This is a genomic window from Citrobacter sp. Cb004, from assembly GCF_030337065.1.
In the GTDB taxonomy this organism is placed as follows: domain Bacteria; phylum Pseudomonadota; class Gammaproteobacteria; order Enterobacterales; family Enterobacteriaceae; genus Citrobacter; species Citrobacter braakii.
The window spans coordinates 156,056-210,124 of record NZ_JAOWCH010000071.1; the positions used below are offsets into that span (position 1 = coordinate 156,056).

General features: G+C 52.2%; 67 protein-coding genes and 1 tRNA gene (2 of these 68 only partly in view). 45 read left to right on the forward strand and 23 right to left on the reverse strand.

Features of this window, described 5'->3' with window-relative positions:
- From OGV65_RS24595 to OGV65_RS24615, 5 genes are all read left to right on the forward strand, one after another.
- Positions 1 to 112, forward strand: the final stretch of a protein-coding gene (locus tag OGV65_RS24595; RefSeq protein ID WP_103767089.1) for a propanediol/glycerol family dehydratase large subunit. It extends 1,556 nt beyond the left edge of the window; 112 of the gene's 1,668 nt are visible here — the last part of the coding sequence; its start codon lies beyond the left edge, outside the window; its stop codon occupies positions 110 to 112.
- An 11-nt stretch (positions 113 to 123) separates the two neighbouring features.
- Entirely contained in the window at positions 124 to 708 is a 585-nt protein-coding gene (locus OGV65_RS24600) for a propanediol/glycerol family dehydratase medium subunit (protein WP_103767090.1), read from the forward strand.
- 2 nt (positions 709 to 710) lie between these two features.
- The gene (locus OGV65_RS24605) at positions 711 to 1,139 is read left to right on the forward strand and encodes a diol dehydratase small subunit (protein WP_016154578.1); all 429 of its coding nucleotides are present in this window, start codon (positions 711 to 713) and stop codon (positions 1,137 to 1,139) included.
- A 10-nt stretch (positions 1,140 to 1,149) separates the two neighbouring features.
- Positions 1,150 to 2,961, forward strand: coding sequence for a diol dehydratase reactivase subunit alpha (locus tag OGV65_RS24610; protein ID WP_286455539.1), 1,812 nt, complete (start codon positions 1,150 to 1,152; stop codon positions 2,959 to 2,961).
- Between the two features lie 113 nt (positions 2,962 to 3,074).
- Complete coding sequence (locus OGV65_RS24615; RefSeq protein WP_071524484.1) at positions 3,075 to 3,398, forward strand: DUF1889 family protein; 324 nt, start codon at positions 3,075 to 3,077, stop codon at positions 3,396 to 3,398.
- A 428-nt stretch (positions 3,399 to 3,826) separates the two neighbouring features.
- Here OGV65_RS24615 and OGV65_RS24620 read toward each other — a convergent pair whose 3' ends face one another.
- The 3 genes from OGV65_RS24620 to OGV65_RS24630 are packed head-to-tail and all read right to left on the reverse strand — an operon-like array spanning position 3,827 to position 7,278.
- Complete coding sequence (locus tag OGV65_RS24620) at positions 3,827 to 5,644, reverse strand: P-loop NTPase fold protein (protein ID WP_286455540.1); 1,818 nt, start codon at positions 5,642 to 5,644, stop codon at positions 3,827 to 3,829.
- Positions 5,634 to 6,680: a phage integrase gene (locus OGV65_RS24625; RefSeq protein ID WP_163219693.1), complete on the reverse strand. Its 1,047-nt coding sequence runs from the start codon at positions 6,678 to 6,680 to the stop codon at positions 5,634 to 5,636. Before OGV65_RS24625 ends, OGV65_RS24620 begins: the two co-directional genes overlap by 11 nt.
- A 1-nt stretch (position 6,681) precedes the next feature.
- The gene (locus OGV65_RS24630; protein WP_502874465.1) at positions 6,682 to 7,278 is read right to left on the reverse strand and encodes a phage repressor protein CI; all 597 of its coding nucleotides are present in this window, start codon (positions 7,276 to 7,278) and stop codon (positions 6,682 to 6,684) included.
- Positions 7,279 to 7,378: 100 nt separating this feature from the next.
- Between OGV65_RS24630 and OGV65_RS24635 the strand changes: the two genes are divergently transcribed.
- The 11 genes from OGV65_RS24635 to OGV65_RS24685 all read left to right on the forward strand — a co-directional run bounded on the left by OGV65_RS24635 (position 7,379) and on the right by OGV65_RS24685 (position 13,190).
- Entirely contained in the window at positions 7,379 to 7,600 is a 222-nt protein-coding gene (locus OGV65_RS24635; RefSeq protein ID WP_163219697.1) for a helix-turn-helix transcriptional regulator, read from the forward strand.
- Between the two features lie 30 nt (positions 7,601 to 7,630).
- Positions 7,631 to 8,134, forward strand: coding sequence for a phage regulatory CII family protein (locus OGV65_RS24640; RefSeq protein WP_286455542.1), 504 nt, complete (start codon positions 7,631 to 7,633; stop codon positions 8,132 to 8,134).
- Positions 8,135 to 8,143: 9 nt separating this feature from the next.
- Positions 8,144 to 8,317, forward strand: a complete 174-nt coding sequence (locus OGV65_RS24645) for a phage filamentation protein Fil family protein (RefSeq protein WP_276293835.1) — start codon at positions 8,144 to 8,146, stop codon at positions 8,315 to 8,317.
- Between the two features lie 11 nt (positions 8,318 to 8,328).
- Positions 8,329 to 8,757 carry a hypothetical protein gene (locus OGV65_RS24650; protein WP_286455543.1) on the forward strand — a complete coding sequence of 143 codons (429 nt, stop codon included), beginning with the start codon at positions 8,329 to 8,331 and terminating at the stop codon, positions 8,755 to 8,757.
- Positions 8,757 to 9,158: a hypothetical protein gene (locus OGV65_RS24655; RefSeq protein WP_286455544.1), complete on the forward strand. Its 402-nt coding sequence runs from the start codon at positions 8,757 to 8,759 to the stop codon at positions 9,156 to 9,158. The genes OGV65_RS24650 and OGV65_RS24655 overlap by 1 nt, the downstream gene beginning before the upstream one ends.
- A 67-nt stretch (positions 9,159 to 9,225) precedes the next feature.
- On the forward strand, positions 9,226 to 9,459 hold the full coding sequence (locus OGV65_RS24660) for a DUF2732 family protein (protein ID WP_032950234.1): 234 nt from the start codon (positions 9,226 to 9,228) through the stop codon (positions 9,457 to 9,459).
- Positions 9,450 to 9,779, forward strand: a complete 330-nt coding sequence (locus OGV65_RS24665) for a DUF3850 domain-containing protein (RefSeq protein ID WP_179154186.1) — start codon at positions 9,450 to 9,452, stop codon at positions 9,777 to 9,779. Before OGV65_RS24660 ends, OGV65_RS24665 begins: the two co-directional genes overlap by 10 nt.
- Positions 9,769 to 10,638, forward strand: a complete 870-nt coding sequence (locus OGV65_RS24670; protein WP_286455545.1) for a DNA adenine methylase — start codon at positions 9,769 to 9,771, stop codon at positions 10,636 to 10,638. The genes OGV65_RS24665 and OGV65_RS24670 overlap by 11 nt, the downstream gene beginning before the upstream one ends.
- Positions 10,635 to 10,847, forward strand: coding sequence for a hypothetical protein (locus tag OGV65_RS24675; RefSeq protein WP_286455546.1), 213 nt, complete (start codon positions 10,635 to 10,637; stop codon positions 10,845 to 10,847). Before OGV65_RS24670 ends, OGV65_RS24675 begins: the two co-directional genes overlap by 4 nt.
- A 1-nt stretch (position 10,848) precedes the next feature.
- Positions 10,849 to 12,864, forward strand: a complete 2,016-nt coding sequence (locus OGV65_RS24680; RefSeq protein WP_286455592.1) for a replication endonuclease — start codon at positions 10,849 to 10,851, stop codon at positions 12,862 to 12,864.
- Between the two features lie 119 nt (positions 12,865 to 12,983).
- Positions 12,984 to 13,190 (forward strand): hypothetical protein, encoded by a 207-nt coding sequence (locus tag OGV65_RS24685; protein WP_071257811.1) that lies wholly within the window; start codon positions 12,984 to 12,986, stop codon positions 13,188 to 13,190.
- Here the strand turns inward: OGV65_RS24685 and OGV65_RS24690 are convergent.
- The 3 genes from OGV65_RS24690 to OGV65_RS24700 are packed head-to-tail and all read right to left on the reverse strand — an operon-like array spanning position 13,164 to position 16,317.
- Positions 13,164 to 13,487: an Ogr/Delta-like zinc finger protein gene (locus tag OGV65_RS24690; protein WP_012602735.1), complete on the reverse strand. Its 324-nt coding sequence runs from the start codon at positions 13,485 to 13,487 to the stop codon at positions 13,164 to 13,166. The genes OGV65_RS24685 and OGV65_RS24690 overlap by 27 nt on opposite strands.
- Positions 13,484 to 14,545, reverse strand: coding sequence for a phage portal protein (locus tag OGV65_RS24695; RefSeq protein WP_286455547.1), 1,062 nt, complete (start codon positions 14,543 to 14,545; stop codon positions 13,484 to 13,486). The genes OGV65_RS24690 and OGV65_RS24695 overlap by 4 nt, the downstream gene beginning before the upstream one ends.
- Positions 14,542 to 16,317, reverse strand: coding sequence for a terminase large subunit domain-containing protein (locus tag OGV65_RS24700; RefSeq protein ID WP_003838038.1), 1,776 nt, complete (start codon positions 16,315 to 16,317; stop codon positions 14,542 to 14,544). The genes OGV65_RS24695 and OGV65_RS24700 overlap by 4 nt, the downstream gene beginning before the upstream one ends.
- A 161-nt stretch (positions 16,318 to 16,478) precedes the next feature.
- On the opposite strand from OGV65_RS24700, the gene OGV65_RS24705 reads away from it, so the two are divergent.
- The 24 genes from OGV65_RS24705 to OGV65_RS24815 all read left to right on the forward strand — a co-directional run bounded on the left by OGV65_RS24705 (position 16,479) and on the right by OGV65_RS24815 (position 33,767).
- Positions 16,479 to 17,282 (forward strand): GPO family capsid scaffolding protein, encoded by an 804-nt coding sequence (locus OGV65_RS24705; RefSeq protein WP_286455548.1) that lies wholly within the window; start codon positions 16,479 to 16,481, stop codon positions 17,280 to 17,282.
- A gap of 61 nt (positions 17,283 to 17,343) precedes the next feature.
- Complete coding sequence (locus tag OGV65_RS24710) at positions 17,344 to 18,366, forward strand: phage major capsid protein, P2 family (protein WP_003838043.1); 1,023 nt, start codon at positions 17,344 to 17,346, stop codon at positions 18,364 to 18,366.
- Between the two features lie 3 nt (positions 18,367 to 18,369).
- Positions 18,370 to 19,071, forward strand: coding sequence for a phage terminase small subunit (gpM, locus tag OGV65_RS24715; protein ID WP_003838045.1), 702 nt, complete (start codon positions 18,370 to 18,372; stop codon positions 19,069 to 19,071).
- 96 nt (positions 19,072 to 19,167) lie between these two features.
- Positions 19,168 to 19,620, forward strand: a complete 453-nt coding sequence (locus tag OGV65_RS24720) for a head completion/stabilization protein (protein WP_024143839.1) — start codon at positions 19,168 to 19,170, stop codon at positions 19,618 to 19,620.
- Positions 19,617 to 20,123 carry a phage tail protein gene (locus OGV65_RS24725; RefSeq protein ID WP_021293728.1) on the forward strand — a complete coding sequence of 169 codons (507 nt, stop codon included), beginning with the start codon at positions 19,617 to 19,619 and terminating at the stop codon, positions 20,121 to 20,123. The genes OGV65_RS24720 and OGV65_RS24725 overlap by 4 nt, the downstream gene beginning before the upstream one ends.
- Positions 20,120 to 20,827 (forward strand): hypothetical protein, encoded by a 708-nt coding sequence (locus OGV65_RS24730; protein WP_286455549.1) that lies wholly within the window; start codon positions 20,120 to 20,122, stop codon positions 20,825 to 20,827. Before OGV65_RS24725 ends, OGV65_RS24730 begins: the two co-directional genes overlap by 4 nt.
- Complete coding sequence (locus tag OGV65_RS24735; protein ID WP_239042701.1) at positions 20,824 to 21,951, forward strand: DUF2586 domain-containing protein; 1,128 nt, start codon at positions 20,824 to 20,826, stop codon at positions 21,949 to 21,951. The genes OGV65_RS24730 and OGV65_RS24735 overlap by 4 nt, the downstream gene beginning before the upstream one ends.
- Entirely contained in the window at positions 21,948 to 22,403 is a 456-nt protein-coding gene (locus OGV65_RS24740) for a phage protein (RefSeq protein WP_000044253.1), read from the forward strand. Before OGV65_RS24735 ends, OGV65_RS24740 begins: the two co-directional genes overlap by 4 nt.
- A gap of 10 nt (positions 22,404 to 22,413) precedes the next feature.
- Positions 22,414 to 22,716 (forward strand): phage holin family protein, encoded by a 303-nt coding sequence (locus tag OGV65_RS24745; RefSeq protein WP_001738730.1) that lies wholly within the window; start codon positions 22,414 to 22,416, stop codon positions 22,714 to 22,716.
- A complete protein-coding gene (locus OGV65_RS24750) occupies positions 22,703 to 23,044 on the forward strand; it encodes a M15 family metallopeptidase (RefSeq protein WP_286455550.1) in 342 nt (113 codons plus the stop codon). The genes OGV65_RS24745 and OGV65_RS24750 overlap by 14 nt, the downstream gene beginning before the upstream one ends.
- Positions 23,044 to 23,424, forward strand: a complete 381-nt coding sequence (locus tag OGV65_RS24755) for a hypothetical protein (RefSeq protein WP_275213487.1) — start codon at positions 23,044 to 23,046, stop codon at positions 23,422 to 23,424. Before OGV65_RS24750 ends, OGV65_RS24755 begins: the two co-directional genes overlap by 1 nt.
- Positions 23,354 to 23,542: a hypothetical protein gene (locus OGV65_RS24760; protein WP_112902434.1), complete on the forward strand. Its 189-nt coding sequence runs from the start codon at positions 23,354 to 23,356 to the stop codon at positions 23,540 to 23,542. The genes OGV65_RS24755 and OGV65_RS24760 overlap by 71 nt, the downstream gene beginning before the upstream one ends.
- On the forward strand, positions 23,529 to 23,786 hold the full coding sequence (locus OGV65_RS24765) for a putative phage tail assembly chaperone (protein WP_286455551.1): 258 nt from the start codon (positions 23,529 to 23,531) through the stop codon (positions 23,784 to 23,786). The genes OGV65_RS24760 and OGV65_RS24765 overlap by 14 nt, the downstream gene beginning before the upstream one ends.
- Positions 23,787 to 23,833: 47 nt before the next feature.
- Positions 23,834 to 23,977 (forward strand): DUF6890 family protein, encoded by a 144-nt coding sequence (locus tag OGV65_RS25580; RefSeq protein WP_370922079.1) that lies wholly within the window; start codon positions 23,834 to 23,836, stop codon positions 23,975 to 23,977.
- The gene (locus tag OGV65_RS24770) at positions 23,974 to 26,034 is read left to right on the forward strand and encodes a phage tail tape measure protein (RefSeq protein ID WP_286455552.1); all 2,061 of its coding nucleotides are present in this window, start codon (positions 23,974 to 23,976) and stop codon (positions 26,032 to 26,034) included. Before OGV65_RS25580 ends, OGV65_RS24770 begins: the two co-directional genes overlap by 4 nt.
- Entirely contained in the window at positions 26,031 to 26,360 is a 330-nt protein-coding gene (locus tag OGV65_RS24775; RefSeq protein ID WP_286455553.1) for a DUF2590 family protein, read from the forward strand. The genes OGV65_RS24770 and OGV65_RS24775 overlap by 4 nt, the downstream gene beginning before the upstream one ends.
- The gene (locus OGV65_RS24780) at positions 26,357 to 27,541 is read left to right on the forward strand and encodes a baseplate J/gp47 family protein (protein ID WP_286455554.1); all 1,185 of its coding nucleotides are present in this window, start codon (positions 26,357 to 26,359) and stop codon (positions 27,539 to 27,541) included. Before OGV65_RS24775 ends, OGV65_RS24780 begins: the two co-directional genes overlap by 4 nt.
- Entirely contained in the window at positions 27,534 to 28,121 is a 588-nt protein-coding gene (locus tag OGV65_RS24785) for a phage tail protein (RefSeq protein ID WP_286455555.1), read from the forward strand. Before OGV65_RS24780 ends, OGV65_RS24785 begins: the two co-directional genes overlap by 8 nt.
- Positions 28,122 to 28,131: 10 nt before the next feature.
- Entirely contained in the window at positions 28,132 to 29,961 is a 1,830-nt protein-coding gene (locus OGV65_RS24790) for a tail fiber protein (RefSeq protein WP_286455556.1), read from the forward strand.
- Between the two features lie 7 nt (positions 29,962 to 29,968).
- Positions 29,969 to 30,394 carry a tail fiber assembly protein gene (locus tag OGV65_RS24795; RefSeq protein ID WP_286455557.1) on the forward strand — a complete coding sequence of 142 codons (426 nt, stop codon included), beginning with the start codon at positions 29,969 to 29,971 and terminating at the stop codon, positions 30,392 to 30,394.
- A complete protein-coding gene (locus OGV65_RS24800; RefSeq protein ID WP_286455558.1) occupies positions 30,384 to 31,109 on the forward strand; it encodes a hypothetical protein in 726 nt (241 codons plus the stop codon). Before OGV65_RS24795 ends, OGV65_RS24800 begins: the two co-directional genes overlap by 11 nt.
- Positions 31,081 to 31,626: a baseplate complex protein gene (locus OGV65_RS24805; RefSeq protein WP_286455559.1), complete on the forward strand. Its 546-nt coding sequence runs from the start codon at positions 31,081 to 31,083 to the stop codon at positions 31,624 to 31,626. Before OGV65_RS24800 ends, OGV65_RS24805 begins: the two co-directional genes overlap by 29 nt.
- Positions 31,626 to 33,329: a hypothetical protein gene (locus OGV65_RS24810; RefSeq protein WP_286455560.1), complete on the forward strand. Its 1,704-nt coding sequence runs from the start codon at positions 31,626 to 31,628 to the stop codon at positions 33,327 to 33,329. The genes OGV65_RS24805 and OGV65_RS24810 overlap by 1 nt, the downstream gene beginning before the upstream one ends.
- Before the next feature lie 105 nt (positions 33,330 to 33,434).
- Complete coding sequence (locus OGV65_RS24815) at positions 33,435 to 33,767, forward strand: hypothetical protein (protein ID WP_001738742.1); 333 nt, start codon at positions 33,435 to 33,437, stop codon at positions 33,765 to 33,767.
- A gap of 737 nt (positions 33,768 to 34,504) precedes the next feature.
- Here OGV65_RS24815 and OGV65_RS24820 read toward each other — a convergent pair.
- Both OGV65_RS24820 and OGV65_RS24825 read right to left on the reverse strand, forming a co-directional pair.
- A complete protein-coding gene (locus OGV65_RS24820; protein ID WP_191222140.1) occupies positions 34,505 to 35,284 on the reverse strand; it encodes a DUF2971 domain-containing protein in 780 nt (259 codons plus the stop codon).
- Between the two features lie 190 nt (positions 35,285 to 35,474).
- Positions 35,475 to 35,550: transfer RNA gene (locus tag OGV65_RS24825), tRNA-Ile, on the reverse strand.
- Between the two features lie 125 nt (positions 35,551 to 35,675).
- On the opposite strand from OGV65_RS24825, the gene mug reads away from it, so the two are divergent.
- Complete coding sequence (gene mug / locus OGV65_RS24830; protein ID WP_200079848.1) at positions 35,676 to 36,182, forward strand: G/U mismatch-specific DNA glycosylase; 507 nt, start codon at positions 35,676 to 35,678, stop codon at positions 36,180 to 36,182.
- A 45-nt stretch (positions 36,183 to 36,227) separates the two neighbouring features.
- On the opposite strand, the gene rpoD is transcribed toward mug, so the two are convergent.
- The 3 genes from rpoD to rpsU all read right to left on the reverse strand — a co-directional run bounded on the left by rpoD (position 36,228) and on the right by rpsU (position 40,438).
- Positions 36,228 to 38,072 carry an RNA polymerase sigma factor RpoD gene (gene rpoD / locus OGV65_RS24835; protein ID WP_016154549.1) on the reverse strand — a complete coding sequence of 615 codons (1,845 nt, stop codon included), beginning with the start codon at positions 38,070 to 38,072 and terminating at the stop codon, positions 36,228 to 36,230.
- A 164-nt stretch (positions 38,073 to 38,236) separates the two neighbouring features.
- Complete coding sequence (gene dnaG / locus OGV65_RS24840; RefSeq protein ID WP_019077713.1) at positions 38,237 to 39,982, reverse strand: DNA primase; 1,746 nt, start codon at positions 39,980 to 39,982, stop codon at positions 38,237 to 38,239.
- Between the two features lie 240 nt (positions 39,983 to 40,222).
- Positions 40,223 to 40,438: a 30S ribosomal protein S21 gene (gene rpsU, locus OGV65_RS24845; protein ID WP_001144069.1), complete on the reverse strand. Its 216-nt coding sequence runs from the start codon at positions 40,436 to 40,438 to the stop codon at positions 40,223 to 40,225.
- A gap of 235 nt (positions 40,439 to 40,673) precedes the next feature.
- Here rpsU and tsaD point away from each other — a divergent pair, with 235 nt between their 5' ends.
- Positions 40,674 to 41,687 carry a tRNA (adenosine(37)-N6)-threonylcarbamoyltransferase complex transferase subunit TsaD gene (tsaD, locus tag OGV65_RS24850; RefSeq protein ID WP_003024694.1) on the forward strand — a complete coding sequence of 338 codons (1,014 nt, stop codon included), beginning with the start codon at positions 40,674 to 40,676 and terminating at the stop codon, positions 41,685 to 41,687.
- 48 nt (positions 41,688 to 41,735) lie between these two features.
- Here the strand turns inward: tsaD and ureG are convergent, their stop codons facing one another.
- The 10 genes from ureG to ttdA all read right to left on the reverse strand — a co-directional run bounded on the left by ureG (position 41,736) and on the right by ttdA (position 49,811).
- Positions 41,736 to 42,353, reverse strand: coding sequence for an urease accessory protein UreG (ureG, locus tag OGV65_RS24855; protein ID WP_016157503.1), 618 nt, complete (start codon positions 42,351 to 42,353; stop codon positions 41,736 to 41,738).
- A gap of 9 nt (positions 42,354 to 42,362) precedes the next feature.
- Positions 42,363 to 43,034 carry an urease accessory protein UreF gene (locus OGV65_RS24860; RefSeq protein ID WP_016154546.1) on the reverse strand — a complete coding sequence of 224 codons (672 nt, stop codon included), beginning with the start codon at positions 43,032 to 43,034 and terminating at the stop codon, positions 42,363 to 42,365.
- On the reverse strand, positions 43,034 to 43,492 hold the full coding sequence (gene ureE / locus OGV65_RS24865) for an urease accessory protein UreE (protein WP_286455561.1): 459 nt from the start codon (positions 43,490 to 43,492) through the stop codon (positions 43,034 to 43,036). Before ureE ends, OGV65_RS24860 begins: the two co-directional genes overlap by 1 nt.
- A gap of 9 nt (positions 43,493 to 43,501) precedes the next feature.
- Positions 43,502 to 45,205, reverse strand: coding sequence for an urease subunit alpha (ureC, locus tag OGV65_RS24870; protein ID WP_279265795.1), 1,704 nt, complete (start codon positions 45,203 to 45,205; stop codon positions 43,502 to 43,504).
- Entirely contained in the window at positions 45,198 to 45,518 is a 321-nt protein-coding gene (locus tag OGV65_RS24875; protein ID WP_016154543.1) for an urease subunit beta, read from the reverse strand. The genes ureC and OGV65_RS24875 overlap by 8 nt, the downstream gene beginning before the upstream one ends.
- A gap of 9 nt (positions 45,519 to 45,527) precedes the next feature.
- Entirely contained in the window at positions 45,528 to 45,830 is a 303-nt protein-coding gene (locus OGV65_RS24880; protein ID WP_016154542.1) for an urease subunit gamma, read from the reverse strand.
- Positions 45,831 to 45,840: 10 nt separating this feature from the next.
- Positions 45,841 to 46,665, reverse strand: a complete 825-nt coding sequence (locus OGV65_RS24885; RefSeq protein WP_286455593.1) for an urease accessory protein UreD — start codon at positions 46,663 to 46,665, stop codon at positions 45,841 to 45,843.
- A gap of 123 nt (positions 46,666 to 46,788) precedes the next feature.
- On the reverse strand, positions 46,789 to 48,252 hold the full coding sequence (locus OGV65_RS24890) for an anion permease (protein ID WP_181220860.1): 1,464 nt from the start codon (positions 48,250 to 48,252) through the stop codon (positions 46,789 to 46,791).
- A gap of 48 nt (positions 48,253 to 48,300) precedes the next feature.
- Entirely contained in the window at positions 48,301 to 48,906 is a 606-nt protein-coding gene (gene ttdB / locus OGV65_RS24895; protein WP_047499219.1) for a L(+)-tartrate dehydratase subunit beta, read from the reverse strand.
- Entirely contained in the window at positions 48,903 to 49,811 is a 909-nt protein-coding gene (ttdA, locus tag OGV65_RS24900) for a L(+)-tartrate dehydratase subunit alpha (RefSeq protein ID WP_016154538.1), read from the reverse strand. The genes ttdB and ttdA overlap by 4 nt, the downstream gene beginning before the upstream one ends.
- Positions 49,812 to 50,023: 212 nt before the next feature.
- On the opposite strand from ttdA, the gene ttdR reads away from it, so the two are divergent.
- A complete protein-coding gene (ttdR, locus tag OGV65_RS24905; protein WP_016154537.1) occupies positions 50,024 to 50,965 on the forward strand; it encodes an L-tartrate utilization transcriptional activator TtdR in 942 nt (313 codons plus the stop codon).
- 31 nt (positions 50,966 to 50,996) lie between these two features.
- On the opposite strand, the gene plsY is transcribed toward ttdR, so the two are convergent.
- Positions 50,997 to 51,614: a glycerol-3-phosphate 1-O-acyltransferase PlsY gene (gene plsY, locus OGV65_RS24910; RefSeq protein ID WP_003828443.1), complete on the reverse strand. Its 618-nt coding sequence runs from the start codon at positions 51,612 to 51,614 to the stop codon at positions 50,997 to 50,999.
- Positions 51,615 to 51,720: 106 nt separating this feature from the next.
- Here plsY and folB point away from each other — a divergent pair, with 106 nt between their 5' ends.
- Together folB and bacA are read left to right on the forward strand one after the other, a co-directional pair.
- On the forward strand, positions 51,721 to 52,089 hold the full coding sequence (folB, locus tag OGV65_RS24915) for a bifunctional dihydroneopterin aldolase/7,8-dihydroneopterin epimerase (RefSeq protein ID WP_003828442.1): 369 nt from the start codon (positions 51,721 to 51,723) through the stop codon (positions 52,087 to 52,089).
- A gap of 86 nt (positions 52,090 to 52,175) precedes the next feature.
- Positions 52,176 to 52,994, forward strand: a complete 819-nt coding sequence (gene bacA / locus OGV65_RS24920; protein WP_094761977.1) for an undecaprenyl-diphosphate phosphatase — start codon at positions 52,176 to 52,178, stop codon at positions 52,992 to 52,994.
- 52 nt (positions 52,995 to 53,046) lie between these two features.
- Here bacA and OGV65_RS24925 read toward each other — a convergent pair whose 3' ends face one another.
- On the reverse strand, positions 53,047 to 54,069 hold the 3' portion of the coding sequence (locus OGV65_RS24925) for a multifunctional CCA addition/repair protein (RefSeq protein WP_049283284.1). It continues 213 nt past the right edge of the window; the window shows 1,023 of its 1,236 coding nt (coding positions 214-1,236); its start codon lies beyond the right edge, outside the window; it ends in the stop codon at positions 53,047 to 53,049.

Sequence of the window (54,069 nt, forward strand, 5' to 3'; positions counted from 1 at the left end):
TAATGACATCAACGACTATCAGGGACCCGGCACCGGCTATCGCATCTCTGCTGAACGTTGGGCTGAAATTAAAAATATTGCGGGCGTGGTTCAGCCCGGCTCGATCGAATAAGGCGGTACACAGTGGAATGCACAACTGAACGTAAGCCGGTTTTCACCTTGCAGGTGAGTGAAGGCGAGGCGGCTAAAGCGGACGAACGCGTGGATGAAGTCGTGATAGGCGTCGGCCCCGCCTTTGATAAGTATCAGCACAAAACATTGATTGATATGCCGCACAAAGCGATTTTGAAAGAGCTGGTTGCCGGCATTGAAGAAGAGGGGCTGCATGCACGGGTGGTGAGGATTCTGCGCACCTCGGATGTTTCATTTATGGCATGGGATGCGGCAAATCTCAGCGGTTCTGGCATCGGGATTGGTATCCAGTCGAAAGGAACCACGGTGATTCATCAGCGCGATCTGCTGCCTCTGAGCAACCTTGAGCTGTTCTCTCAGGCTCCGCTGCTGACGCTGGAAACCTATCGCCAGATTGGTAAAAACGCCGCGCGCTATGCACGTAAAGAGTCGCCTTCGCCAGTGCCAGTGGTTAATGACCAGATGGTACGACCCAAATTTATGGCCAAGGCCGCGCTGTTTCATATCAAAGAAACCAAACACGTAGTGCAGGATGCTGCGCCTGTCATGCTGCATATTGCACTCGTAAGGGAATGACCATGAACGACAACATCATGACCGCGCAGGATTATCCATTAGCGACCCGCTGCCCGGAGAAAATCCAGACTCCTACCGGCAAACCGCTAACCGAGATTACCCTTGAGAATGTGCTGGCGGGCCGCGTAGGTCCGCAGGATGTGCGTATTTCTCAGCAAACCCTGGAGTACCAGGCGCAGATTGCCGAACAGATGCAGCGTCACGCCGTGGCGCGTAATTTCCGTCGTGCGGCGGAGCTTATAGCAATCCCGGATGCCCGTATTCTTGAAATTTACAACGCGCTGCGGCCGTTTCGTTCTTCGTTCGCCGAGCTTCAGGCCATTGCCGATGAACTGGAACATACCTGGCATGCCACGGTGAACGCCGGGTTTGTCCGCGAGTCGGCAGAGGTGTATCAGCAGAGAAACAAGCTGCGTAAAGGCAGCCAGTGACGGAGGTTGTATGCCGTTAATTGCTGGGATTGATATCGGCAACGCCACCACCGAAGTGGCGTTGGCGCAGCATGGCCGGTTTATCGCCAGCGGGATTGTCGCCACGACCGGTATGAAAGGTACACGGGACAATATTGCCGGGGTGGTGGCCTCCCTGCAGCAGGCGCTGAATAACACCCTGTGGTCGCTTCAGGACGTGGCGAAAATCTGCATCAACGAGGCGGCACCGGTGATTGGCGATGTGGCGATGGAAACCATCACTGAAACCATCATTACCGAATCAACAATGATTGGGCATAACCCGCAAACGCCCGGCGGCGTTGGCGTGGGAATGGGAACTACCATCGCCGTGGAGAAGCTGGCGGCGTTGAGTGAAGATCGGTTTGCCCAGGGCTGGATCCCACTGGTCGGTGAGGAGAGGGATTTCCTCGAGGCGGTTTGGTTTATCAATGAGGCGCTGGATCGCGGGGTCAACGTGGTAGCGGCGATCCTGAAAAAAGATGATGGCGTGCTGGTGAACAATCGTCTGCGTCGAACAATGCCGGTGGTAGATGAAGTCACCCTGCTGGAGAAGGTGCCGGAAGGTGTGCTGGCTGCGGTGGAAGTGGCGGCCCCAGGACAGGTGGTGCGAGTGCTGTCGAATCCTTACGGCATCGCGACCTTCTTTACCCTGACGCCCGAGGAAACGCAAACCATCGTCCCCATCGCCAGGGCGCTAATTGGCAACCGTTCCGCCGTGGTGCTGAAAACCCCGCAGGGTGATGTGCGCTCAAGGGTGATCCCGGCGGGTAAGATCTTTATCCGCGGCGAAAAGCGTGGCGGTGAAGCCGACGTAGCGCAAGGCGCACAGGCCATTATGCAGGCGATGAGCACCTGTGCGCCCGTGTGCGATATTCGTGGTGAAGCAGGTACGCATGCAGGCGGTATGCTGGAGCGGGTGCGTAAAGTGATGGCCTCGCTGACCGGTCACGACATGAACGCGGTGTATATTCAGGATCTGTTGGCGGTGGATACGTTTATTCCCCGCAAGGTGCAGGGCGGTATTGCCGGGGAGTGTTCAATGGAGAACGCCGTTGGCATTGCGGCGATGGTGAAATCCGATCGCTTACAGATGCAGGCCATCGCCAGTGAGCTGAGCGCCCGTTTAAACATCCCGGTTGAAGTCGGCGGAGTGGAGGCCAACATGGCTGTCGCCGGTGCGTTAACAACGCCCGGATGTGCTGCACCGCTGGCGATCCTCGATTTAGGCGCAGGCTCCACCGATGCCGCCATTATCAATAGCGATGGCGTAGTGAAAGCGGTCCATCTGGCTGGCGCGGGGAATATGGTCAGCCTGTTGATTCAAACCGAGCTGGGCTTAAGCGATCCGTTTCTGGCGGAGGAAATTAAAAAATACCCGCTGGCAAAAGTGGAGAGCCTGTTCAGCATTCGCCACGAGAACGGCGCGGTGGAGTTTTTTCGCGAACCGCTCAGTCCGTCAGTGTTTGCCAAAGTCGTTTATCTGAAAAACGGCGAGTTGATCCCCGTAGATAACCAGACCTCACTGGAAAAAATTCGGTTGGTGCGCCGACAGGCCAAAGAGAAGGTTTTTGTGACCAACTGCCTGCGCGCTTTACGCCAGGTGTCACCCGGCGGCTCTATTCGCGATATGACTTTTGTGGTGCTGGTGGGCGGCTCCTCGCTGGATTTCGAAATCCCGCAGATGATCACCGACGCGCTGGCGCATTACGGCGTGGTTGCCGGACAGGGCAACATCCGTGGTACCGAAGGGCCGCGTAATGCGGTAGCGACCGGGCTGGTTTTGGCCGGGATAGCGAATTAATCGTGCAGAAAACAGCCGCCGCAAGCGTTTAGCTGCGGGGTAAATCAAATAAAGGTGATGTTCTCTTTGATATCCCGGCGGAGTTGGGTACATAGTATAAATGTGTCTCTCACGTGGTTAATTTTAAGGATAAGAGCATGCCAACAGCAATTGAGAAAGCATTGGATTTTATTGGTGGTATGAACACTTCGGCGTCAGTACCCCATTCAATGGATGAAAGTACCGCTAAGGGAATCTTAAAGTATTTGCATGACTTAGGTGTGCCAGCGAGTCCGGAAGCTGTGATGGCACGGGGTGAGCAGGAGGGATGGAATCCCGAGTTCACGAAAAAAGTGGCCGGATGGGCAGAAAAAGTGGCCTCCGGTAACCGCATCCTTATCAAGAACCCAGAGTATTTTTCAACTTATATGCAGGAGCAGCTCAAAGAGCTAGTTTGAGCTGACTATCGAATCAAACTCTAACGGACGTTTCCATCTCTGGATGGCAACGTCCAGAGGGGGACTGTGACCAGCTTGTTGCTGGACAGAGGCATCCCATAATATATCTTCAGGCCCCGCCTGCCGTATTCTTCCCGGCTCTTATTTCACATTTTGGTGCGAACAGATATTGATTTGTTCCAGCAGGAATCCTTTTGGCTCGCGCCAACATCTACGGAAGAACCCCCAAAAAAAAAGGACCTGCGATTACTCGCCAGCCCTTGCTGTGTTTGGTGGCCCCTGCTGGACTTGAACCAGCGACCAAGCGATTATGAGAACTATTAAGGGTGATGTAAAAACAATAACTTAGTTCAAAATCAGCAACATAAAAAACAAATATCAACCTATATTGCCCAATACCCCTAAGTTTCTGCGACACTTTTGAGACACTATAGATAGGATAGTGCGCGTGTTGGTACAATCCTCTCTAATCGCAATCTTTCAAAGCCTCCCATCTTCATAGCTTCAAGTTTGATTGTTACCACTACTGCGTATAACCATTCTTTCTCATTAGCTAATATATTTGTAGCAATACCCCTAGTATAACGATTTATAAGTATATTTCTAACTTTGTCCCATTCTGCATATGGCCGGCATAACCATGATATGACGAAATCTTCATAGGGTATGGTAGACAGGACATCAATGCTTGAATATTTACCTATTGTTGAACCATCACCAACTAAAAGTCTCTTGAATTCATCAATGTCATGGTCTAAAGCATGCATTATCTCTTTGGAAAATTCAGGGTAATTATTCTTTAATGATTCTTTTTGTTTGGTCTGAAGGTATGTTCTGATTTCATTTATATATATTTTGTATTCTTCATTTAACCAAAATCCATGGCCGTGCGCGCTAGGATTTAAATGAATGTGATAGAAATCATCATTGGGATTATCGTATGGTAATTTGTTGTCTGCAACAAGGTCGTCTAGATAAACTTTGCAGTCATAAAGCACCTCTTCAAAACATTTATCGATCACATTAATAGATGACATTAAAAACATGAGATGAAACATATGTAATATTGTTCCGATTTCAGTTATTTCCCGATATTTAAACTGTCTAAGCAGCTCGGTTACAGAACTATCAACAATATTATCATCAGTATAGTCAAAACTTTGAATTTTTAACCATGCTGGAATTTCTGTTTTTGTTATTTCTCTGAAATATCTTGACTGTTGGATTTTATCCCTTATTGATTTTTTTGGGTATATTCCATCAACCAACATTGAGTAAACAAGTTCGTCATTAAGAATTCCACCAGAAAATACTTCTTGAGAGTAACTATTAAATAACTTTTTTAGTCTTTCGCTTTTGTTTTTTTCTTCTTGATCTTCACTATCATCCTCTTCTATGTTTGGCAAAGCATATGAAAAGGAGGTGAATTCATCATCTAATTTTTTTATTTCATCTGCTAAAATGTTACTTAATCTAAATTCTATATTTAATATAGAAAATGTATTGAAAACTTCTTGCATGGCATCATGATTATTTATCTGGCTATATAAAAGACATGATACCAACCTTTCGCAGTCTTTAATCACATGTCGAAGAATTCGCAGTGACTGGCACTGAGAGTTTTTAAAAGCAGAAATGATGAATTTTTTTATATGATCATAATGTATTAACTTATCGGTTTCGGAGAAAAAAACCTTTGCGGCATGATCTATTTGAGGTTTTATTTTTATTGTATGACCAATTATTTTTTCTTTTGCTGCTATAAATTCTGATTCTATTTCTGTGTCATGAGCTATCACTAATACACGGCATTTATGATGCTCGATGTACTTATTAATGGCGCCAAGTATATCTTTTAACTTTATCGAACATCTTTCAAGATCGTCAAAAACTATAATTTTTGTATCGTCTACGTCTTCCTTTATAAAAGCATCAGCAAGGCTACTAATGAAAGCACCCGCTCCAAATGTTATGCCATTCCATTCCGCAGCTGAGTCTTTAACAGCACCAGCGGATTTTTTAATCATATTCCTTTTGGGGTACATTGCAGCAAAAACATTGGCGTATATTTCACTTGTAGAACTTAATCCAAATAAGCTGATGTAACATGTTTTTTCTTTTGGTAAGGCTTTCATGACTTGGTAAGTTTTACCTATTCCCCAATCACCTGTAATGAAAACAGCATAACTTGGCTCATCTTGTTCAATATAGTAATTAAGATATTCTTGTAAGCTTTCATCGATCATCTTTAACATCCTTTATTATTGAATTAGATAATGGATTGAATTTTATAGCTTCAAATAGATGAGACGGTGCGAAATGAGCATATCTCATGGTCATTTTGATGTCAGTATGTCCTAAGATTCGTTGAAGTACTAATATATTCCCACCGTTCATCATAAAATGACTTGCAAAAGTGTGGCGCAGAACATGGGTTAGTTGTCCTGAAGGCAGTTCAATCTTTGCTCTCTCAAGTGCATTCCTAAATGCGTAATAACATGGAGTGAACAAAAAACCACTTTTATTAGGTAACTGCGAAATCAAAACTGGATCGATAGGGATAGTACGGTTGCGCTTCCCTTTTGTTTTTATGAAAGTTACTTTTCCATCAGAAAATTGGCTGCGCTTAAGTTTTTCAGCTTCACCCCATCTAGCGCCAGTCGAAAGGCAAATTCTAACTACCATTTCTAAATCTTTCGCAGAACTGAGGCGACATTCTTCTAAAAGTCTATCAATCTGCTCTCCAGTCAGATAGGCCATTTCGTTTTCTTCAGTTCTGAACTGGCGAACGTTTTCTAAGGGGTTTGGCGCATCCCATTCCCCAAGCCGTTTCAATTCATTAAAAACAGCGAGGAAATAAGCGTGCTCTAGATTCATGGTGCGTGGCGAAACCTGTGCAACGCGGTTAGTTCGGGCAAAATGACCATCAAGTCTTTTAGCCCTGTAAGCAGTGAATAGCTGGGCTGTGAATTCTGTAGCTAGAGGTGAACCCATGCATTCATCTGCCCAAAGCATAGCGCTTTTGCGTTTTTCTCCATCACGTAAAGTTATGCCATGACGTTCAAACCAAAGATGAATCAAATCCGAAAGGCGGCGCTTGTCTTTGCCTTGCCCAAGCCAAGGGGTGTCCTCAACTTTTTGCAATGTGTAGTTTTCAAAGGCTAACGCCTCGCCTTTTGTCGCAAACTTTTTGCGGACACGCTTGCCTCGTTTACCGTCGCTGCGGTTGACGGTATAAAAGTCAGCAATCCACTGTCCATCACTGAGTTTTCTTACGGTCATATTAATGAATAGTCAGGACAACGCGTCCGATCACCTTAATGTCATCAATACCACAATCGAAGGCCATACCAACTCCGCTAACTCTGACTTTCTTAATCGGGATACGGGTCAGGATGCGAATGCTCGTCTTGCCTTCAATTTCAACTAACCATTGATCGTCATAGACCTCAGCAAAAGTAGTATCAACGATAAACTGGTTATTGCCTTCAAGCACACATATAGGGGAATTAGGTAAAGCAATGCCCGGTAAAAAGGACACCTTATCCAGCATGTACACGCCAGCTTCATAAAGCAGACCATCAACAATCTTGCGCCGTGGCATTTTTAGAATGTCGATCTCTTCATTTTCGTACTTCCTTCCTTGACCAGTGGCCAGCCATTCAAGCGTAGCCCCAGTTTCTGCCATGCATCTCACGACAATATCCGCAGGGAAAAAGTCACGCTTATAGCGATTGGCCAAGCTGCTGCTAGCAATGTCGAGATGATCGGCTAAGGCTAATTTAGTACTGAATCCATACGCCTGGATAACACGATCCAGAACGGCAGCGCCACCTTTAGAAAACTCAATTTGTAGGTTCACGAAAGTTTTACCTTGCATGTTTTCGCGGAGTGAGTTTAAACTTCGCGTTGTAGGTTAAAGTGAATATTGGTTAATAACAGTGGATATTGGCGTATCCCTAACCGGAGAAGTTTGCATCATGCGCCCTAACATTACAATCGTGATCCCCGATCCATACATCCCGCTTGATGAGTATTGCCGCCGTACAGGCATGTCCAGAAGCACCGCTGAGAATTTGATTTCATACGGAAAACTCCCTATCAAGCCTAAAGGAGCACAGAAAAAAGGGCTGGTTGAAGTGAACATGGCCGCCTTAACCGTTATGGCGTTAAGCGAATGCAATGTTTCGCTTAACACGTAATTTATCCTACGGATTAGAGCGGGGCTAACAATGTTTGATTACCAGACCTCTAAACATGCTCACTTTGATGCGGCTTGCCGAGCATTTGCGGTTGAGCACAATCTGGAGAATGTGGCCGCAGCCGTTGGTATGAGGCCACAGATCCTGCGCAATAAATTGAACCCAGCGCAGCCGCACCGTTTAACTTGTGACGAGCTTTTAGCCATTACAGATTACACCGAAGATGCGCGTTTACTGGATGGGATGTTGGGGCAGATTAACTGCCTTCCATCTGTGCCGGTGAACAATGCCACCGAAGGCAACATGCAACTGTACGCTCTTAGTGCCACAGCCAGTGTGGGCGCAATTGCTGGGGAAGCCGTATCAACTGGTCACATGACCGCCGCCCGCCGTACACAAATTCTGGATCGCGCTCGCGATGCAATCCGTAGTCTTTCCGTGCTGGCTTATACCGTTGAAAGCCGTATCCAGTCTGCGCCAGTTCTGGCCGCTGCGGTGGATTTGGTGACAACTAACGCCACCGGTCTGATGTGAGGGAACACCATGAAAGCGTTTGTTACTTATCTGAAAAATGAATCTCCCGCTGTGCAGTTGCCCAGCGGTTCCACTGGCTGGATTGAATTGCCAAATGGTCAACGCTGGAATCCTGGTCATATGTACAAATTCAATGCTCAGCAGTCGCGCCGTCCGTGGTGGCGTCGCCTGATGGGGCTATAGGGGTCAGCACTATGAAAATTAGCACTGAGCGTGCAGAAGTCGCCCTGAAACATTGCAAAAGAATGCGCCTTCAGATCAACCCAGCTTACAGCGATGCGGGGGACTGGTGGGACAACTTAACACCAGAGTGGCGCGGCGTAGTGCTTCATGCCGCTGCGGTTACTTCTGGTGCCGGGGTATTCAAAGCCCACTTAAGCAAATTCTGCTGGGGGGAGCTTTATGAACGCCTGGGCTATCGGGACATGATTCAACTACGCAGGGGCATTTCACGGGCGCGGTTAACGTTTGAAGGTTTTGGCAGTTTACGTGACAGCGATTTTTCGAAGCGCACCGCTAACCGCCCGATCAAAAAGGCACATCCAATTTATAGCAGTAGCGGGGTGCAGATGGTTATCGCGCCTCACATCGTCCATAAGTTGCAACAACAGGGGAATCTCTGATGGCCATTATTTCCGTTGAAGGTAAATCGTTGGGGGCTGAGCTGGCCGTTTGGGGAGTTCCACATAATTACGCCGTGGCTTTTGCAGAGAAAAGTACCAGTAAAAATGGTCGTATTGCGCTGCATCCATTCTTCTTTAATGACACTGAACACATGACTAATCAGCGTCACTGGCTGGCGATAAATGCTGCTTTCTGGTGCTGCGTGTACCGCGAGGCCGAAAGCAAAGAAGCGCAGATTGAAGCGCTGGCTGGAATCCGCGCGATTTTCTATACGGCAGGGGCGCTGGGTGTTGGCGAGATTAAAGCACTGATCCAGGAGTGGTGGCGGACGACGTACGAGCTGCACCTTATTCCAGCACCGAACCATTCAGCCATTATTGCACAACCCGCTTTTCACTAATTAACAACCTGAATTTTTTGGCCACAGCTTAGGTGGCCGGGGATTCTTTTGCCTTAAGGAAACCAAAATGCACATGACACGTCAGGATCTACCCGCAACAAAATCAGGCACCGACCTGCTGGCCATGCTCACCAAAGCCACGCAGGAAGGTAAAGCTGCAGCTGCTGATCTGTGTTCCACCCGTCTGGATAAGCTGGCCACCCATGCAGCCAATGAAGGATTAAGCGCAACGGAAATCGTTGAGTTAATCCGCGAAGAAGCTGCTGCGATTTGCAGCAAAGGCGGTGCCGCATGGCAGTAAAAATTCATACGATAAAAATTGCGCCCAAGTACCTTAACGCAGTAGTCACTGGTCAGAAAAAAGCAGAACTGCGTAAGAATGATCGTAACTATAAAACCGGTGATGTTCTTTCGCTGTGTGAGTGGAAGCACGGGAAATTCACCGGGCGAGAGTGGGCGGCGGTTATTACCCATGTTTTGCCGGTGAATGAAATCATTGCCAATACAGATAACTGGGTAGTGTTGTCTGTTCGGACATTGTCACCCCTTGAAGTGCTGGAATACATCATTTCTAACGGCGTATCAGAATTGCTTTTAAGTGGGGTTGAATATGGCCGTTAAAACTCCGCTTAAGTGGGTGGGCAGCAAAGCCCGCCTTATGCCGCAGTTGCTTCCCCATCTGCCGGAGGGTAAGCGCCTGATAGAACCTTTTGCTGGTTCCTGTGCTGTCATGATGAATACGGATTATGACGAGTACCTGATCGCTGATGTGAATCCTGATCTGGTAAACCTGTATAAGACGATGGCTTATCACACCGACGCGTTGCTTATTGAGCTGGAGGCTTTATTTTCTGCCGGTTCAGTAGGTGATGAAGAAAACCGGGCAATTTTCTATTACGCGGTACGTGATGCCTTCAACCAGTCCGGCAAATCCTTTGGTTCTGAATCTGTGGAAGCTGCGGCGCGTTTTCTTTATCTGAACCGTCACTGCTTCAATGGCCTGTGCCGATACAATCGCCGTGGCCAGTTCAATGTTCCGTTTGGTAAGTACAAAAAAACCTACTTTCCTGCTGATGAAATCCGCGCTTTTGCTGAAAAAGCGAAACGTGCCACGTTCATTACTGCCCACTATTCAGAAACGCTTGATTTAGTAAGGGACGGGCATGACGTTGTTTATTGTGATCCGCCTTACCTGACTGATACCGACAATTTCACCGCTTACCATGAACGCGGTTTTTCGCACATGGATCAGGGACGGCTGGCGCGTAAGCTGCGTCGCCTGGCTGAGCGTGGGATTAAGGTTGTCGCGTCAAACAGCGATCTGGAAATGGTGCATTACCTGTATTCAGGATTCGAAGCGGTTCGGGTCAATGCGCCACGCAGTGTGGGTGCAGCAACTGCAAGCCAGAAAGTGGCCGCAGAGCTGATTCTGAAGTCACCTGCTAACCTGGCGATCGACGTTCGGGCGGTGGGGGCATGATGACGGAAATTATCACCGGCATTTATGCCTTGTTTGCCTGTATTACTTTCGCCTTTCTCTTATGGGACGAATGCCAGGATGAATTTGATCACGAGGCTGAGGACTTAGGGTTAATCACTCTGAGTGCGGTTTTCTGGCTACCACTGGTAACGGCTGTACTTGTGACCTTCCTGATTGATTTCTGGCGGAAGTGGGTTAACCGTGGCTGATATGCTGGAGCCTGGCCAACACCATGCCGTCAATGCTTGGCGGCGTGAAACCTTTGCGCCTGGTACCCCGTCAGATGCGACGATCACCGAACGCCGCCTGTGGGCTGTTAACCCACAGGATTATGAATGGCGTTCCCAGTACCTGCATGAGATACCCGACTGGTTAGCCGGGTATTTCGGCAACCGTTACGAAAAGCTGCTGTCTGGTCGTGACGGGCGTCGCCGTGCCAATACATTTCTGCGCAAGACTATCGGCGGGAATGTATTGCCACGTCTGCGCAAAGTGGCTACACGTTACAAGCTGGCCGCTGATGCACTTGATCTTCCTTTCGGTAAGTCGCTGGAGCGACTGCCGTCACTTGACCGCCCGGACCTCAAAAAACTGGCTGGCCAGATATCTGGCTGGATTTCCCAGTCACTGTATGACTTCACCGATCAGTTTGTAGGAAGCAGTGACGATGCCGCAGAGCTGCGCCGCCGTACGCTGGAGTCATACCGCCATTTATGCGCGTGTTCCCTGATGCTGAACAATCAGCCGCCGTACTGGGCAGAACATGAAGCTAATGGCGGGCAACTGGAAACGCGTAAGGCTGAATCCGGGATCCTCCGCATGATGGCACCAGAATGGTGGTATCTGCGTCTTAAGCGGGCGCGGGATATGCAGCGTGAGCATATGGCCATTGCAGTGGGGCAAGTACAGAAAGCGGCCAGCGCTTATGTGTCCCGTAAAACCCTGGGCGAATGGATAGACCAGAAAAAGCGGAATCTTGAGTTCTTTAAAAAGTTTGACCTGCTGAATGAAGAAGGGCTGCGTATTGCACTGGACAGCATGGTGCACCGCAGCGTTGCTAATCCGGCGATCCGTCGCTGTGAGCTAATGGTAAGAATGAGAGGATTTGAAGATATGGCCAATGAAGAAGGGCTGGCCGGTGAGTTTTACACCATCACAGCGCCATCGCGATTCCATGCGGTACACAGCAAAGGGGGCTTTGTTTCACAGTGGGATGGCTGCACCCCGCAGGATACCCAGCGCTACTTATGTGGTGTATGGGCGAAAGCCCGCGCCGCTATTTCCCGGGCAGGTATCCATGTTTTTGGTTTTCGTGTGGTAGAGCCTCACCACGATGGCACACCGCACTGGCACATGCTGCTTTTTATGCGTCCTGGTGACGTGGATACCGTGCGCGATATTCTTTGCTATCACGCCAGAATTACCGACTCCGAAGAACTGCAAACGCCAAACGCGCTAAAGGCACGTTTCCATGTTGAAGCCATCGATCCCGCTAAAGGTTCGGCTACGGGTTACATCGCCAAATATATATCCAAAAACATTGATGGTTTTGCGCTGGATGGTGAACAGGACGACGAAACAGGGGAGAACCTGCGGGACATGGCCAAGTCCGTTTCTGCATGGGCTTCACGCTGGCGCATTCGCCAGTTTCAGCAGATTGGTGGTGCGCCGGTGACTGTCTGGCGCGAGTTGCGCCGGTTACGTGATCAGGTACTGACTGACCGCAGAATGGATGCGGTTCTGGCTGCTGCGGATGTTGGTGACTGGGCGGCATACACCCAGGCGCAGGGGGGCGCACTGGTTTCCCGCCGTGATCTGGTTGTTCGTCTGGCTTATGAAATCACGGAACAGGGTAATGAATACGCAGAGGACGTGCAGCGCGTTCAGGGTGTCTATTCTCCATTGGTTCCAGATTCAGCGGTATGTACGCGCCTGGTGAAGTGGCAGAAGGTTGCGAAGTTGGCCGAAGCGCCAGCGGAGGCGGGTTTTTCTGGCGGCAACGCCGCCCCTTGGAGTTCTGTCAATAACTGTACGGAGGGTGGAACCCGCAGACGGTTAAAACTGGAATTGCGTAGCCGGGGTTTTGACGGTTCTGACGACGAAATAGCCATACTCATGCGGGGCAGTGGTTTGATATTTGGCCAGGCGGCATTGATTTATCGCAATGGTCGGTTGCAGGAAACACGAAACGAGCCAATGCATGAGCTGTGGCCGGGGTGGTTGTAGCGGTAAAAATCTGTGTAACACATTCATTTGTCAGTAGATGGCAGGAAAATACATTTCACAATTTGTGCTTTACGGTGTACTGTATGCATATACAGTAATATATTGTTTGTGGGGGCTAAATGGATCTTTTGGAAGCGTCGGCACAGCTGGAGCGCATTGAGTTATTGGCCAAAATTGCCCATGTGTACGAAAGTAACCAGAGAGAAAAAACAATCGCTTTGGCCTGGATTGGTGAGATTGCTGGAGAAATGCGGGAGATGGTCACAACAGAAGCTAAAAACCCCCAGGAAGGGGGCTTATCAGGCGGCGGGAGTCGCTTTCAGTAGGTCTAATGCCATTTGGCGCTGATCGGGTGAAAGTGCATTCAGTATTTTCTGCACCATCGCATCACCCGTTTTCGCGCTGGGGCTGAGAGTGTGGGAGAACGTCAGATTCATCACAAACGTATGGCCACACTCCACATCTGAACAGGCGCAGTAAATATCCGCAATCTGCCGGTGCTTCCGGTTTGTTTTACGAATAACAGCCTTTGAGCCGCATTCCGGGCATTCGATTTTCAGAACTCGCATATTCCATGCTCCAGCTGTTAAATGATGCCTGGATTTTAGCCTTTTTCGCCTCATGCCGCATCCTTATCCGTTGATTCTGTGTAACTTAAATCAAAGTGAAGGTGCAGACGTTCCGGTATTTCGGGATCGTTGTTCACGGCAGTCATAAACCGGCGCTGAATAGGCGCTATTTCGCTTTTCTTGTAAATCCTTTCAGCCTTTTCAACATCCCCCAGACCGGCAGTGTTCTGCGGGACAATTCCGGCCAGCCCAGCGGGAAAGCGGTGCGCGTTGAGAATGTCCTGCGCACTGATGTTTTTGATGTTGGCAAATTCATCTTTTGCGGAGATATCCCCCATTTCAATGAACTTGATCGCATCCCCATCCCCGCCAGGAATGTTCACCAGAATAGTGGAGAAGTTGCCGATACCTTTGCTGTCACGCAGCTGCTGTTCAATTTCTTCTTCCATTTCATCCGTCATGCTGGGATCGCGTGTATAGAGAATGCCGCCAGTATGAGCGCCGTTGTGGTAGTAGCGGCGGCGGAAAATCACGGCTTCACTGTTAAGCAATGCCGAGTGTACGCCACCGATATAGTCTGGCAGCCCGTAGATATGCTGCTGCGGGTCGTACATCTTGATAAAAATGATATCTTCCTGCGGCCATACCTGCGGTTCACCATCCTGCAACACCACATAATCGCCGGGCTGATCTGTTGCGTTATCCCTGATTTTACGGCGGCGAATATACAGGCCGGGTAAAGGTTCCAGGGCAATCACATCCCCCCATCCGTTGCGGATTTTGCCAATCGCAATATCCCCGAAGGTTGTATAGTCAAACGCTGCGGCTTCCAGCTGGTCGTAAGTCAGGCCACCGCCCAGATAATCAGACACAATCATATTTTTCCGGGCGTGGATGATGCCGCCATGCTGACCGTTCAGATTGATAAGCTGTGCCAGTGCCAGCCGGTCAATCGGCTGGGTAAAGTGATCGGCGGCATTGTCGTACCAGATGTCGCGGTAATCCGTGCCGGTGGTCAGTACGGGTTCTGGTTTGCCGAATGTGATGATGCTCATTTTTTTGGACTTATCGCCGCGCGGGTTGCGCTTAACGAAGCGGTTTTTTTTACTCATGCAGCCTCTTTCCTTACACCCCAGCGGGATTTCGGTTTGTTTTCGTAGTTGAGTGGTTCGTTATGCAGGGCGTGGGTAATCGCCCAGAACGCCTCTGCGTGGCCAGTGTCCTGGCTGCGGTCAGCGACAAATGTCATGGCGTTACCGCTTTGCGTTGTAGTACGACGTACAGCCATAAAGCTGGCCGGGATCTCTTTCAGGTTTTTGTCCCATTCAATACGCTGGCTTTCCACCACGTCCGCCGCTTTCAGTACCAGCTGATTTTTCGTGTTCATGTCGTAACGAATGGCGACGGCCACGCGCATGGCAAAATGCTGGATGTTGTCAAAAACCCCCTGGCCAATACCGGTAACGTCCACTCCCAGATAGGTGAAGTTGTATTTTTTAAACAGGAGTTCGATCTGCCTGGCCTGATAGCGGAAGTTCATGCCCTTCCAGTTAATAACCTTCAGAACGCGGAATTTCTCTGCGGCATACATCGGCGGGGCAATAATCACAAAACACGACAAATCGCCGCTACGTGCCGGGTCAAAGCCTCCCCATACTGGCCTGTCACCAAATGGCCGCGCAGCGTCCGGGTTGTGATCCTGCCAGGTGTCCACCTCCACGCCGCAAGCTTCCAGGTCTGAAAAGCTGAATACGGAATCCTTGCTGTCCACGAACACGCACATATAGAGCATGTTGAAGGTGGCGGTGTTGTAGCGGTTGCGCAGCTTCTCGATGTTGGCCAGGTTGAAGCCGCCCGCAATGGCATCCTCCATCGTGATGACATAGCGCCACTGCCCATCCGGGCAAAGCCGTCCGCCGTTGCGCATTTCATCAAAAGACGGGAACTGAGCGGCCGCGCGTTTTTTGCTGCCCTGTTTCCATTCCTCACCCGTCCAGAACGGGTAAGCCTGGTGCGTTTTGGCCGATGGCGTTGAAAAGTAGGTGGTGCGCCATTTGTCATGGGTGGCCATTGCGCTGGCCACTTCGTTAAGCCTGGCGAAGTTAGGCACCCAGAAGTATTCGTCACAGTACAGGTGGCCACTGTAGGACTGCGCCGTGTTTTTGTTGGTTGAGAGAAAACGCAGTTCAGCGCCGTTGCTGAGGCGGATCGGGTTGCCGGTCAGCGTGATGCCAAAATACTGTTCTGCAATGTTGACGATGTAAGACCGGAAGTATTCCGCCTGGACTTTGGAGGCAGACAGGAAGATTTGCGGATCGCCTGTCATGACCGCGTTTTCAAAGGCTTCAAATGCAAAGTACCAGGTGGCACCGATCTGGCGGCTTTTAAGGATGTTCCTGACCTGCTGGCCAATATTCCGGCGCAGGTGTTTCTGGTATTCAAAAAGATGTTCTTCCGCCCAGGTGTCAAAATCCGCCTGGGTCAGAGAAGAAATATCGTTTTTCCTGTTTTTGCGTTTGGGGCGCGGTTCATCGCTGTTGCTGTCCCGTGCAGCTGCCTGACCGTTACTCTGGCCGCTGGCCATCTTTTCTTTATGCTTATTGCTTTGAGCACGCAGCTTTGTGGCGTGGGCAATCAGCATGTCCATTTCTTTCAGGTCGAGATCGGTTTTATTATCGCGGCTGGCCAGCAGCTGGTAGCGGCGTTCAATTGCCTCCTCTGTACTTTCAAAGCTGAGTAAATCCGCCCAGCTGTATTTCTCAGCCCAGTAGTAAACGATCCGCGCATTCGGCAGATTTAATTCTGATGCAATTTCTTTTGGCGTATAGCGGCGCAAATAAAGTGCGCGGACAACGCCTTTTAGTTCTTCTGAGTATTTAGCCATGCAGATAATTATGCCGTGGCTGTTATGAAAAAACGGCGGTGTTAATTCGCATCTGTTCGGTAATCCGTGATAACCGAATTGTTCAGAATAAAGCGTGATGCGGTGGTGGTTTTATTTGGCAATAATTGATTTGCAGCGTCGGTGAATAAATCAGGGGGGATATGTCGCATTTAAAAACTGACTGGCTGTGTGTTGCTACCGAAGGGGATACCGTTGACGGCAGAGAGATTAAACGCCAGTGGATTATCGATATGGGGGAAACCTACGACTATAACCACTATGTCGCTTTGATCTGGCCTGAACACGAGGATGATTGCGGTAATTTTGGGGAGGTGCTGGAAGCCACCTGGCATGATGGTGATGACGGACTGGCGCGGCTTTACGTCAGCCTTTGCCCGAATATGCGATTAATATTCGCCAACCATGAAGATCAGCTCCTGTTCTTCTCGATTGAACCGGAAGAAAACTGGCGCGGTAGTGGGCGTACATACCTCAAGGGGCTGGCGGTTACAGATACTCCCGCCAGTGTTGGCACCACACGGCTGCGCTTTAGTAGTCGGCGCAAAAAATTATCTAAGCAGGGATATTACAGTTGTGTGATTTCCCGTGATGGAAAAATTAAACAGGAAATACAAATGAAGAACTGGCAAAAATTGTTTGGTATTAAACCGAAGTTTGAAGATGAAACGCCGCCTGATGATACCGCGCAGGGTGATGATAAGTTACAGGCGCTGGCCAACGCGGTAAACGAGCTGGAAGGCCGTGTGGCCAAAATTGAAAATCAGCTCAATGATGTTCAGGGTGATGTGGATACCATTGCGGAAGTGGTCGATACCGAAGAATTTGCGGCTATTCGTGATAATGCAAAAGATATCGTTAAACGTTTTAACGATCTGGGTAATAAATCCACCCGTACACCAGGGCGTAAGATTTCAGAAAAAGCGGGTAAGTTTAATTTCCTGTAATACGTTCTGACGTTAATTAGTACAAAACATTTTTATTATCGCTTAATCGCGAGGGAGTTTTATGCACCTTAATAATCGTGCACGGGATTTACTGGATAAATATTCGAGTGGTATGGCGCAGCAGTTTGGCGCACGTGATACCAGTCGTTATTTCTCCCTGAATGACCCTCAGGAAAACGCGCTGCGTCTGGCGCTGCTGGAGTCCGTGGAGTTCCTGAACATGATCACCTGTCTGGATGTTGACCAGCTGAGTGGCCAGGTGATTTCTGTTGGTTCCTCCGTGCTGCATACCGGCCGCAGTGAAAATGGCCGCTTTGTTCGTCAGGTTGGCGTGGACGGCAATGACTATTCACTGGTGGAAACGGACAGCTGCGCCGCACTGCGCTGGGATCTGCTTTCGGTCTGGGCCAATGCCGGTAAGGACGAAAACGAGTTTTACAACCTGGTCCAGGCGTTTACCACACAGGCGTTTGCGCTGGATATGCTGCGTATTGGTTTTAACGGTAAGAGCCGTGCCAAAACGACGAATCCAACGGATAACCCGAACGGCGAAGATGTCAATATCGGCTGGCATGAGCGTATGAAAACGCTGCTGGGTGGTAATCAGATTATGACCGATCCGGTCGTGCTGGATGAGGCCGGGGATTACAAGTCACTGGATGCAATGGCTTCAGACCTGATTAACGCCAAGATTCCTGCCCAGTTCCGCAATGACCCGCGCCTGGTGGTTCTGGTCGGTGCTGATCTGGTTGCTGCTGAACAATACCGACTGTATCAGGCCGCAGACCGCCCGACTGAGAAAATCGCGGCGCAGATGCTGGGCAGCACTATTGCTGGCCGTCCTGCTGTTATCCCGCCGTTTATGCCGGGTAAACGTATGGTCGTCACGCCGCTTTCTAATTTGCATATCTACACCCAGCGCAACACCCGCATGCGTAAGGCGGAATTTGTTGAAGACCGTAAGCAGTTCGAAAACAAATACCTGCGTAATGAAGGCTATGCGGTTGAAGTGCCGGAGTTGTATGCGGCCATTGATGAATCCGCCGTGACCATCGGCAAGGTTTCCGAACCAGCAGAGGGCTGATAAATGGCACTTTCTCCCGCGCAGCGTCACAGCCAGCGCATTGCGATGGAACAAAAGCTGAAACGCAGTCAGGCACTGGAAACCACAGAAAGCATGCACCTGCTGATTAAGGCGCTGGAAACGGATGTGGAACATGCCCGTAACCTGCCGACAATCGCGGATCGCGTTGAGTTTAAGCGGGATGTGTTGCTGCCGCGCTGGACACCGACTGTGGAAGCGTATCTGGAAAGCGGGCAGGTGTATGCCAACCCGGTATTTGCCTGGTGTGTTATCTGGCTGTTTGACGTGGGCGATCTGGATAAGGCGCTGGACTGGGCTGACATTGCAATCAGCCAGCAGCAGGCAACCCCGGATCGGTTGCGCAGCAATTTTCCCACGTTTGTGGCCGATACGATGCTGGCCTGGGCGCAGGAAACATCCGGGCGCGGGGAAAGTGTTGAACCGTATTTTTCCCGCACATTTGAGCGTGTCGCCAGTACCTGGCGGCTGCATGAACAGGTTACGGCCAAGTGGTTCAAGTTTGCCGGGCTGGAGCTGCTGCGCGGCGAAGATGGCCAGACAACGGCCGCGAGTGTGGACGACATTGAAACGCTGGAGAAAGCCGATCAACTGCTGGCCACCGCAGAAAAATTCTATTTAAAAATCGGCGTCAGAACGGCACGGCAGACGATTGCCGCCCGTATCCGAAAACTGACGCAGGGGTAAAGACTACCGCAAGCCAGGCGGACGCGGTGGAGGGCAGAACACTCCGTGTGTCACTGTGCCGTGGAAACCGGTCGGTCCGCCTTTTTCGGGGGAATTATGTTTAGCGGAAAACCGCTGGATTATCAGGATGAGCCGCTGACGAATAACGGGTTCTGGCCGGATCTGAATCTGAAGGACTTTCAGGCGCAGCGGTCACTGCCAGCCGATATCGACGCGGACACCATCAGTCAGGCGCTGCTGGCCGCAGTCGCGGAGGTGAATGCCGAGCTGGAAAACGTGGAGGCCAGCTGGAAAGCAAAAGGCCACACGCTGGCGGCAGATGTTCCGGGCGTAAAAATGGGCGGGCTTAACAGTCTGTGTGCCCAGTACATGAAAGCGGTATTTGCCAGGGCAAAAGCGGATCTGCTGGGGGAGTTCGCCACTGTCGGGCGACGTGAAACCCATCCAGGGCAGGAGAGTATGGAAACCCGCGCCGGGCTACTGGCTGAGGCTTCAGTGGTTATCCGCCGCATGAAGGGGCTTAAACGGGCAACGGTGAAAAAAGTATGAGCCAGACACAGCTTGAGAGCCTGACCGCATTTTTTCAGCAAAACGTGCCGCCGCGCGCCATGCAGTCATTTGACAGTGTGCTGGATGAAATGAAGTTCATCCCCGCCGCGAAGGATTACGGGCTGGGACAGTACCGCCAGGCGGTGATTCGCTATGACGCGGTAATCAGCTGGCAGCGTTTCCCGTACCGCCTGTGTCCGCCGCAGTTGCTTATGTCGCTGCTGGCCGCGTGGCTGGATGAGGCTGACAGGGAATTACTGGATGAAGTCGGCCTGACTGAAGCTGAACCGGACTGGGATGTGTCAGTGGAGGATGAGGAAACCGCCACCATTGTGCTGACGGTACCAATGGCGGAAGAACTGGTGATCAGGGAGGACGAAAACGGGGCGATCCCGTGGCAGGGGAAACGCTGGTCGCTGGTTAACCCTGAAGTCTGGATAGCGATCACCGCCAATATTTATGGCGTGGATGAAACCGGTGCGCCGGTAGGCGGTAACGAATGATTGCCGGTGGCGAGCTGAATAAAAAACAGCTGGCAGAGTTGCGTAAATCACTGGCCAGCATGGAGCTGCCGCCAAAAAAGCGCCAGCGTCTTATCTGGAGGCTGGCCAAATACGGCGTGATTGCCGCCGCAAAACGGCATGTCCGTAATCAGGAAGCACCGGATGGCCAGAAATGGCCGGAGCGTAAAACGAAGCGCAAAGGGAAGATGCTGCGGAACCTGCCAAAACTGCTGCATATCCGTGAAATGCCAGAGATTCAGGCGGTACGGATTTATTTGCAGGGTGGTGGCTACCGGAACGGGGAAACGCCGGTACCGGCCGGGACAGTCGGATATGCGCAACAAAACGGGATGCGCGTCAGTGTCAGCCGTCGCAGCCAGCCACGGAAGGTGGAGGCCGGAAAAATGGCCACGCCAGCCCAGGCCAAAAAACTGCGGGCGCTGGGGTACCGAGTACGCACCGGTAAACGCTGGAAAAAGCCCACGCTGGGCGAGTTAACCCAAACGATGCCATACAGCCGGGCGGGGCTACTGATTCGAAAACTCAGCGGTAAGGCGGTGAAAACCAGCTGGACAGTGGATCTTCCTGCCCGTGTCTTTCTGGGCATGAGTGACGATGAATTTGATAACGCGCTGGCGCGTCAGCTTCAGGCCATCGGCTTTGGCTGGGATGTTAAGGCGCAGGATATTAAGGGGAAAACATGACCTGGCCAAACGTGACCGTGAACCAGGTAAACCAGCTGCTGGGTGAAACCAATGAAGTAGAACGCACGCTGCTGTTTATCGGTACGGGTACCAAAAATGTGGGGAAAACGCTGGCGGTGAATGCTCAGAGTGATTTTGATGCACTGCTGGGAGAAGGGGAAAGCCCGCTGAAAAACGATGTTCTGGCGGCACTGGCAAACGCCGGTCAGAACTGGTGGGCATTTATGCATGTGCTGCCCGCAGATGCTGAGGACGATGCCTGGGTAAAAGCGGTACTGGCCGCACAGGTGGTGTGTTCAGTGGAAGGGGTGGTGCTGTCCAGTGATGTGACGGCAAAAGCCCAGGTGAATCAGGCGGCGACGTTACGATCCACGCTAATTTCCAAATATGGGCGCTGGGTGTGGTTCATCCTGGCCGTGCAGGGAATGCAGGAGGAAGAAGCCCAGGCGGATTACCTGACCCGTGTGTCTGCCATTCAGGACGGTATTGCAGAGAAGGCGGTGCAACTGGTCCCGCGTTTGTGGGGAAATGAGCCGGGTGTGCTGGCTGGCCGTCTTTGCAGTCGTGCCGTGACTATCGCGGACAGTCCTGCCCGTGTGAAAACCGGGGCGCTGCTGAATCTGGGCAGTGATGAAATGCCGGTTGATGGTACCGGGGCGGTACTGGAGCTGGCCACGCTTCAGGCACTGGAAGCCCAGCGCTTTAGTGTGCCGATGTGGTACCCGGACTATGACGGTTTTTACTGGGCTGACGGGCGGACGCTGGATGTGGAAGGCGGCGATTACCAGTCGATTGAAACCCTGCGTGTTGCCGATAAAGCGGCGCGTCGTGTTCGTCTGCTGGCTATCAGCAAAATTGCGGATCGTTCACTGAACAGCACTCCTGGCAGCATTGCTGCACACCAGACGCTGTTTGCACGTCCACTGCGTGAAATGTCCACAGCGGCCAGTATCAATGGCGTGTCATTTCCGGGGGAAGTAAAGCCGCCGCAGGACGGTGACGTGACCATTGTCTGGAAGAACAAAAAGACGGTGGATATTTATCTGGTGGTACGCACCTGGGAAGTTCCGCTGCAAATCACCATCAGTCTGTTACTGGATGCCAGTCTGGAGGGCGCTGCATGAGTAAACGTATTTCGGGTATGTCGTTTGATACCTATCTTGACGGCGATCTGATCCACATCGAGAAAATCACACTCGATATCACGGATAACAGCGCCGCTGCCCAGACCCGTGGTGTGCCGGATGGCCATGTTGATGGTGATGTGGCCGCAGAGGGAGAAATTGAAGTCAGTTCCAAAGTGCTGGGCGTACTGACGGCCAAAGCCCGCGCCGCAGGTTCGTGGCGTGGTATTCCGCCGCTGGATTTTCTTTTCTATGCCAAAGCGGGCAGCGAAGAAATGAAAGTGGAATCGTTCGGCAACAAACTCCAGCTAAGTAATCTGCTGGATATCGATCCAAAGGGCGGCGGTGTGGCGACACACAAAATCAAATATTTTGTGACCAGTCCCAAGTTCGTGAACATCAACGGTGTGCCGTATCTGGAAGCGGAAGCCACGGAAAACCTGATCGGATAAGGAAGCCGGAATGCAGGAACATGAAAAGAGCCTTTATTCACTGCTGATTATGGGGGCGCTCATTGCTGTTGCGAAGGTGCTGGCCAGTGATGATCCCATTACACCGCGCCTGTTTATCAGCCGTGTGATCCTGGGCAGTTTTGTTTCAGTCATCGCTGGCGCGGTGCTGATTCAAATCCCGGAGGCCAGCCCGCTGGCAATTCAGGGACTGGGGGCAGCGCTGGGTATTGCAGGTTATCAGGCTGTTGAAATGTGGCTGCGCAGACGTGCAGCGGGAAAGAAGAACGGGAGCGTGACAAATGACCCTGAGTGAAAAGCAGCAGCTGTTTACCGTCATGGTGGCCAACCTGATCCACTGGGCAGAAGAACGCGGCTACCGGATGACGTTTGGTGAAGCGTACCGCACCCCGGAACAGGCGGCGCTGAACGCGAAGAAGGGCAGCGGCATTTCGAACAGTCTGCACACCCAGCGTCTGGCCGTGGATTTTAATCTGTTTGTAAATGGCCAGTACCAGACCCGTACAGAGGACTATCTGCCGTTGGGTGAATACTGGGAATCACTGGGCGGAAGCTGGGGCGGGCGCTTCAAATCCAGACCGGATGGTAATCATTTCAGCCTGGAACATAACGGGGTGCGCTGATGAGTCACGCGCAGTGGCTGGTTGTGGTGGCGCTGGCGTTTGTCTGGGGCTGGCTGACAGCTGACTGGCGGCGCGACAGTCTGGAGCTGGCAATCAACACGGCGGCGCAGGTGGCAGGTAATGAATCGCGAAAGGTTATGCAGGGCATTGCCAGTGATTCCGCCAGGTCGCTGGAAGATAAACTGGAGGCGCTAAGAAATGCGCAACCGCGAGAGATCCGCACGGAAGTGCTTAAGCCGGTTTTTACTAACAGGTGCCTGTCTGATGAGTTTGTCAGCATGTACAACAGCGCCGTCGCCGGTACCGAACGTGCGTTATCAGGAAAACCTGAAAACACGATGCGCCACGCAGCTGCCGCGCCTGAACGGGGCAACAGGTAAAGATGCAGCGGAACTGCTGACTGTTTACCTTGAAATATATGGTCAGTGTGCGGCGCGTCATAATCAGTTAGTTGATGAAATTAATTTAAGAGAGCGTGTTATTTATGGAAAAAATTAAACTGTGTGTTTGTGGTGCGGATATTGTTTTTGAACCTAATCAGACTGCCTACAATAAACTGATTAATGAAATGGCGATGGATAATAAAGTTGCACCTGCAAATAATTATCTGATGCGTATTGTTACCCCGGAAACTAAAGAAGCACTGATTGACGTATTAAAACGTCCGGGTGCAGCGTTGCAACTGGTCAGTAAGGTTAATGATATTTACGCGCCGGAACTGGAGATTGAAGTAAAAAACTGACAAAGCGAGTCCATGATATTGAACGAAATGGACTCGAACAGTATTTAATTCTCCGTCGTCATTATTTACCACATGGTCAGGATTCTGTTGACGATATTGCTGCCGCTATATGGCTGGATAACCGTCACTGGGAATATACGGGAATAGCCGTGGCTAATGGTGTGGCTAAAGCATTTAAAGGCACTGAATGAAACAGTTAGATTTTACATTAAGCCTTATTGATAAATTGTCCCGCCCGTTAAAACAGGCGCAGGGCAACGTAACGGGCTTTGCTGAAAAATCAAAAGAAGCCTTTATGCAAATTGGCGGCGGTGTTCTGGCGCTGGCGGGTACAGGGATGGCCATTAAAGGTGCGCTGATGCCCGCCATTGAAATGTATGACGCGCTGAATGATGCGGCCGCAAAAGGGATCGATGATTCTGCGCTTAAGGCCGTTCAGCGTGATGCGCTGCGCTTCAGTACGACATACGGCGCCAGCGCAGTGGAGTTTGTACAGTCCACGGAAAGTATAAACGCCTCTATTGCCGGGCTGACCGGGAATGAGCTGCCGAAAGTGACGAAAGTCGCTAATACCCTGGCGTTTGCGCTTAAATCCACCGCTGCGGAAACCGCTGAGTTTATGGGGCAGATGTTCGGTAACTTTTCCGCCGATGCCAACCGGCTGGGCAAAGTTGAGTTTGCTGAACAACTGGCCGGAAAAATGGTGTATATGCGCAAAACCTTTGGCACGGAAATGGCCGCTATCAAGGATTTGATGGAAGGGGCGCGCGGCGTGGGTACTAACTACGGCGTGGGGCTGGATGAACAGCTGGCCGTGCTGGGACAGCTTCAGCGGACACTGGGCACGGAAGCCAGCAGCGCTTATGAAGGCTTTATGACCGGAGCCATTGAGGGCGGTAAAAAGCTGGGGATGTCCTTTACGGATTCCACCGGCAAAATGCTGTCCATGCCTGAAATGCTGATCAAGTTACAGGGCAAGTATGGCAAAAGCCTGGAAGGGAATCTGAAAGCCCAGGCTGAACTGGATGCGGCATTTGGTGACAGTTCGGCTGTGGTGAAACACCTTTATGGCAATGTGGCGCTGCTTCAGCGCAATATCACAGAGCTGGGCGGTGCTGATGGTCTGAAGCGTACCCAGGAAATGGCGCAGAAAATGGTGAAGCCGTGGGATCGCTTTGTCGCAATCCTGAAGGCTATCCAGACCGTAATCGGCCTGACGTTGATCCCGGTGCTCTATCCGGTTCTGAACCGCCTGGCTGATATGGGACAGACCTTTGCCCGCTGGATGCAGTTGTTTCCCAACATTGCGCGTGTTGTCGGGTATGCGGCAATGGCCCTACTCAGCTTTGCGGCTGTGGGCGCAGTCGCCAACATCGTGATGGGTGTCTCCAGATTCATCATGATAGGGTTGCGCGGGATCTGGGTAGCGCTGACGGCCGTCACGAAGGTCTACACCGCTGCTGTCTGGCTGGGGAACATTGCTGTGATTGCCTGGAACGCCACGCTGAAATTTCTGCGCGGTACGTTGCTGGCGGTTCGTATGGCGGCAATGATGGCCGGGATAGGTATCAATCTGATGAGCTGGCCGATCCTGCTTGTGATTGGTGCCGTTGCCTTACTTGCTGCCGGTTGCTGGCTGCTGATTAAACACTGGGACACGGTAAAAAACGCGGTCATGGATACCGCTGCATTTCAGGCATGCGCCAGGGTAGTGGCATGGCTTGCCGGGGTGTTTGCTTCAGCCTGGCAGTTTATCAGCGAAGGCTGGAACAGTTTTATTTCCATGCTGACAGGGTTTTCTCCTTCTCAGGCATTAAGCGGGCTGGCCACGGGCATTGTGTCATTGTTTGATAATGTCTGGCTGTCGGTTAAAAACGGCTTTCTGAAATCATGGAACTGGATTGTAAGTAAATTAAATAATATTCCGGGTGTTGATATTGAACTGGCGGGCGCTGCTTCAGCGGGTATCGCTAAAAATGAAACAGCGGTGTATCCGGTACCAGAGTTAAAACAATCCGCAAAAGCTGAAGGCGCACTTCCTGCGGTGACGCAAAATAGTTTCACCCCAGACAGGCTTTTAACCGGAGGTGAATTAAAAGGCATTGAGAAGGGCGGAATTACCAAGACGATTAACAGTAATGCTAAGTCCGTGACCGACAATAGCCGGAAAATTGACACGGTAAATATTTATCCGAAAGAAATGATTACACCCGGTCAGTTAATGGAATTTCAGGAGCTGGGCGCATGAGTGAGAGCCTTTATATTGATTTGCTTATTCAGGGCGGTGATTTTGTTCTGAATACCGGATATGAACCTGAACTGTGTAATAACCGTAAAAGTATCGGGCAGGACATTATTCATTCCATTATTGAAAGCGGGCTGGCAACGGAACTGATTGCCGAACGCAGCCCAACAATGCGGGTGGATATTTTTACCCGTATGGAATTACTGATTGAAGATGATGAACGGATTATTCCGGGAACAGTGGAAATTAGTGAGGAAAGCCAGAAACGATTATGGATAACGGCCAGCACCTATGATTTTGGCGGCATTTCTGCGCAGGTGGATTTATGACAGAAAAACCGCAGGTTGATTTTGAGGAAGTGGTGAAGGCCAGCGGGATGCCGGTGACAGAAACTGAAGTGCGTGATCGCTTTAATGCGATTGCGGCTGAGGAGGGCATTATCACCAACACATCCCGTATGTCACCGTTCTGGCGCTTAATCACAGCCATTGTGACTGCACCGGTGATGTGGCTGAAAGATGTTCTGGTGTTCACGGTGCTGGCCAATATGTTTGTGGCTACGGCCAGCGGGAGCATGTTGCGTCTGCTGGCCTGGGCGGTGAACGTGACGGCGAAACCCGCCAGCGCTGCACAGGGTGTGATCCGCTTCTTTAAAGAGGATACCAAAGCCGTTGTGACGGTTAAGGCCGGGACGGTTATCCAGACTGAACGCATTAACGGCAGGGTGTACGAACTGGCGACCACAGCCGATGTGGTGATCCCTTCCGGCACGGCCAGCGCCTTGCTGCCAGTGAAAGCCACCGGAGCCGGGGGAGCCTATAACCTTGCGCCAGGTTATTACCGCATTCTACCTGTGGCCGTTGACGGCATCAGCCATGTGGCCAGTGAGGAAAACTGGCTGACGGTGCCGGGTGCCGATGAAGAAAGTGATGATGAACTGCGCGAACGCTGCCGCAACCAGTTCAACCTGGTGGGCAATTACCACACGGATGCGGTTTACCGTTCAATGATTGCCGGTGTTGCCGGGCTGAGTATTGACCGGATTTTCTTTGAACATGAAGCACCGAGGGGACCGGGTACCGCAAACGCCTATTTATTGCTGGACAGCGGGGTGGCTTCCGCGCCGTTTGTGAATGCGGTGAATGATTACATCAACACGCAGGGACACCACGGCCACGGCGACGATATGCAGTGTTATGCCATGCCGGAAACCCGTCACGATCTGGCCGTTACTGTGTATGTCAGAAATCTGGCCAACCTGACAGACGATGAACGGAACAGCCTGAAGGCCGGGATTGAAAACATGATCCGCTGTGCTTTTCGTGAAAACGCTGATTTTGACGTCAGAAAGACGTGGCCATATTCGCGGTTCTCGTTTTCTCAGCTGGGACGGGAGATCCACAAAACCTTTGCGCTGGCGGATTCGTTGTCCTTTTCACTGGGTGATATTACCAGTGAGCTGAATGTGCCGCGCCTGAAGTCACTGGTAGTGAGTCTTGAGAATGAATGAGTTCATGAAAAAGCTGGCCGGGATGGTGCTGCCTTCCTGGATGAATCAGGGGGAGCCGAACAAGCTGCTGAAAACAGCCCGGCGATTCTGGGCGGAGGTTTACGGCTGGATAACCTGGCCACTGAACCAGTTTGATCCGCTGACCTGCGCACCGGCATTACTGAACCTGCTGGCGTATGACCGGGACATAACCCGCTTTGATGGTGAGCCATTGAGTCTGTTCCGCAAACGGGTGGCGTTTGCCTTCGTGAATGCGCGTGATGCCGGTTCCGTTGAGGGATTTATCAACATCTTTGAACGGCTGGGCATTGGATATGTGGAGCTGCTGGAGCGTCAGCCGGGTATTGACTGGGATGTGATCCTGGTACGTGTGACAGACAGCCAGATAGCGGACAACACGCAGCTGCTTATCCAGATAATCCGACAGTACGGGCGAACATGTCGCCGCTATCAGTTTGAGGTGATCACATCGGAAAAAATGGCTATCAGAGCCGGATGGGATCAGGGGGAATACGTGGTTTACCCGGCTTCGTTAGCAGGGACGGAAACCCACAGCGCGACATTCAGCGCAGGTTTGTAAGGAGTTTTTTATGTCACAGACAGCTATCACGCTGGCATTTGAGCACTGGAAAGCGCAGCAGGGTGCAACCGGCGAGCCGGTGTTACTGGATGAATTTGTGTTTGCGAATGTGCCTGGACTGAACCCGGATACACCCGTTGACCGGAATGAAGCACTGCCACCTGTGGAGCAGATTGTGCACCGGCAGCCTGTTACCCGCACTGGCGTGGTGAACGAAAATGGCGTGGTGTATTCCGCCGTTCTAGGCGCTGATGTGGGCGATTTCAGTTTCAACTGGATCGGTCTGCTGAATAAGGTCAGCGGCACCCTGGCCATGATTGTTCATGCGCCCTTACAGCAAAAGCTGAAAACAGCGGAAGGGCAGCAGGGGAATGTGCTTACCCGTTCGTTTCTGATGGAGTACAACGGCGCACAGACTGAAACCGGGATTAATACACCGGCTGAGACCTGGCAGATTGATTTCACGGCGCGTATGGCCGGAATGGATGAACGTCAGCGCCTGGAAAATGTGGATATTTACGGCGCTGCGGCATTCTTTGGCGATGGCTGGCTGGTCGGTAAAACGGGCAATCAGTTCTTTGTTACCAAAGGCACCGGGTACGTGGCGGGACTGCGTACGTCACTGGCTGACAATCAGAATATCACTGTGACGGTAAAGCCAGTCAAAGTCTGGCTGGATGTGTGCTGGACGGGATCGCTGACCAGTGTCTGGAATGTTCAGAGCAAAATCACGGTGGCGGAAAACCTGGCTGATTACGTGCAGAACGGTGTGCAGCATTACGTGTTTGCTGTGGCCAGTATTGATGTAAATAGCAATATCACTGATTTACGGCCAAAAGGAACGCTGAACGAACAACAGGCCAGCGATGCGCTGAAAAAGCATGAGCAGTCCCGAAATCACCCGGATGCCTCAACCAGCGAAAAAGGGTTTGTGCAGCTAAGCAGTGCCACAGACAGCGTATCTGAGATGCTTGCCGCGACCCCGAAAGCGGTAAAGGCAGCATATGACCTTGCCAGTGGTAAATATACGGCTCAGGACGCGAGCACAGCGAAAAAAGGACTAGTGCAACTCAGCAGTGCCACCGACAGTGTATCTGAGATACTTGCCGCCACCCCAAAGGCAGTAAAAGCCGCGAATGATAATGCTAATGGCCGTGTGCCGTTCGGACGCAAAGTTAACGGACATGCTTTGTCTGCTGACATTAATTTATCAGCAGATGATGTTAAGGCATTACCGATTACAGGTGGTAACGTGACCGGACCCGTTGCAGTGCTTAATGGAAACGGAAAGAGGTTACGACTTGAAAATGCAGGAAATCCTGCGGAGAGCTTCTATGTGGTACTTACCGGCACAGATGAAAGGCCATGCCTGATAGAGTTCAAAGACGATACTTCATATCATTTTTTCAGTCAGCGTAATCCAGATGGTACGATTACCTTTCAGGCCGCAGGTAAAATGATACCTCGGGATTATTCTAACTTCGATGCGAAATATCAGTCGAAGGGGAATTATGCTGTTAAAGGGGATTCATACACTAAATCAGAGACAAATGAAAAGTTTGAAAACGCAAAGATAAGTGGAGTTGGTCCTTTTTCTTTTCTTGATAAAACTTCAGGTCTGATATTAAAGGCCGCTGGAGTTACATTTGCCACCGATGGTGACAGGGTGACATTCCCCGAAGCATTTCCGAATATTTGTCGTGCGGTAGTGTTGACACTGAACGGAACCGCAGGTGAGACGAACAGAAATATAGTAGCAACAAATGTGAGTCGCACAGGGTTTAGCATCGCTCGTGGTAATAATGAAGCTGGTGTGTTCTGGATGGCAATAGGTATTTGAGGTGAATGTGAAAGAACGTTATTTTTACAGCCCAGGCGAAAGAGGTTTTTTCCCTTATTCTATGAAGGAAATATATGAAAAAAGCCATACTGGTTGGCCATCTGATGCAAAAGAGATAACGGAAGAATTATACAGTTCTCTTTTAGCTGGGCAGGAGGCCGGGCAGGAAATTATCACCGGGGATAACGGACTACCAGAGCTTAGCAAATCCGGACCTGATTTTATTAGGGAAGCCGAGTTTAAAAAATCCCGGTTAATGCAAATTGCTACCGATGCGATCGCCCCATTACAGGACGCAGTTGATCTGGGTATTGCAACAGAAGCGGAAGCGGCACTTTTACTGGCGTGGAAAAAATACCGCGTTCTGCTTAATCGTATTAATCCAGAAGATGCGCCAGATATTAACTGGCCGGAGGTGCCTGATGTGGCGTGAAGCACATCTGGCGTTTACTGACTCACTGGCTGCGCTGAATTGTTCGGTTGTTCCGGCGCATCCGTGGATTAATGGTCTGGGGCAGCAGACGGATAACGGGGCATATCTCAGCCCGGTGAATGCCGTCCGCTATCTTGCTGAAAGGCTGGCCGGAACGGGCGGGAATGCCGATGTGATGATCATGATGGTGACAGGCCAGACGCATGAGAATTTTATGACCCGTCTCAACGGTCTGGTCGATGTTTTCCCGGCACCAGCATTCATGCAGGTCAAGCGCCTGGCACAATCCGCTGCGGCGCTGGCCATCGAAAAAATGCAGATCCCCGCTAAAGCCGGGGCGGGGTTGCCGGTGGCCATTCCGCTGTCTGTCCCAACCAGCAGGGCGGCATTGTCTGCGGCAGCTGTCAGCCAGGCACAAAAAGCGGCCAGCGCAGGGTTCAGCCTGGACGGGCTAAAGCAGCAACTGGGCGAGTTCGCGCAGCTGCGTGACAGCCTGATCAGTGATGTGGCCAGCGGGCTGAATGATTTGCAGGGCAAAAGTGCCAGGGCGTGGGTGTTTACCAGCATCGGTGATACGGCCACCACGCTGCTGGAACTGGTCAAGGATATCCCGCAACCGTCAGCCGTCTACACAGCGGCGGTGATGCTGGTCGGTGACAATCTGGATGGAATAAAGGGAATGATTCATGACTTCGATCCCAACGCTGGCGCTTAATGGCGAGGCTATCCAGCTGAAAAACATGCGCGTGACCGTCTCGCAGCAGTTTCAGGATAAAGACCAGTCTGGCCAGACAAGCGCCACAACCAAATCAGAACAGGGGGCAAAAGGGAAAGAGCTGCGTATCAGTGGTGAAATTCCTTTTAAAAGTCCGGAGATCCTGAAGCGTATTTTTGAACTGGCCAGCGCCACGGATGCCGGAGGCAACCGCCAGAAATACCGCGTGGCGCATGAAGTGGCCAGAGCCGTGAATTTTCGCGAGGCGACATTCAGCGGGACACTTGATGCTCCGCAGCAGGACGGGAAAATGGCCTGGCTGGTCACGTTTACGCTGGCAGAACATATCAGCGTGCAGGAAAAGCGGGAAGCCAGGGCAACAGGCAAAACGTCTGCCAAAAAACAGACAGCCGGTAATGCGGGACAATCTGGCGGCCAGAGTGCCGACGAAGATGAAGAAAAACTGACGTGGTTTGAAAAACGGGTGCTGAAACCCGTCAATGATGCTTTGGGTTAATGATGAAACCAGTTAAACGCCTGTACCTTTCAACGGATGAAGTTCACCTGGCTGATGCCAGCCTGGTGCTGGAGCTGAACAGCTGCGGCCGGGGATTTATCACAGCACAGACAGCCACGGATTACACCGGGAAACTGGTGCGTCTGGATGTTGGGTATTCCGATCTGCTGTTGCGCTGGTTTACTGGTTATGTGGAACGCTCACAACCCGCCGAAAACGGTTTTCAGCGTCTGTTTGTGCGCGAACTGGTCGGCGTATTTGAAAGGATGTGGCCATGTTCATTTCAGCACCCCACTTTGCGCAAGGTAGCCAGCTGGCTGGAGGAAAACAGCGGAATTGCTGTCAGTGTGTCGGATGCCTCTTACAGCGATAAACCGATCCCCCATTTTACCCATAACGGCACGGGCTATCAGTTGCTGAATAATCTGGGCAGGGCGTTCAGTATCCCGGATTACATCTGGTACCAGTTACCGGATGGTTCCCTGTATGTGGGCGGTGCGGAAAAAGCGATGTTTGCCGGTCGCCCGGTAGATATTCCGGCTGAGTTCAGCCAGGGGGCTGCTGGCGGTAATTCCATTACACTGCCGGTGATCCAGAGCTTGCGGCCGGGTGTGGAGCTGAACGGGGAGCGCGTGACCAAAGTTCATCTTACCAATGACACCATGGTCATCACCTGGACACCCAGAAACCGCGCGACAGGTCAGCCATTACAGAAAACACCGGCACAGCGCCAGATTGAAAGCCATTACCCGGAGCTGGCTTCCGGGCTGCACCTGCCAAAACTGGCCAGAGTGGTGGCACCCAGTGAAACTGTGAAAAGCGGTAATTTTGCCGATCCGTTCCGGCCGCGCTATGCCGTTGATGTGCAGCTGCTTGATGCAGACGGCAACCCGGATAACCAGACACCGGTGTATTCTGCGGTGCCGCTGCCGGTACCTATGGCCGGGAATGACTCCGGCATGTTCCAGTTCCCGCCAGAAGGGACGCTGGTTGAAGTTGCGTTTACCGGAGGTCGCCCGGATAAACCGTTTATCAGGCAGACATTGCCGGATGGTACCAGTCTGCCGGATATTAAACCCGGCGAGCAGCTGCAACAGCAGCGGGCGGAAGTGTCGCAGCGTGTCACCCAGGCTGGCGACTGGGTGAGGCAGACCGATCAGACCATCAGCGAAACATCGATGGCGCGGACGGTCAAGGCTGATACGGAACAGCGTGATCTGGTCAGCCGTGAAACGACAGTTAAAGCCACTGACAAAACCACTGTACTGGGTACTGCCACCCTGATGGCCGGAGCCATTCAGCAGGTCAGTGCCGGTGATTTTAGCCAGGCCGTGAAGGGCAACCGGCTGGCCAGCATTGAGGGGAATGACGAAGCCGATATAACCGGCAAACAATCCACGAAAGTGGCCGGTGCAGTGGATGTTGATGTGGGGGGAACCCTGACAGAAAAGATTGCCGCATTGCGTAAATCGGTGGCGGCGGGCGGCCAGCAGATTATGGGGCCAACCGTCCATATTGGCAGTGAGAGCGTCAACACCCTGACCATGATGCTGGACACCATTGATTTACTGGCAGAGCTGGCGCAGCAGTGTGCGAGCCATTCACACCCCAGCGTAGGTACGCCAACTAATGCCGGCGCATTCACACAGACGGCAGAGAAGGCAGGACAGACCCGGAGTAAGTACCAGAAAATAATCGCCTGATCATCCCATCAGCCCGTGCATAATGCGGGCTTTGTCGTTTGCTCAGTTCCTTGTTAGGATTGTTGCGATAGGATTATTGCTGACTCAAAGGATAGGAAAAGGGATATGAAAAATTTCATTATGTTAGCTGTAGGCGCAGCAGTTTCATTCAATGTGTTAGCCGCTGAAGTTTTTACTGTGCCAACGGATACGAAGGCTAGCTATACGGTCTTAGAGAAGACGCGTACCGGTGATATGGCTACGATAACAACCAAGAGAGAGGGACCATCTGGAGTGTCATATTCTAAGCGCTTGTACGACTGTACGGCCTCGACAGTCAAGTATCTTGGAAGCGGTGACACTATCGAGCAAATGAATGGCTCAGCACCAGATCCAAATATGGCACCTATAATTGACCGTTCAATTGCATACTATGTTGGTCAGAAAGCCTGCCGATAACCATAGCTTCATATCAGTTGATATAAATTGAGTATTCCGCTAACCCGCACAATGCGGGTTTTTTTGTGCCAGTTAACAGGCGGCACAGAACGCACACTGTACGCATTGCAATGCTCGGATACCACACGAGACACCTCAATAGGATCAAATGCACAGCGAAGCACTGACGGCTCTACATGCTGACAAAAGAAATACTTCACAGACAAAAACGGCACTACACCGCACCCGCCTGCGGTTTCTTGATCTAGAAAATTTTTCAGTTTTCTTTTTCTACAAACCAGACTGCTAGGTAGCGCCATTGCTGGCGACTTGTTGGAAAACTCAAACTGAAAAGATTGAAAAAAATTTCAGTGTTTTTCAGTGAAAAGGATCTTTGGAGGATCTGCTATAATTCATAACCAGCAGATAAATAAGATAAAAATTTATTTTATGTGACTTGTGTAAGAGTAAGCAAAGACTTAATTCAGGTATCTGCAAATTTGGAAGTGCCAGACGTGGTGTGGCTTTGCGATAAAATTACTCACGTTGCTGGACTGAAAAATATTGCACGGGTTACTCTCTGAATACATACAGTATTGTGAGAGGTAAATCGTGAAAGGTTTTATTTTTGGCGATGCTGTATTCAGGGTTTTGACCATTTGACATGTACTTCAGCCAGCAGGGACTACTTGAAGCCTAAAGCTTTTGAGTCAATGAATGAGCCGAGGGTGCTGTGTTTCGGCTCACGGTATACATGCTTAATCTAATTCGACGAATTTGTAACTGTTGAATGCCATACTTAATTCAACAGTTTTGCAGCGACTTCCTGCTTCTTTATTCATCTCTAATACGGCCTTCTTAATGGCTCGCTTATTTGCATCACTCATTCGCACCCCCATATAAACTTTTGTAATTTGACGCCGCGAAAAATTGTGAATACCCTCTTCCAAAGAAAATGCCCTCACCTCCTTTTCGTAGCTCCATTGTGAGCTTTTTGAATATGCAATATTAATCCCCTCTATAACTCCATCTTTATCATAGAGAGGGGGACGGTCATCGGTATAATCTACATAAAATGGAAGAACAAACATCATGTTAGGTGTTTCTTGTGCAATTGCTTTTGCAATCATGTCAGAGGATTGGAATTCTATTACACAGCCTTCATGTTCATCCGCGTAGTGTGCCCACATTGGAACTGATAAGGGGTCTTCGCTAAAGCAGGTTATTGCTAGGTTTTTCGAAACCATTCGATGAATAACCCCATCTTTTCCTGTTCGTCTCATGTTCCTGAGATTTTTATCAATGAGTTTCTTGGGCGCTTTATGTTCTAATCTGAACTGCGTATTTAGCCTTTTATAGACCTTATCCCATCCTTTTTCTGGCAGAGAGGGATAGCAGTCGAAAGGGTCGTTGAAATCTATGGGTCTAGTGAACATTAGAGTACCCAGTGAGATAACCTTCATGCCATCTTCAAACTTAAGATACTTGTAAAATTTTTTGCAAGGTCGGTCTCTGAAAGTAGTACGTTTTGCGTCCATAAGATTTTCCTTTGTTATTCCAACTCTCGCTGATTTTTGTAACGAAAGTCCCATTAACAGCAGGCATAGGTTGACCGTAGCCGTGAGCGTGGCAGAAATCCCTCGCGACACTTTTGCGACACCCATCAAGCAGATGCAAAAAAGCCACTTGCTAGAAGTGGCTTAATTATATGATTCTAAAGCTAAAATTTGGTGGCCCCTGCTGGACTTGAACCAGCGACCAAGCGATTATGAGTCGCCTGCTCTAACCACTGAGCTAAGGGGCCGTGGCGGTGGATTATAAAGTAACTCCGCGTTGCAATCCAGACATAAGCGTACGGATGCTGTTTTTATAAACAATGTATTTTCAGTCCGTTATACTTGTTCCTCTGATGTATTGATGGGAGTAATTATGGTTAAGGACATACTGGCACCGGGGCTGCGGGTGGTGTTTTGCGGCATCAATCCGGGGTTGTCTTCCGCAGGTACAGGATTCCCCTTTGCACATCCCGCTAATCGCTTCTGGAAGGTCATCCATCAGGCGGGATTCACCGATCGCCAGCTCAAACCCGAAGAGGCACAACACCTGCTGGACTTCCGTTGCGGGGTGACTAAATTTGTCGACAGACCGACGGTGCAAGCCAATGAAGTGAAGCTACAGGAGATGCGCAACGGCGGTCGTAAGCTCATTGATAAAATAGAGGAGTATCAGCCTGCCGCACTCGCAATCCTTGGGAAGCAGGCATTTGAGCAGGGCCTCAGCCAGCGTGGGGCGCAGTGGGGAAAACAAACGCTGACTATTGGCGCGACGCAAATATGGGTTTTGCCGAATCCCAGCGGGTTAAGCCGGATTACGCTGGATAAACTGGTGGAGGCGTATCGGGAAGTGAATGACGCCCTGGCCAGGCGGGGACTATAAAGAAAAACGCCACCTTGCGGTGGCGTTTATGCTTATGCGGCGAGATTAATCGTCGAGGAAGCTACGCAGCACTTCAGAGCGGCTCGGGTGGCGCAGTTTACGCAGCGCTTTCGCTTCGATCTGACGGATACGTTCGCGGGTAACGTCGAACTGTTTACCGACTTCTTCCAGCGTGTGGTCGGTATTCATATCGATACCGAAACGCATACGCAGAACTTTCGCTTCACGGGCGGTCAGGCCAGCCAGAACGTCGTGCGTTGCGGCACGCAGGCTCTCGGTGGTAGCAGAATCCAGCGGCAGCTCGAGGGTGGTATCCTCGATGAAATCACCCAGATGCGAATCTTCATCGTCGCCGATCGGCGTTTCCATGGAGATAGGCTCTTTAGCGATCTTCAGCACTTTACGGATCTTGTCTTCCGGCATCAGCATGCGTTCAGCCAGCTCTTCCGGCGTCGGCTCGCGGCCCATCTCTTGCAGCATCTGACGGGAGATACGGTTGAGCTTGTTGATGGTCTCAATCATATGTACCGGGATACGGATGGTACGTGCCTGATCCGCGATCGAGCGGGTGATCGCCTGACGGATCCACCAGGTTGCATAGGTAGAGAACTTGTAACCACGACGGTATTCAAACTTATCAACCGCTTTCATCAGACCGATGTTACCTTCCTGAATCAAATCCAGGAACTGCAGACCACGGTTGGTGTATTTCTTGGCGATAGAGATAACCAGACGTAAGTTCGCTTCAACCATCTCTTTTTTCGCACGGCGGGCTTTCGCTTCACCGATGGACATGCGACGGTTGATGTCTTTAACCTGCTCGATGGTCAGGCCGGTTTCTTCTTCAATCTGCTGCAGTTTCTGCAGTCCGCGGTGAACATCATCTGCCACGTCGTGCAGTTTTTCAGACCACGGTTTGTTCATCGCGATTGCCGCGTTGAACCAGGTTTCGCTGGTTTCGTTGCCAGTGAACAGGGTGATGAAGTTTTTCTTCGGCATTTTGCACTGCTCAACGCAGAGCTTCATGATCAGACGTTCCTGAGTACGCACGCGGTCCATCATGACGCGCATGCTGTTTACCAGGTAGTCGAACTGCTTCGGCACCAGGCGGAACTGTTTGAACACTTCAGACAGCTTCTGAATTTCTTCCTGCGCGGCAGCATGGCTGCGGCCTTTCGCTTTGATGGTGTCGCGAGTGATTTCGTACTGAGTACGCAGTTCACCGAATTTTTCACGCGCTAATTCAGGGTCGATGCTGTTGTCGTCATCGCTGCTGTCGTCGTCATCTTCTTCATCTTCGTCTGCATCGTCATCCATCTCTTCCTGAGAGAGCTCAGAACCGACGTGTGTCGCCGTTGGCGCCATGTCTTCTTCCGCGTTCGGATCGACAAAGCCGGTGATCAGATCGGAAAGACGCGCTTCTTCAGCTTCTACACGATCGTATTGCTCAAGCAGGTAGGTGATGGCTTCCGGGTATTCGGCAACGGAGCATTGAACCTGGTTAATCCCGTCTTCGATGCGTTTAGCGATGTCGATTTCGCCTTCACGGGTTAACAGTTCAACGGTACCCATTTCACGCATGTACATGCGGACCGGGTCAGTTGTACGACCGATTTCGGACTCAACGCTGGACAGAACCTGGGCAGCCGCTTCTTCCGCGTCTTCATCGGTGCTGTTGGAGGTTTCAGCAAGCAGCAGATCATCGGCATCAGGTGCTTCTTCCATCACCTGAATACCCATGTCATTGATCATTTGGATGATGTCTTCGATTTGATCTGAATCGACGATATCTTCCGGCAGATGGTCATTGACCTCGGCATAGGTCAGATAGCCTTGCTCCTTACCACGTTGGACAAGTAGCTTCAGCTGTGACTGCGGGTTTTGCTCCATAAGACGGTATCCACACTTAATTCGTTTGATTGGTGTTGGGCGGTAAAACCGCCAACGGCAAAACGAGGGCATACTTATATTTTGCCGCTGCCTCTCCGTGCGGCTGTCGGGGGCTTCCCGAGCGATATTCGGCAGTTAAGCCGTTAAATACTTTTGTCTTTCTGTTATTTCTTGGCCAGTTCCTGGTTCAGCGTCCAGAGTTCCCGGCGTTCTTCGCTGCTTAAACCGTGTGTGCGCTCACGAGCTATCAACTCTTCCTGGCGCAGCTCAAGCATCGAATCAAACATATGGTTGAGTGAGTCGGTGAAGGTTTTTTCTGCGATATCTTTATCTGCTATATCGTCCCACATCGACAGTTTTTCAAGGGTCGCAGCATCATTTGTGCCACGATAGTGTTCTAAAAGTTGTCCGGTGGTCAGACCTGGCTGAGCCAGACAAGTGTTGACCAGTTCTCTGAATAAGCCAAGTCCAGGCAGCTTATTGCTATCCAGTGCGCCTAACGGCGGAACCAGCGGGGCGAGACCCGGGTTCTGTACCAGCAACCCTATAAGTATACGCATGGTCGTACGTTTTAGCTGTGGAACAGGGCGGGAAGCCCCATTTTCTGCCAGTTTTGGCATTAAACGTTCAAGCTGACTGTCATCCAGAATGCCGAGCTTGTTTCCCAACTCCTGTCGCAGATAAATGCGTAACGTTTCGCCTGGTACCTGAGTAATCAGCGGTAATGCCAGCGTGCTGAGCTGTGCGCGTCCGTCTGGAGTACTCAAATCCACCTGCGGCATCAGGCTGTTAAATAAAAACGCGGAGAGTGGCAGCGCCTGCTCCATCCGGGCTTCAAAGGCCTCTTTCCCTTCTTTACGCACCAGCGTATCGGGGTCTTCGCCGTCAGGTAAAAACATAAAGCGTAGCTGGCGTCCGTCTGTCATATAGGGCAGTGCGGTTTCCAGCGCGCGCCATGCTGCGTCGCGTCCGGCACGGTCACCGTCGTAACAGCAAATTACGTTGTTCGTCGCGCGGAACAACAACTGGATGTGATCGGCGGTGGTTGACGTCCCAAGGGATGCCACAGCGTAGTTAATGCCGTATTGCGCCAGCGCCACCACATCCATATAGCCTTCTACCACTAACAGGCGCTGCGGATCGGCGTTATCCTGCTGGGCTTCATAAAGGCCATACAGCTGGCGACCTTTATGGAAAATATCGGTTTCCGGGGAGTTGAGATACTTCGGCAGGGCATCGCCCAGCACGCGTCCACCAAAACCAATGACTCGACCACGTTTGTCGCGGATGGGGAACATCACCCGTTCGCGGAAGCGATCGTAACTGCGTCCCTGATCGTTGGTGACCAACATTCCCGCATCGACCAGCGATTTACGATTCTCAGCATTGCCGCCAAACCGTTTCAGGACGTTGTCCCAGCCGGGGGGCGCAAAACCAATAGCAAAACGGGTGATAACGTCGCTACTTAATCCTCGCTTTTCCAGGTACTGGCGCGCGGGGGTAGCGGCGGGTTGCATCAAAGACTGTTGATAAAAAGTGTTCAGGCCGTCCATCAATTGATAAAGGCTTTGCCGTTGATGGCGCTCTATCTGACTAGGGCCACTGCCTGCTTCATAGGGCACTTCAAGGTTGTGCATTGCGGCCAGTTCTTCGACGGTTTCCACAAACTCGAGCTTGTCGTAGTTCATGAGAAAGTCGACGGCGTTGCCATGTGCGCCACACCCAAAGCAGTGATAAAACTGTTTCTCACCGTTTACGGTGAAAGAGGGGGTTTTTTCGTTATGGAACGGACAGCACGCGTGATAATTTTTGCCCTGCTTCTTCAGCTTTACCCGCGCGTCGATGAGATCGACAATGTCGGTTCTTGCCAGCAGGTCATTTATAAATACGCGTGGAATTCGTCCAGCCATATGCCCCGTTTATTTTTTTATGACTTATATACACAAAATCATTCAAGATGCTTCAAGACGGCAAGGGAGCGAATCCTCAGGAGCGTACATCAGTACGTGACTGGAGGGAACGACTGCAGCCAACGCAGAGGCAGCTTGAATGATGACGCGTATAAACGAAAACAAGCCGCGCATTCCTTCCGGAAGCACGGCCTTACAACTACAACTCTGTCTGAATTGAGAGCCTTGGCTCTCAATGGATTAGTACAGACGAGTACGGCGTGCGTTTTCGCGAGCCAGTTTCTTCGCGTGACGTTTCACAGCAGAAGCTTTAGCGCGCTTACGTTCAGTAGTCGGTTTTTCATAGAACTCACGACGACGAACTTCCGCCAGAACACCTGCTTTTTCGCATGAACGCTTGAAGCGACGCAGTGCTACGTCGAACGGCTCGTTTTCACGTACTTTAATTACCGGCATGTAACTCTCACCTTTATAAATTCGGTTTGCCGCTGGCATCAACGCCAGCTTATTTCAAAATGGTGCGGAATTTTACTGCAATTGCTGCTGCTTTGTAAAGCACCGACGCGATTTTGAAAGGGACTTTTATAAGGATAAGGAGTATACACGAGCGGAACTCCTGGGGCGAACAAAGTTTTACATCAACCCGCATTGGTCCTACACTGCGCGGTAATAGAGCGAGGTAAAACAAGTCATGCGTGTACTGGGTATTGAAACATCCTGCGATGAAACCGGCATCGCCATTTACGACGATGAAAAAGGTCTTTTAGCCAACCAATTGTATAGTCAGGTGAAATTACACGCTGACTACGGCGGCGTAGTGCCAGAACTGGCCTCGCGCGATCACGTACGTAAAACCGTACCGCTGATCCAGGCCGCGCTGAAAGAAGCGGGACTGACGGCAAAAGAGATTGATGCGGTGGCGTATACCGCAGGTCCGGGTCTGGTTGGCGCGCTGCTGGTCGGCGCAACCGTAGGACGTTCGCTGGCGTTCGCCTGGGGCGTACCGGCAATTCCTGTACACCATATGGAAGGGCATCTGCTGGCGCCGATGCTGGAAGATAATCCCCCTGCTTTCCCGTTCGTTGCGCTGCTGGTTTCCGGCGGTCACACGCAACTGATCAGCGTCACCGGTATTGGGCAGTATGAATTGCTGGGTGAATCGATAGATGATGCCGCTGGTGAAGCGTTCGATAAAACGGCCAAGCTGCTGGGGCTGGATTATCCTGGCGGCCCAATGCTGTCAAAGCTTGCATCGCAAGGCGTTGAAAAACGCTTTGTCTTCCCGCGCCCGATGACCGACCGTCCGGGTCTGGATTTCAGCTTCTCCGGCCTGAAAACCTTCGCCGCGAATACCATTCGTAATAACGAAAATGACGATCAGACGCGTGCAGATATCGCCCGTGCGTTTGAAGATGCTGTGGTTGATACGCTGATGATCAAGTGTAAACGCGCGCTGGATCAAACCGGTTTTAAACGTCTGGTGATGGCGGGGGGCGTGAGCGCTAACCGTACGCTGCGTGCAAAACTGGCCGAGATGATGCAAAAGCGTCGTGGCGAAGTGTTTTACGCGCGTCCGGAATTTTGCACTGATAACGGGGCGATGATCGCCTACGCGGGCATGGTGCGTTTTAAAGCGGGTGCAACGGCGGATCTTGGCGTGACCGTGCGTCCTCGCTGGCCGCTGGCGGAATTACCGGCGGCATAAGTACATAATATTGTAGGCCCGGTAAGCGTAGCGCCACCGGGCAATACTCTACTCCCGCAGCATCCCTTTTTCTTCCAGAAACGCGATAATTTTTTCCAGACCCTCACCGGATTTTAAATTACTAAACGTCCACGGACGCTCGCCGCGCATGCGTAGGGTATCGCGCTCCATCACCTCCAGCGAGGCGCCCACGTAAGGGGCCAGATCGGTTTTATTGATCACCAGAAAATCAGATTTGGTGATCCCCGGGCCACCCTTACGCGGGATTTTCTCACCTTCGGCAACGTCGATCACATAGATCGTCAGATCCGCTAATTCCGGGCTGAAGGTGGCGCTCAGGTTATCGCCGCCGCTTTCCACAAAAATCAGATCCAGATTGCCGAATTTCTCGCTCAGCGCCTCAACGGCGGCCAGATTCATCGACGCATCTTCACGGATAGCGGTGTGCGGGCAACCGCCGGTTTCCACGCCGACGATCCTGTCTGGCTCCAGTGCGCCTGCTTCGGTGAGAATGCGCTGATCTTCTTTGGTATAGATATCGTTGGTTACCACCGCCAGTTGATAGCTGCTGCGCATGGCTTTGCATAACGCTTCCAGCAGCGCCGTTTTGCCGGAGCCAACCGGGCCGCCAACGCCCACGCGCAGGGGATGCTTGTTGTTACTCATTTTTTCTCCTCAGGAGCGGAATAATCGGGAATATTGGGTTTCATGCCGGGCAGATGCGATGGCCGCCAACGGCGTTGCGGAGCCGAGGCTGGCGTCAGGACACGCCAGCGCCTGTGCCAGACCTTGTGCATACCGATTGCAGAGCGCAATGATCAAACGCTGGGCCGCCTGCTGCCCAAATGGAACCAGTTTGACGCCAGCCATCACTGCGCTCTCAATCCAGCTGTAGCCGAGGCTTAATGCCAGCTCCGTCAGGGGGATTTTCCAGCGCACGCCCAGCCAGGCCATACCGCAGAGTTGGCTGTCGACAAAGAGCGCGCGCCACTCCCGCGAGCAATCTGCTTCCCAGTCGGTGACCAGCCGCGTAAACGCCGCGCCTCGACTGCGTTCTTCATCCCGAAGTTCGCGGGTTTCCCGACAGGCCAACAGGTAAGCGCTCCAGCGGCGTGCTGCAGCGAGATCGTCCTGCTCGCAGGCGCGATACAGTCTCGCCAGTAGCGGTAGGTCGACGGTAAAGAAGTTCTGCTCCATCTGCTGGATTTGCCAGTCAGAGAAGTCATCGGCGCTTTTCACCCAGCCGATTTCAACCGCCCACTCCAGACCCTGGGACCAGGTAAACGACCCCACCGGGAGAGCGCTGCTGGCGAGCTGCATCAGACGCAGCTGTTGGATGTTATGCATCAGTGCGCATGGGCGTGATGATGCCCGTGTGATTCACTGGCATAAGCGCCTGCTTCCGGTTCAAACGGTAGTTGAGCAAACGTCACCTCCAGGCTGAACTGGCGCAACATGGCGTCCAGCACATGATCGTGATGGTAGCGCAACTCATCCGGCAGAATTTGCAGCGGAACGTGGCGATTGCCGAGGTGATAACAGGCTTTGGCGAGCAGGAAAGGATCGGCGCAGCGCACCACGGAAACCGACTCCGGCGCGGCGATCACTTCGATAACCTCGCTGCCATCTTCGGTGGTCAGCAGATCACCACTGCGTAACAGCAAACCGCGCGGAAGCATTAGCCCGGCTTCGCGACCGTCGTTCAGCGTCACTCTGGCACGGCTTTTTACTCGAATATCAATGGGTAGCGTGACGCTTGCGGTGACGCGGTAGGCGTGGTCAAGGCGTTGGGTCAGGTAGATCATCGTCACTCCTCAAAACAGGAAATAGCGTTGCGCCATTGGCAAAACGTCTGCCGGTTCGCTGGTGATTAGTTCGCCATCAATGCGCACCTCATAAGTCTGAGCATCGACGGTGATATTGGGTTGCAGGCCGTTGTGGATCATGTCGGCCTTTTTCACCGTCCGACAGCCTTTGACGACGGCGATGGCGCTTTGCAAATTGAGCTGCTGCGGGATGTTTTGCGCGTTAGCGGCCTGCGAAATAAAGGTTAGCCGAGTACGATGCCGCGCCGCGCCAAGTGCACCGAACATCATGCGGTAATGCACCGGCTGCGGGGTGGGGATCGAGGCGTTGATATCGCCCATCGGCGCACAGGCGATCATCCCGCCCTTTACGATCGTCGCTGGTTTTACGCCAAAAAAGGCTGGGGACCACAGCACCAGATCGGCCAGCTTGCCAGGCTCAACGGAGCCAACTTCGTGGGCGATGCCGTGGGTTAGCGCCGGGTTGATCGTGTATTTGGCGACGTAGCGTTTAACGCGCTGGTTGTCGTTGTCGCCTGTTTCTTCTGCCAGCGGACCACGCTGAACCTTCATGCGGTGCGCCACCTGCCAGGTGCGCAGGATCACTTCGCCCACGCGCCCCATCGCCTGTGAATCGGACGAGGTCAGGGAAAACGCGCCAATGTCATGCAGCACATCTTCGGCAGCGATCGTTTCCCGGCGAATGCGTGATTCGGCAAAGGCCACGTCTTCGGCGATATCCGGATCGAGGTGGTGGCAAACCATCAGCATGTCGAGATGCTCGTCGATGGTGTTGACGGTATAGGGCAGCGTCGGGTTAGTGGAGGAGGGCAGAATATTCGGATGCGCGCAGGCGGTGATGATATCTGGCGCATGGCCGCCGCCCGCGCCTTCGGTGTGGAAGGTATGAATGGTGCGATCGCCAATCGCCGCCAGCGTATCTTCAACGAAACCGGACTCATTGAGCGTATCGCTGTGCAGCGCCACCTGGATATCCATCTCCTCTGCTACTTCCAGGGAACAGTTGATGGCGGCTGGCGTAGCGCCCCAATCTTCATGGATTTTCAGGCCAATGGCGCCCGCGGTGATTTGCTCGCGCAGGGCGTCAGGGTTTGAGCCGTTGCCTTTACCCAGCAAACCGATGTTAACCGGCAAGGCGTCTGCCGCCTGCAGCATGCGCGCGATGTACCACGGACCCGGCGTGCAGGTGGTGGCGTTAGTTCCTGCTGCCGGGCCGGTGCCGCCGCCGATCATCGTCGTTACGCCGGAAACCAGCGCCTCCTGTGCCTGCTGTGGACAGATCCAGTGAATATGCGTATCCACGCCGCCCGCGGTGACGATCTTGCCTTCCCCGGCGATGACTTCAGTTCCCACGCCTATCGGGATCGTGACGTCGGGCTGAATATCAGGATTACCGGCTTTGCCGATGGCGAAGATCCTGGCGTCCTTGATGCCGATATCCGCTTTCACGATCCCCCAGTGATCGACGATCAGCGCGTTGGTTATCACCAGATCCACACACGCTTGCGCGCGCATTTGTCCCTGACCCATGCCGTCGCGGATCACTTTCCCGCCGCCGAATTTGACCTCTTCGCCGTAGGTGGTGAAGTCTTTTTCCACCTCAATCCACAGCTCGGTATCCGCCAGGCGTACCTTATCGCCGGTGGTTGGGCCAAACATGTCGGCGTACGCCTGCCGTGAAATTTCACTCATCATTTGCCTCCAGCGCGCCCATCACTTCGCTGCGAAAACCCACGATCCTTTGTGCGCCAGCGACGCGCACCAGTTCGACTTCGCGTTTTTGTCCCGGCTCAAAACGTACCGCCGTGCCCGCAGGAATGTTTAGACGAAAGCCGCGTGCAGCCCGCCTGTCAAAGCGCAGCGCCGGGTTCACCTCGGAAAAGTGATAATGCGATCCCACCTGGATGGGTCTGTCGCCATGATTTTCCACCACGATCGTACAGGTTTCCCGCCCCTGATTGAGCGCGATATTGCCTTTGGCTATCTGATATTCACCTGGGATCATTGCCGCTCCTTAAACGATCGGGTTGTGGACGGTGACCAGCTTTGATCCGTCCGGAAACGTCGCTTCAACCTGAATATCTGGGATCATCTCCGGCACGCCTTCCATCACCTGATCGCGGCGCAGGACGTGACGCCCGTCTTCCATCAGCGAGGCCACGGTTTGACCATCGCGTGCCCCTTCCATGATGAAAGCGCTAATTAGCGCCACCGATTCCGGATAGTTCAGCTTCAGCCCGCGGGCCAGGCGACGTTCTGCCACCAGCGCGGCGGTAAACAGCAACAGCTTGTCTTTTTCTCTGGGGGTCAGTTCCATACGGGGTCTCTTAGGTTTGCCAGATTCGCGGTAGTACGGGCGGTTTGTGTGTCAAAAGCGGGCGCAGAAATTGCCAGATGTCACGTATAACGCGCTGAACAATCAGGTTGTCGTTGGCAAGAAAGCGGATCGTCAGCAGTGAGTCGTTAAGCGTTGCCCCGGCGTAATCGCCAAGCGGCGTCAGCCGCTCGCGCGTGCCTTCCAGCATGTTTTCAGTGGCCGGATAACACAGCAACGTGCCGACCCAGGGATGGTGCGCGACGCCGCTCAGCTCCCCCTTCTGCAACTGCAAGCGCTCTATCAGCAGCGGCTGCCCATCTCGCCACACTTCCAGACGGTTTTGCAGCGAGCCGTGGCTGAAGGACTCCTGCATAACCGGTCGCCCGAGGCACAGCAGATCCCAGGCCAGCAGTCGACTCTCTGACGCGATGTGAAAGACGGACTGGATAGTGGCGTTGGCGCCGGGAAAGAGGATCGTATCCTGGGGGAGCCACTCCAGCGTGGCGTGCGGCGCGAGCGTGAAATGTTGGCGCAGCAACGCCTGCGGCCCACCGCTGCGATAAAACTTTCCCGCGCCGGGCTGGGTGATTAACGCATGGCTGTTTTCGTTGAGAGTTACGGCAATGTGTAGTTCATCCCCGCCGACGATCCCCGCGGGTGGATGAAGCAAATAGAGGTGGCAGACGTCCTCTTCCGGGTAAAACGGGCGCTGAACCGTCAATGGACCATGATGACGCGCCGAGGCGAGCACCGTGTTGTGCCCAGTGCGGATGAAATGCAGATCCAGTTCGGCCTGCCAGCCCCGTGTGAGTGTCTCGTGCGCAACCGTGTCCAGAGCGTTTCCCTTATCAGCATGAGGGTGTTTGCATACAAAAAAGTATGCCTCAGCACATCGGGAAATCGATCATATGAGAAGCTTATGGATGAAGGGGCGACAATATGCCGCCCCAATGGGGTTTTACAGTAAAACGAGGGGCATCCAGACCAGACCGGTAATCACCAGCAGCACAAGGAAAATCAGGCCAAAAATAGCACCGAGTCGCCAGTAATCTACCGTCGGCAAATAGCCGCTGCCGTAGTAGATAGGGCTAGGACCGGTGGCATACGGGGTCAGAATGCTGCCGAGACCAATGGCTGCGCCGACCATCAGGCAGAAGACCGGGAGTGGGATTTCCGGCATCGCCAGCGCGGCGGCAATCATCATCGGTGCCAGGGCGGAGGTATACGCCGTGGCGCTGGCAAAGAAGTAGCGCAGCAGATAGAACACCACAATGAGCGCCACCATCACCATCATCGGCGAATAGCCGCTCAACCCGTTTGCCAGCAGCTTGCCGAACCAGGTAATAAAACCGGTGTTATTGAGCCCGGTCGCCAGCGTTATCAGCGAGGCCAGCCAGAAAAAGACGTTCCACGCGGCTTTATTACTGACGATGTCATCCCAGCTAATGATGCGCAGTACCAGCATCAACGCCACTACGCTGTATCCGACCATCGCGGCGTCAATGTAATCGCCGCCGAAGATCCACAGCACCAGTGCGCCGACCATCAGCACCAACATCTTTTTCTCGCGTGTGCAGAGCGGTCCCATTGCTTTTAGCTCTGTATCCGCCCAGCGCGGAACCTGATCGCCGGATTTCAGTACCGGTGGATACAACACGTACGCCAGCCAGGGCACAATCAGCACCAGTAAAATACTCAGCGGCAGCATGCCTAAGAACCAGTCGCCCCAGCTCAGCGCCGTGTGGGACGCGCCTTTCATCAGGCCGATTAACAGCAGGTTCGGCGCCATCGCCGTTAAGAAAATGGCGCTGGTGACGCAGTCGGCGACAATGCCCATCCACATAATGTACGAGCCAATGGAGCGAGAACTGGCGCTATTGGGCTGCGAGTTATACAACGGCGGCAGGTTGCGGATAATCGGGTAGATTATTCCGGCTCCGCGCGCGGAGTTGGACGGCGTGACGGGAGCGAGGATAAGTTCAGAGAACATCACCGCATAGCCGAGAAACAGCGTCCGGTGCCCCATCTTTTTCACCAGCATCAGCGCGATACGTCGACCGAGCCCGGTTTTCTCATAGCCGGTACCAAACATAAAGGCCGCGAAGATAAGCCAGATTACCGAGTTTGAAAAACCTGATACCGCCCATGACAGCGATTTGGCGGTAAATTTAAAACCGTCCTGCGCGAGTTGCTCCGGGCTGAACAGCAGCCACGGTGAAAGGACGGCGATGATCGAAATGCCAATCATCGCCACCACCGCGCCCGGTACAGGTTCCAGAATAAGCCCCACAATCACACCGGTAAAAACGGCAAAATAGAGCCAGGTGTGGCTCTCAAGGCCGTTGGGGACGGGCAGTACAGCAATAATGGCGATGACCACCAGCGGAGCCAGGTATCGCCACCAACCAGCTAAAGGTGCCATTGTTGTATCCCTACGAAAAGGGAGAGGCGCAGCGCCTCTCCGGGAGGGTTATTTGATGTAGTGCACGTGCTCGCAGATTTCATCGACGATAGGATCGCGACGTTCAGCGAACAGCTTTTTGTTTTCGGCGATCAGGTTATTGCCGTGGGTATCGATGGAAACGATCAGCGGGCCGAACTCTTTAACCCGACATACCCACAGGGATTCCGGCATGCCAAGTTCGGTCCAGTGTACCTCTTCGATCTCTTCAACCTGGGTTGCCGCCACGACCGCACAACCTGCCGGGAAGATTACGTGCAGCGCTTTAAACTGCTTGCAGCCTGCTTCCGTTAGCGGTCCCATGCCGCCCTTGCCGACCACCAGTTTGACGCCCGTCTGCTCGATAAAGTCTTTCTCAAACGCTTCCATACGCATGCTGGTGGTTGGGCCAACGGAGACCATCTCCCATTTTTCACTGTTCTTACGTACGATGGGCCCCGCGTGGAAAATGGCTTTGCCGTTCAGGTCATAAGGAATCGGGCGCTTCAGTTCGATCAGGCGGCGGTGACACACGTCACGGCAGGTCACCAGCGTACCGGTCAGGTAGATGACATCGCCAACGCGAATGTCGGCCAGATCTTCGGCTTTGATCGGGGTTGTGAGGATCTTTTTCATAACGCGCTCCGGGTGTGAGACAGGTTTTCGAAGGAGAGGTCAGCATGAACCAACAGCGTGCCGCGACGGTGTGCCCAGCAGCCGGTAGAAACGGCAACGCCGATAGTCGACGGATGGCGTGCGGCGGATTCGATATGCACGCCCATCACCGAGCTATTCCCGGTCAACCCTTGCGGGCCAATGCCCAGACGGTTCAGCCCTTCTTCAAGACGCAGTTCCAGTTCGGCCGCTTTTGGATTCGGATGACGTGATCCGATAGGACGTAGTACTGCTTTACGAGAAAGGACGGCGGCGGTTTCCACGGAGGTGGCAATACCTACGCCCACCAGCACCGGCGGGCAAGCGTTGACTGCCAACGTGGAGATATTTTCGAAGACAAATTTCACCACGCCCTCGTAGCCTTCAGAAGGCATTAACACTTTCGAACGTCCCGGCAGCGTACAACCGCCGCCTGCCATGTAGACTTCGATTTCCGCGTCGTCGTTATCAGGGATGATGTCCCAGGTGACCCACGGCACACCGGTACCGGTATTTTTGCCGGTATTCACTTCGTCAAAAATCTCGACCGCGTTATGGCGCAGCGGCGCTTTTACCGTGGCGTCTTCAACGGCCTGTTTCAGGATGCTTTGCAGTTCGCCCAGCAGCGGAAAACGGGAGCCGACCTTCACAAAGAACATAATCTCGCCGGTGTCCTGACAGGCCGGACGGTTCAGGTCGATAGCTTTCTGCATGTTGTCAAACATGGTGTGGTAGATGATTTTACCCATCGGCGAAGTTTCGCCTTCACGCAGCTGTTTTAATTTATCTACGACGTCGTCAGGCATGCGGGTAGAAATCATGGCGGTAAAATCGGCGACAATGTTTGTCAGCGTAGTTATCGCATTTTGGTTATTTTGATTGCTCATCTTGTTAACTCCAGTTCTTTTATTTATCTGGAAATAAATTCTCCGCCACAAACTACCACTAAAAATGTGGGTTTATATTATTTGCCACTGTGAATATCCAATTAACAGATCGTGAATGATGTTCAGATAAGCAATAAAAATTGCGCAAAGGCAGGGTTTAATACGCATGAGGGAATTACACTGCGGTTAACAACTTTACGGATATACCGATCATGCTGAACACGTATCCCCTCGCGAAAGACCTGCAGGTCCTGGTTGAAATTGTTCATAGCGGCAGCTTCAGTGCCGCCGCCGCGGCGCTGGGCCAAACGCCCGCGTTTGTGACGAAACGCATTCAGATCCTTGAGTCCACGCTGGGGACGACGCTGCTAAGCCGCTCCGCGCGCGGCGTGACACTCACGGAGAGTGGTCAACGTTGTTATGAACATGCGCAGGCTATTCTTGCGGGCTATCAGCATCTGGTTGATGACGTCACGCAACTCAAAACACGCCCGGCAGGGATGATTCGTATCGGCTGTAGCTTTGGCTTTGGGCGCAGTTATATTGCACCGGCTATTACCGAACTGATGCATAGCTATCCTGAATTACAGGTGCATTTTGAACTTTACGATCGGCAAATTGATTTGGCGCAGGATAATATCGATTTGGATATTCGTATTAATGACGAAATTCCGGATTATTATATTGCGCATTTGTTAACGAAAAATAGAAGAATATTATGTGCAGCGCCGACGTATTTACAAAAATACGGTGAGCCGACAACGCTGCAGGAATTAAGCCGTCATGATTGCCTGGTCACTAAAGAACGCGATATGACGCACGGGGTGTGGGAGCTGGATAACGGCCAGGAGAAAAAGTCGGTCAAGGTGGCGGGACATCTCTCCTCTAACAGCGGCGAGATTGTGTTGCAGTGGGCGCTACAGGGAAAAGGGATTATGCTGCGTTCCGAATGGGACCTGCAGCCGTTTCTGGCAAGCGGTGAACTGGTGCGCGTGCTGCCGGACTATGCGCAAAGCGCCAATATCTGGGCGGTTTATCAGGAGCCGCTGTACCGCAGCGTGAAGCTTCGGGTGTGCGTGGAGTTTCTGGCGACGTGGTGCCAGCACCGATTAGGCAAACCGGTGGAGGGGTATCACATTCCCCACGCCGGATAAGACGCTGTTGCGTCGCTATCCGACATTAAAATCACTCTGGGTCTCTTTCGCGTTTTTTCTTCAGCTTGGTCCAGATCTTTGGCTCCTGACGACGCCACAGACGCTGAATGTTGTCATGGTGGCGTAGCAGAATTAAGCACGACAGCATGGACACCGGGAAAGTGAACTGGGGATTGAACCACCAGACGTAAAAGGGGGCGATCAGCGCGCTGACGATAGCGCCTAATGATGAATAGCCGCTTAATAAGACGGTCAGCAGCCAGGTTCCGGCCATCACGCCGGTTAAATCCCAACCAATCGGCGCAATTGCGCCAAAGGCGGTGGCAACGCCTTTCCCACCTTTAAAGCCGAAGAAGACCGGCCAAATGTGACCCAGACAGGCGGCGATCGCGATCAATCCCAGCCAGAAGGGGCTGACGCCTAGCGCATAGGCACCCCAGACGGGTAACATACCTTTCAGGACGTCGAAAATCAGCACCGCGACGGCGGCTCCTTTGCCACCGATGCGCAATACGTTTGTCGCGCCCGGATTCCCAGATCCGCTGTCACGCGGGTCCGGTAATCCAGCAAGGCGGCATACCAGAATAGCACTGGAAATTGAGCCACAGAGGTACGCGAAGATAATCATTCCAGGCGCGATTGCACTCATAAGCTGTTCCGTTTTGAAAATGTCGTGTAAAACGCTACTTCTGTGGATAATACGCATATTTCGCCGGAAGTGGTATCCGGGTTAGCCAAAAAGCAGGCAGGTCGTGATGGATATTGTATTTATAGAGCAACTTTCTGTAATCACCACTATTGGTGTTTACGACTGGGAACAAACGATCGAACAACAGTTGGTGTTCGATATCGAAATGGCGTGGGATAACCGTAAATCGGCTAAAAGCGATGATGTGGCTGATTGCCTGAGCTATGCTGATATTGCTCAAACGGTTGTTAATCATGTGGAAGGCGGGCGCTTTGCGCTGGTCGAACGCGTGGCGGAAGAAGTGGCGGATCTGCTGCTTAGCCGTTTTAATTCTCCATGGGTGCGGATCAAACTCAGTAAACCTGGCGCGGTTGCCCGTGCGGCGAACGTCGGGGTTATCATTGAGCGTGGCAATAATCTGAAAGAAAATAATTAAAATAATAATATCTAAACCAAACGGGTATAAAAGGGTCTTTATGTCGGCTCGTTTTCGCCGTGGTTTATCTATCTAGAGGTTCATTAATGAGTGATATGCACTCGCTGCTGGTGGCGGCAATTTTGGGTGTGGTCGAAGGATTGACGGAGTTTTTACCCGTTTCCAGTACCGGCCATATGATTATTGTTGGCCACTTGTTGGGTTTTGAGGGAGACACCGCAAAAACATTTGAGGTGGTAATCCAGTTGGGCTCTATCCTGGCGGTCGTGGTGATGTTCTGGCGACGTCTGTTTGGCCTGATTGGCATTCACTTCGGTAAGGTCCCACATGAAGGCACTGGCAAAGGTCGGCTGACGCTGGGACATATCCTGTTGGGAATGATTCCTGCCGTCGTACTGGGACTGATTTTCCATGACATCATCAAATCGCTGTTTAACCCGATCAACGTCATGTATGCGCTGGTGGTAGGGGGCGTGCTGCTGATTGCCGCAGAATGCCTGAAGCCGAAAGAGCCGCGTGCGCCGGGTCTGGATGATATGACCTATCGCCAGGCGTTTATGATTGGCTGTTTCCAGTGTCTGGCGCTGTGGCCGGGTTTTTCTCGTTCCGGGGCGACGATTTCTGGCGGTATGCTGATGGGAGTAAGCCGTTACGCGGCCTCCGAATTCTCCTTCCTGCTGGCCGTGCCGATGATGATGGGCGCAACGGCGCTGGATCTCTACAAAAGCTGGACGTTCCTCAGCGCATCAGATATTCCGATGTTTGCAGTTGGTTTCGTGACGGCGTTTATCGTGGCGTTGGTGGCGATCAAAACCTTCCTGCAGCTGATTAAGCGCATCTCGTTTATTCCGTTTGCGATTTACCGCTTTATTGTGGCGGCTGCCGTTTACGTCGTGTTCTTCTGATTTTACTAGCTTGCCGGATAGCGGCGTTAACGCTTATCCGGCAATGCTCTGTCTACGCTTTCGGGCAACGTTGTTCTTTCCAGTCGGCCACCGCCGCGATCCGACGCCGGGTCAGTTCCTCGCGAATAGCCTGACCTTTGAATCCCGCCTCAACGACGTCTTTCGTTGGTACCGCCTGCGCAACCTGCCAGGCTTCACGCAACAGCCTGCCTTGTGGATAATCCGCCGCTTCAAAACCGGTTCGCCCACGCACGTCGGCCTCGCTGGTCAGGGCGATTTGCTCCACGCGCTGCGGTTTGCGCCAGGCATCGATGGAATCAAACAGCTTAACGATGGTTTTCGGCTGCAGGATCGGGAAGGTATGAATGAGGTCGTGGAACTCGGCTACCAGTTTGGCTAAATCACGGATGTCATTCGGCACGCGCAGGCGTTGGCACAGTTGTTCGACCAGCTTCACGCCAGCCGGACCGTGACCGTGGTGGCGTGGCCACAGCGCTTTTGGCGTCAATGCCTTGCCAAGATCGTGGCACAGCGTGGCAAAACGCACGTCGACCTCCGGACTTAACATGGCCGCCATCGACAGCGTCATCAGCGTGTGAATACCGGTATCAATTTCCGGATGCCATTGCGCGGGCGCGGGAACGCCAAACAGGGCATCTACTTCCGGAAACAGGACGTGCAGTGCGCCGCAGTCGCGCAGGACCTGAAAAAATACCTGTGGGTTGCGGGTGGTTAAAGCACCTTCCGTTTCTTTCCACACCCGCTCTGGCGTCAGGTGCTCCAGTTCCCCTGCGGCGTTCATATCGCGCATCAGCGTCATGGTTTCTTCAGCGATACGAAAACCGAGGTGCGCATAGCGGGCAGCAAAGCGCGCCACGCGCAGCACGCGCAATGGATCTTCGCTAAAGGCGGGGGACACATGGCGTAGCAGACGTTTTTCCAGATCGTCGCGTCCGTTATACGGATCGATAATCTCGCCGTCGTCATCGCGGGCCATTGCGTTGATGGTCAGATCGCGACGCTGAAGATCGGCCTCCAGCGTCACATCCGGCGCGGCGTAACAGGTGAATCCGGT

Excerpts from the sequence above, each read along its gene's own strand:
- OGV65_RS24605 (WP_016154578.1), top strand. The coding sequence starts at position 711 with ATGAACGACAACATCATGACCGCGCAGGATTATCCATTAGCGACCCGC.
- OGV65_RS24610 (WP_286455539.1), top strand. The coding sequence starts at position 1,150 with ATGCCGTTAATTGCTGGGATTGATATCGGCAACGCCACCACCGAAGTG.
- OGV65_RS24620 (WP_286455540.1), bottom strand. The coding sequence starts at position 5,644 with ATGATCGATGAAAGCTTACAAGAATATCTTAATTACTATATTGAACAA.
- OGV65_RS24625 (WP_163219693.1), bottom strand. The coding sequence starts at position 6,680 with ATGACCGTAAGAAAACTCAGTGATGGACAGTGGATTGCTGACTTTTAT.
- OGV65_RS24630 (WP_502874465.1), bottom strand. The coding sequence starts at position 7,278 with ATGCAAGGTAAAACTTTCGTGAACCTACAAATTGAGTTTTCTAAAGGT.
- OGV65_RS24635 (WP_163219697.1), top strand. The coding sequence starts at position 7,379 with ATGCGCCCTAACATTACAATCGTGATCCCCGATCCATACATCCCGCTT.
- OGV65_RS24640 (WP_286455542.1), top strand. The coding sequence starts at position 7,631 with ATGTTTGATTACCAGACCTCTAAACATGCTCACTTTGATGCGGCTTGC.
- OGV65_RS24645 (WP_276293835.1), top strand. The coding sequence starts at position 8,144 with ATGAAAGCGTTTGTTACTTATCTGAAAAATGAATCTCCCGCTGTGCAG.
- OGV65_RS24650 (WP_286455543.1), top strand. The coding sequence starts at position 8,329 with ATGAAAATTAGCACTGAGCGTGCAGAAGTCGCCCTGAAACATTGCAAA.
- OGV65_RS24655 (WP_286455544.1), top strand. The coding sequence starts at position 8,757 with ATGGCCATTATTTCCGTTGAAGGTAAATCGTTGGGGGCTGAGCTGGCC.
- OGV65_RS24660 (WP_032950234.1), top strand. The coding sequence starts at position 9,226 with ATGCACATGACACGTCAGGATCTACCCGCAACAAAATCAGGCACCGAC.
- OGV65_RS24665 (WP_179154186.1), top strand. The coding sequence starts at position 9,450 with ATGGCAGTAAAAATTCATACGATAAAAATTGCGCCCAAGTACCTTAAC.
- OGV65_RS24670 (WP_286455545.1), top strand. The coding sequence starts at position 9,769 with ATGGCCGTTAAAACTCCGCTTAAGTGGGTGGGCAGCAAAGCCCGCCTT.
- OGV65_RS24675 (WP_286455546.1), top strand. The coding sequence starts at position 10,635 with ATGATGACGGAAATTATCACCGGCATTTATGCCTTGTTTGCCTGTATT.
- OGV65_RS24680 (WP_286455592.1), top strand. The coding sequence starts at position 10,849 with ATGCTGGAGCCTGGCCAACACCATGCCGTCAATGCTTGGCGGCGTGAA.
- OGV65_RS24685 (WP_071257811.1), top strand. The coding sequence starts at position 12,984 with ATGGATCTTTTGGAAGCGTCGGCACAGCTGGAGCGCATTGAGTTATTG.
- OGV65_RS24690 (WP_012602735.1), bottom strand. The coding sequence starts at position 13,487 with ATGAGGCGAAAAAGGCTAAAATCCAGGCATCATTTAACAGCTGGAGCA.
- OGV65_RS24695 (WP_286455547.1), bottom strand. The coding sequence starts at position 14,545 with ATGAGTAAAAAAAACCGCTTCGTTAAGCGCAACCCGCGCGGCGATAAG.
- OGV65_RS24700 (WP_003838038.1), bottom strand. The coding sequence starts at position 16,317 with ATGGCTAAATACTCAGAAGAACTAAAAGGCGTTGTCCGCGCACTTTAT.
- OGV65_RS24705 (WP_286455548.1), top strand. The coding sequence starts at position 16,479 with ATGTCGCATTTAAAAACTGACTGGCTGTGTGTTGCTACCGAAGGGGAT.
- OGV65_RS24710 (WP_003838043.1), top strand. The coding sequence starts at position 17,344 with ATGCACCTTAATAATCGTGCACGGGATTTACTGGATAAATATTCGAGT.
- gpM (WP_003838045.1), top strand. The coding sequence starts at position 18,370 with ATGGCACTTTCTCCCGCGCAGCGTCACAGCCAGCGCATTGCGATGGAA.
- OGV65_RS24720 (WP_024143839.1), top strand. The coding sequence starts at position 19,168 with ATGTTTAGCGGAAAACCGCTGGATTATCAGGATGAGCCGCTGACGAAT.
- OGV65_RS24725 (WP_021293728.1), top strand. The coding sequence starts at position 19,617 with ATGAGCCAGACACAGCTTGAGAGCCTGACCGCATTTTTTCAGCAAAAC.
- OGV65_RS24730 (WP_286455549.1), top strand. The coding sequence starts at position 20,120 with ATGATTGCCGGTGGCGAGCTGAATAAAAAACAGCTGGCAGAGTTGCGT.
- OGV65_RS24735 (WP_239042701.1), top strand. The coding sequence starts at position 20,824 with ATGACCTGGCCAAACGTGACCGTGAACCAGGTAAACCAGCTGCTGGGT.
- OGV65_RS24740 (WP_000044253.1), top strand. The coding sequence starts at position 21,948 with ATGAGTAAACGTATTTCGGGTATGTCGTTTGATACCTATCTTGACGGC.
- OGV65_RS24745 (WP_001738730.1), top strand. The coding sequence starts at position 22,414 with ATGCAGGAACATGAAAAGAGCCTTTATTCACTGCTGATTATGGGGGCG.
- OGV65_RS24750 (WP_286455550.1), top strand. The coding sequence starts at position 22,703 with ATGACCCTGAGTGAAAAGCAGCAGCTGTTTACCGTCATGGTGGCCAAC.
- OGV65_RS24755 (WP_275213487.1), top strand. The coding sequence starts at position 23,044 with ATGAGTCACGCGCAGTGGCTGGTTGTGGTGGCGCTGGCGTTTGTCTGG.
- OGV65_RS24765 (WP_286455551.1), top strand. The coding sequence starts at position 23,529 with ATGGAAAAAATTAAACTGTGTGTTTGTGGTGCGGATATTGTTTTTGAA.
- OGV65_RS24770 (WP_286455552.1), top strand. The coding sequence starts at position 23,974 with ATGAAACAGTTAGATTTTACATTAAGCCTTATTGATAAATTGTCCCGC.
- OGV65_RS24775 (WP_286455553.1), top strand. The coding sequence starts at position 26,031 with ATGAGTGAGAGCCTTTATATTGATTTGCTTATTCAGGGCGGTGATTTT.
- OGV65_RS24780 (WP_286455554.1), top strand. The coding sequence starts at position 26,357 with ATGACAGAAAAACCGCAGGTTGATTTTGAGGAAGTGGTGAAGGCCAGC.
- OGV65_RS24785 (WP_286455555.1), top strand. The coding sequence starts at position 27,534 with ATGAATGAGTTCATGAAAAAGCTGGCCGGGATGGTGCTGCCTTCCTGG.
- OGV65_RS24790 (WP_286455556.1), top strand. The coding sequence starts at position 28,132 with ATGTCACAGACAGCTATCACGCTGGCATTTGAGCACTGGAAAGCGCAG.
- OGV65_RS24800 (WP_286455558.1), top strand. The coding sequence starts at position 30,384 with ATGTGGCGTGAAGCACATCTGGCGTTTACTGACTCACTGGCTGCGCTG.
- OGV65_RS24805 (WP_286455559.1), top strand. The coding sequence starts at position 31,081 with ATGACTTCGATCCCAACGCTGGCGCTTAATGGCGAGGCTATCCAGCTG.
- OGV65_RS24810 (WP_286455560.1), top strand. The coding sequence starts at position 31,626 with ATGATGAAACCAGTTAAACGCCTGTACCTTTCAACGGATGAAGTTCAC.
- OGV65_RS24815 (WP_001738742.1), top strand. The coding sequence starts at position 33,435 with ATGAAAAATTTCATTATGTTAGCTGTAGGCGCAGCAGTTTCATTCAAT.
- OGV65_RS24820 (WP_191222140.1), bottom strand. The coding sequence starts at position 35,284 with ATGGACGCAAAACGTACTACTTTCAGAGACCGACCTTGCAAAAAATTT.
- mug (WP_200079848.1), top strand. The coding sequence starts at position 35,676 with ATGGTTAAGGACATACTGGCACCGGGGCTGCGGGTGGTGTTTTGCGGC.
- rpoD (WP_016154549.1), bottom strand. The coding sequence starts at position 38,072 with ATGGAGCAAAACCCGCAGTCACAGCTGAAGCTACTTGTCCAACGTGGT.
- dnaG (WP_019077713.1), bottom strand. The coding sequence starts at position 39,982 with ATGGCTGGACGAATTCCACGCGTATTTATAAATGACCTGCTGGCAAGA.
- rpsU (WP_001144069.1), bottom strand. The coding sequence starts at position 40,438 with ATGCCGGTAATTAAAGTACGTGAAAACGAGCCGTTCGACGTAGCACTG.
- tsaD (WP_003024694.1), top strand. The coding sequence starts at position 40,674 with ATGCGTGTACTGGGTATTGAAACATCCTGCGATGAAACCGGCATCGCC.
- ureG (WP_016157503.1), bottom strand. The coding sequence starts at position 42,353 with ATGAGTAACAACAAGCATCCCCTGCGCGTGGGCGTTGGCGGCCCGGTT.
- OGV65_RS24860 (WP_016154546.1), bottom strand. The coding sequence starts at position 43,034 with ATGCATAACATCCAACAGCTGCGTCTGATGCAGCTCGCCAGCAGCGCT.
- ureE (WP_286455561.1), bottom strand. The coding sequence starts at position 43,492 with ATGATCTACCTGACCCAACGCCTTGACCACGCCTACCGCGTCACCGCA.
- ureC (WP_279265795.1), bottom strand. The coding sequence starts at position 45,205 with ATGAGTGAAATTTCACGGCAGGCGTACGCCGACATGTTTGGCCCAACC.
- OGV65_RS24875 (WP_016154543.1), bottom strand. The coding sequence starts at position 45,518 with ATGATCCCAGGTGAATATCAGATAGCCAAAGGCAATATCGCGCTCAAT.
- OGV65_RS24880 (WP_016154542.1), bottom strand. The coding sequence starts at position 45,830 with ATGGAACTGACCCCCAGAGAAAAAGACAAGCTGTTGCTGTTTACCGCC.
- OGV65_RS24890 (WP_181220860.1), bottom strand. The coding sequence starts at position 48,252 with ATGGCACCTTTAGCTGGTTGGTGGCGATACCTGGCTCCGCTGGTGGTC.
- ttdB (WP_047499219.1), bottom strand. The coding sequence starts at position 48,906 with ATGAAAAAGATCCTCACAACCCCGATCAAAGCCGAAGATCTGGCCGAC.
- ttdA (WP_016154538.1), bottom strand. The coding sequence starts at position 49,811 with ATGAGCAATCAAAATAACCAAAATGCGATAACTACGCTGACAAACATT.
- ttdR (WP_016154537.1), top strand. The coding sequence starts at position 50,024 with ATGCTGAACACGTATCCCCTCGCGAAAGACCTGCAGGTCCTGGTTGAA.
- plsY (WP_003828443.1), bottom strand. The coding sequence starts at position 51,614 with ATGAGTGCAATCGCGCCTGGAATGATTATCTTCGCGTACCTCTGTGGC.
- folB (WP_003828442.1), top strand. The coding sequence starts at position 51,721 with ATGGATATTGTATTTATAGAGCAACTTTCTGTAATCACCACTATTGGT.
- bacA (WP_094761977.1), top strand. The coding sequence starts at position 52,176 with ATGAGTGATATGCACTCGCTGCTGGTGGCGGCAATTTTGGGTGTGGTC.